The organism is Streptomyces sp. NPDC056128 (assembly GCF_042263835.1).
GTDB lineage: Bacteria > Actinomycetota > Actinomycetes > Streptomycetales > Streptomycetaceae > Streptomyces.
In genome coordinates this window covers 110,803-151,924 of sequence record NZ_JBHJVQ010000015.1, presented here as the reverse complement: position 1 = coordinate 151,924, position 41,122 = coordinate 110,803, and the positions used below count along the sequence as shown (strand labels likewise).

At 72.1% G+C, this 41,122-nt stretch carries 27 protein-coding genes, 1 tRNA gene and 1 pseudogene (1 of these 29 cut by a window edge); 9 read left to right on the top strand and 20 right to left on the bottom strand.

What is annotated here, in order from left to right; translation table 11 throughout:
- The 4 genes from ACFC1X_RS25600 to hasP form a co-directional block, all read left to right on the top strand.
- The coding region (locus tag ACFC1X_RS25600; protein ID WP_376357314.1) for an amino acid adenylation domain-containing protein at positions 1-6,866 on the top strand (6,866 nt) is incomplete at its 5' end.
- Entirely contained in the window at positions 6,866-14,083 is a 7,218-nt protein-coding gene (locus tag ACFC1X_RS25595; protein ID WP_376357312.1) for an amino acid adenylation domain-containing protein, read from the top strand. The genes ACFC1X_RS25600 and ACFC1X_RS25595, both read left to right, overlap by 1 nt.
- Positions 14,084-14,087: 4 nt before the next feature.
- On the top strand, positions 14,088-14,906 hold the full coding sequence (locus ACFC1X_RS25590; protein ID WP_376357310.1) for an alpha/beta fold hydrolase: 819 nt from the start codon (positions 14,088-14,090) through the stop codon (positions 14,904-14,906).
- A 44-nt stretch (positions 14,907-14,950) separates the two neighbouring features.
- A complete protein-coding gene (gene hasP, locus ACFC1X_RS25585) occupies positions 14,951-15,832 on the top strand; it encodes a 3-hydroxyasparagine phosphotransferase (RefSeq protein ID WP_376357334.1) in 882 nt (293 codons plus the stop codon).
- A gap of 69 nt (positions 15,833-15,901) precedes the next feature.
- Here the strand turns inward: hasP and ACFC1X_RS25580 are convergent, their stop codons facing one another.
- The 15 genes from ACFC1X_RS25580 to ACFC1X_RS25510 form a co-directional block, all read right to left on the bottom strand.
- Positions 15,902-17,746 carry an ABC transporter ATP-binding protein gene (locus ACFC1X_RS25580; RefSeq protein ID WP_376357308.1) on the bottom strand — a complete coding sequence of 615 codons (1,845 nt, stop codon included), beginning with the start codon at positions 17,744-17,746 and terminating at the stop codon, positions 15,902-15,904.
- A 39-nt stretch (positions 17,747-17,785) separates the two neighbouring features.
- The gene (locus ACFC1X_RS25575) at positions 17,786-18,787 is read right to left on the bottom strand and encodes a TauD/TfdA family dioxygenase (RefSeq protein WP_376357306.1); all 1,002 of its coding nucleotides are present in this window, start codon (positions 18,785-18,787) and stop codon (positions 17,786-17,788) included.
- A gap of 94 nt (positions 18,788-18,881) precedes the next feature.
- Positions 18,882-20,207, bottom strand: a complete 1,326-nt coding sequence (locus ACFC1X_RS25570) for a nucleotide pyrophosphatase/phosphodiesterase family protein (protein WP_376357332.1) — start codon at positions 20,205-20,207, stop codon at positions 18,882-18,884.
- 53 nt (positions 20,208-20,260) lie between these two features.
- Positions 20,261-21,421, bottom strand: a complete 1,161-nt coding sequence (gene eboE / locus ACFC1X_RS25565) for a metabolite traffic protein EboE (RefSeq protein ID WP_376357304.1) — start codon at positions 21,419-21,421, stop codon at positions 20,261-20,263.
- A 6-nt stretch (positions 21,422-21,427) separates the two neighbouring features.
- Complete coding sequence (locus tag ACFC1X_RS25560) at positions 21,428-22,282, bottom strand: TatD family hydrolase (RefSeq protein ID WP_376357302.1); 855 nt, start codon at positions 22,280-22,282, stop codon at positions 21,428-21,430.
- Positions 22,279-22,914 carry an EboA domain-containing protein gene (locus tag ACFC1X_RS25555; protein ID WP_376357300.1) on the bottom strand — a complete coding sequence of 212 codons (636 nt, stop codon included), beginning with the start codon at positions 22,912-22,914 and terminating at the stop codon, positions 22,279-22,281. The genes ACFC1X_RS25560 and ACFC1X_RS25555 overlap by 4 nt, the downstream gene beginning before the upstream one ends.
- On the bottom strand, positions 22,911-23,783 hold the full coding sequence (locus tag ACFC1X_RS25550) for a sugar phosphate isomerase/epimerase family protein (RefSeq protein ID WP_376357298.1): 873 nt from the start codon (positions 23,781-23,783) through the stop codon (positions 22,911-22,913). Before ACFC1X_RS25550 ends, ACFC1X_RS25555 begins: the two co-directional genes overlap by 4 nt.
- Positions 23,780-24,655, bottom strand: a complete 876-nt coding sequence (locus tag ACFC1X_RS25545) for an SCO3242 family prenyltransferase (protein WP_376357296.1) — start codon at positions 24,653-24,655, stop codon at positions 23,780-23,782. Before ACFC1X_RS25545 ends, ACFC1X_RS25550 begins: the two co-directional genes overlap by 4 nt.
- Positions 24,652-25,803, bottom strand: a complete 1,152-nt coding sequence (locus tag ACFC1X_RS25540; protein ID WP_376357294.1) for an inositol-3-phosphate synthase — start codon at positions 25,801-25,803, stop codon at positions 24,652-24,654. The genes ACFC1X_RS25545 and ACFC1X_RS25540 overlap by 4 nt, the downstream gene beginning before the upstream one ends.
- Positions 25,804-25,844: 41 nt before the next feature.
- Entirely contained in the window at positions 25,845-26,654 is an 810-nt protein-coding gene (locus tag ACFC1X_RS25535; protein ID WP_376357292.1) for a hypothetical protein, read from the bottom strand.
- Positions 26,655-26,775: 121 nt separating this feature from the next.
- The gene (locus tag ACFC1X_RS25530) at positions 26,776-27,990 is read right to left on the bottom strand and encodes an FAD-dependent monooxygenase (RefSeq protein WP_376357290.1); all 1,215 of its coding nucleotides are present in this window, start codon (positions 27,988-27,990) and stop codon (positions 26,776-26,778) included.
- A 31-nt stretch (positions 27,991-28,021) separates the two neighbouring features.
- The gene (locus tag ACFC1X_RS25525; RefSeq protein ID WP_376357288.1) at positions 28,022-29,011 is read right to left on the bottom strand and encodes a beta-ketoacyl-ACP synthase III; all 990 of its coding nucleotides are present in this window, start codon (positions 29,009-29,011) and stop codon (positions 28,022-28,024) included.
- The gene (locus tag ACFC1X_RS25520) at positions 29,008-30,828 is read right to left on the bottom strand and encodes an acyl-CoA dehydrogenase family protein (protein WP_376357286.1); all 1,821 of its coding nucleotides are present in this window, start codon (positions 30,826-30,828) and stop codon (positions 29,008-29,010) included. Before ACFC1X_RS25520 ends, ACFC1X_RS25525 begins: the two co-directional genes overlap by 4 nt.
- 100 nt (positions 30,829-30,928) lie before the next feature.
- Complete coding sequence (locus ACFC1X_RS25515; RefSeq protein ID WP_376357284.1) at positions 30,929-32,149, bottom strand: beta-ketoacyl-[acyl-carrier-protein] synthase family protein; 1,221 nt, start codon at positions 32,147-32,149, stop codon at positions 30,929-30,931.
- Positions 32,146-32,391 carry a phosphopantetheine-binding protein gene (locus ACFC1X_RS25510; protein WP_376357282.1) on the bottom strand — a complete coding sequence of 82 codons (246 nt, stop codon included), beginning with the start codon at positions 32,389-32,391 and terminating at the stop codon, positions 32,146-32,148. Before ACFC1X_RS25510 ends, ACFC1X_RS25515 begins: the two co-directional genes overlap by 4 nt.
- 228 nt (positions 32,392-32,619) lie before the next feature.
- On the opposite strand from ACFC1X_RS25510, the gene ACFC1X_RS25505 reads away from it, so the two are divergent.
- A tRNA-Arg gene (locus ACFC1X_RS25505) sits at positions 32,620-32,695 on the top strand.
- A 216-nt stretch (positions 32,696-32,911) separates the two neighbouring features.
- Here the strand turns inward: ACFC1X_RS25505 and ACFC1X_RS25500 are convergent.
- Both ACFC1X_RS25500 and ACFC1X_RS25495 read right to left on the bottom strand, forming a co-directional pair.
- Positions 32,912-34,177 carry a DNA sulfur modification protein DndB gene (locus ACFC1X_RS25500; RefSeq protein WP_376357280.1) on the bottom strand — a complete coding sequence of 422 codons (1,266 nt, stop codon included), beginning with the start codon at positions 34,175-34,177 and terminating at the stop codon, positions 32,912-32,914.
- A gap of 450 nt (positions 34,178-34,627) precedes the next feature.
- Positions 34,628-34,831 (bottom strand): hypothetical protein, encoded by a 204-nt coding sequence (locus ACFC1X_RS25495; protein WP_376357278.1) that lies wholly within the window; start codon positions 34,829-34,831, stop codon positions 34,628-34,630.
- 313 nt (positions 34,832-35,144) lie between these two features.
- On the opposite strand from ACFC1X_RS25495, the gene ACFC1X_RS25490 reads away from it, so the two are divergent.
- Positions 35,145-36,902 carry an AIPR family protein gene (locus tag ACFC1X_RS25490; protein ID WP_376357276.1) on the top strand — a complete coding sequence of 586 codons (1,758 nt, stop codon included), beginning with the start codon at positions 35,145-35,147 and terminating at the stop codon, positions 36,900-36,902.
- A gap of 597 nt (positions 36,903-37,499) precedes the next feature.
- Here ACFC1X_RS25490 and ACFC1X_RS25485 read toward each other — a convergent pair.
- Positions 37,500-37,664 carry a hypothetical protein gene (locus tag ACFC1X_RS25485; RefSeq protein WP_376357274.1) on the bottom strand — a complete coding sequence of 55 codons (165 nt, stop codon included), beginning with the start codon at positions 37,662-37,664 and terminating at the stop codon, positions 37,500-37,502.
- Positions 37,665-37,990: 326 nt separating this feature from the next.
- Between ACFC1X_RS25485 and ACFC1X_RS25480 the strand changes: the two are divergent.
- Together ACFC1X_RS25480 and ACFC1X_RS25475 are read left to right on the top strand one after the other, a co-directional pair.
- Positions 37,991-38,742, top strand: a pseudogene (locus ACFC1X_RS25480) (GntR family transcriptional regulator).
- A 27-nt stretch (positions 38,743-38,769) separates the two neighbouring features.
- Positions 38,770-39,030, top strand: coding sequence for a cold-shock protein (locus ACFC1X_RS25475; protein ID WP_376357272.1), 261 nt, complete (start codon positions 38,770-38,772; stop codon positions 39,028-39,030).
- A gap of 441 nt (positions 39,031-39,471) precedes the next feature.
- Here ACFC1X_RS25475 and ACFC1X_RS25470 read toward each other — a convergent pair whose 3' ends face one another.
- Together ACFC1X_RS25470 and ACFC1X_RS25465 are read right to left on the bottom strand one after the other, a co-directional pair.
- Positions 39,472-39,924 (bottom strand): glycine-rich domain-containing protein, encoded by a 453-nt coding sequence (locus tag ACFC1X_RS25470; protein WP_376357330.1) that lies wholly within the window; start codon positions 39,922-39,924, stop codon positions 39,472-39,474.
- A gap of 346 nt (positions 39,925-40,270) precedes the next feature.
- On the bottom strand, positions 40,271-40,468 hold the full coding sequence (locus ACFC1X_RS25465; protein ID WP_376357270.1) for a hypothetical protein: 198 nt from the start codon (positions 40,466-40,468) through the stop codon (positions 40,271-40,273).
- Between the two features lie 173 nt (positions 40,469-40,641).
- Here ACFC1X_RS25465 and ACFC1X_RS25460 point away from each other — a divergent pair, with 173 nt between their 5' ends.
- A protein-coding gene (locus ACFC1X_RS25460; RefSeq protein WP_376357268.1) for an XRE family transcriptional regulator crosses the window boundary here: on the top strand, positions 40,642-41,122 show its 5' portion. 275 nt of this gene lie beyond the right edge of the window; the window shows 481 of its 756 coding nt (coding positions 1-481); its start codon is at positions 40,642-40,644; the stop codon falls past the right edge of the window.

Sequence of the window (41,122 nt, the reverse complement as noted above, 5' to 3'; positions counted from 1 at the left end):
ACCTCACCGCCTACGCCCACCAGGACCTCCCCTTCGAACGCCTCGTCGAAGCCCTCAACCCCACCCGCTCCCTCGCCCACCACCCCCTCTTCCAGACGATGCTCACCCTGCACAACACGCAGGGGGCGAAGACGGAGCGGTTCGCCGATCTCGCGGCCGAGGTGGTGGCGTCCGAGTCGGTCTCGGCGCGCTTCGACCTGTCGTTCGCGCTGGCCGAGCACTTCGGCGCCGACAACGCCTGCGAGGGCATGAGCGGCGGGGTCACGTACAGCACGGCGCTCTTCGACCGGGAGACCGTGCGGGACCTGGCCGACCGTCTGGTGCGGCTGCTCGCGGTGGCGGTGGCCCATCCCGGGCGGCCCGTCGGGCAGTTGGAGATCATGGACGCGGCCGAGCGGCGGCTGGTCCTGGAGGAGTGGAACGACACCGCCGCCGAGGCGCCCGCCGACTCGGTGACCGGGCTGTTCGAGCGGCAGGCGCGCCGGTCGCCGGACGCGACGGCCCTGGAGTTCGGCGGTACGCGGCTGTCGTACGGGCAGCTCAACGCGCGGGCGAACCGGCTGGCCCGGCACCTCGTCGCGCGGGGCGCGGCTCCGGGCGGGTCCGTCGCCGTGGCGCTGCCCCGGTCGGCGGAGCTGGTCGTGACGCTGCTGGCGGTGCTGAAGTCCGGGGCGGCGTTCCTGCCGATCGACCCGCACTACCCGGCCGACCGGGTCGAGTACATGCTGGCCGACGCCGGACCGGCCCTCACACTGACCGAGCCGGTCGCGGAGGCGGAGCTGGCGGCGTACGCGGGCGACGACCTCGGCACCGACGAGCTGCGGGGGCCGGTCCTCGGCGCGCATCCGGCGTACACGATCTACACCTCGGGTTCCACGGGGCGCCCCAAGGGTGTCGTGGTGCCGCGCGCGGCGCTGGGGAACTTCCTCGCGGACATGGGCCGGCGGTTCGCTCCCGGTACCGGCGACCGGCTGCTGGCCGTCACCACGGTGGGCTTCGACATCGCGGGGCTGGAGATCTTCCTGCCGCTGCTGCACGGGGCGGTGCTGGTGCTCGCCGACGAGGAGACCGCGAAGGACCCGCACGCGCTGCTGCGTACCGTCACCGCGTCGGGGATCACCATGGTCCAGGCGACGCCGAGCCTGTGGCAGGGTGTCGCGGCCGTGGCGGGGGACGAACTGGCCGGGGTGCGCGTCCTGGTGGGCGGGGAGGCGCTGCCGTCCGAGCTGGCGCGCACGCTGACGGAGCGGGCCCGTTCCGTGACGAACCTCTACGGTCCGACGGAGGTGACGATCTGGGCCACGGCCGCCGATGTCGCCGAGTCCGGGCCGGTCATCGGCGGCCCGCTCGCGAACACGTCGGCGTATGTGCTGGACGCGGCGCTGCGGCCGGTCCCGGTGGGTGTGCCGGGCGAGTTGTACCTGGCCGGGGAGCAGTTGGCGCAGGGCTACCACCGGCGTCCCGCGCTGACGTCGGAGCGGTTCACCGCCGACCCGTACGGTCCGGCCGGGGCGCGGATGTACCGCACGGGTGACCTGGTGTGCCGTCGCAGGGACGGCGCGCTGCGGTATCTGAGCCGGGTGGACCAGCAGGTCAAGCTGCGCGGGTTCCGCATCGAACTCGGGGAGATCGAGGCGGAGCTGGCCCGGCACCCGTCGGTCGCCGAGACCGCGGTGACGGTGCGGGAGGACCGCCCCGGCGACCGGCGGCTGGTCGGGTACGTCGTCCCGGCGGCGGGTCCGGCGCCGGACGCGCGGGAGCTGCGGGAGCGGCTGCGGGGAAGGCTGCCGGAGTTCATGGTGCCGACGGCGTTCGTGGTGCTCGACGCGCTGCCGTTGACGCCGAACCGGAAGCTGGACCGCAAGGCGCTGCCCGCGCCGGAGTACGACGGTGAACCGGCCGGCCGGGAGCCGCGGGGTCCGCGCGAGGAGATCCTGTGCGCGCTCTTCGCCGATGTGCTGGGCGTCGCCCGCATCGGTATCGACGACGGCTTCTTCGACCTGGGCGGGCACTCGCTGCTCGCCAGTCGGCTGGTGAGCCGGATCAGGACGGCGCTGGGCGTCGAGCTGTCCGTGCGGCAGTTCTTCGAGACGCCGACCATCGCCGGGCTCTCCGAGGTGCTGGACGGGGCGGCGGGCGCGCGGACGCCGCTGGTGGCCCGGGAGCGTCCGGCGCGGGTGCCGCTGTCGCCGGCGCAGCAACGGCTCTGGTTCCTGCACCAGTTCGAGGGTCCTTCGGCGACGTACAACGTGCCCACGGCGCTGCGGCTGTCCGGTCCGGTGGACCGGGCGGCGCTGGAGCGGGCGATCGGTGACGTGGTGGAGCGGCACGAGAGCCTGCGGACCGTGTTCGCGGCGGACGACGACGGGTCGCGGCAGATCGTGCTGCCCGCCGGTCCGGCCGCCCAGCGTCTCGACGTCGTCGATGTCACCGCGGAGGAGGTGGAGGAGCGGGTGGCGGAGGCGGCCCGGCACGTCTTCGACCTGACCGCCGACATCCCGTTCCTGGCGCGGCTGTTCCGGGTCTCGGAGACGGATCACGTTCTGCTGCTGCTCATCCACCACATCGCCAGCGACGGCTGGTCGATGGCGCCGCTGGCCCGTGACCTGACGGCCGCGTACGCGGCACGCTGCGCGGGTGACGCGCCGGGCTGGGAGCCGCTGCCGGTGCAGTACGCGGACTACGCGCTGTGGCAGCGTGACGTCCTCGGCGACGAGGCCGACCCGGAGAGCGTGGCCGGGCGGCAGCTGGCGTACTGGAAGGACGCGCTGGCCGGGCTGCCCGAGGCGCTGGAGCTGCCCACCGACCGGCCGCGGCCCGCGACCGCCGGGTACACCGGTGACCGCATCGCGTTCACGGTGCCCGCGGCGCTGCACGCGCGGCTGACGGAGCTGGCGCGGGCCACGCACTCCAGCCTGTTCATGGTGACCCAGGCGGCGTTCGCCGCGCTGCTGACGCGGCTCGGGGCGGGTGAGGACATCCCGATCGGCACGGCGGTGGCCGGGCGGAACGACGCCGCCACCGAGGATCTCGTCGGGTTCTTCGTGAACACGCTGGTGCTGCGCACCGACACCGGCGGCAACCCCACCTTCCGCGAACTGCTGGGCCGCGTCCGGGAGGGCGACCTGGCGGCGTACGCGCACCAGGAGGTGCCGTTCGAGCGGCTGGTGGAGGCGGTCAACCCGGCGCGCAGTCTGGCCCATCACCCGCTGTACCAGGTGATGATCACGTTCAACAACACGGCGGACCGGAGCACCCGGCGGGCCGCGTCCGGCGACGGTGGCGCGCTCCTGAACGCGACCCGGATGACGGCCGGCACCGGGGTGGCGAAGTTCGACCTGTCGCTGACCTTCGGCGAGCGGCACGACGCGTCGGGCGGCCCCGCGGGCATGCGGGGGTCGCTGGAGTACCGCACGGAGCTGTTCGACCGGGAGACCGCGGAGTCGGTGATCTCGCGGCTGCTCGGTGTGCTGGGCTCGGTCACCGCCGACCCGGACCTGCCGATCGGCGGGATCGGTCTGCTGGACCCTGCCGAGCGGCGGCAGTTGCTCCAGGAGTGGAACGACACGGCGCGTCCGCAGCGCGAGGGGACCCTGCCGGAGCTGTTCGAGGAGCAGGTGGCGAGGACCCCGAGGCGGCCGGCGTTCTCGGCGGACGGGACGACGCTGACGTACGCCGAGCTGAACTCCCGCGCCAACCGGCTCGCCCACCTCCTCGCGGAGTCCGGGGCGGGCCCGGAGCAGGTGGTGGCGATCTCGCTGCCGCCGTCGGTGGAGATGGGCGTGGCGGTGCTCGCGGTGCTGAAGACGGGTGCGGCGTATCTGCCGGTCGACCCGGGCAGCCCGCGGGATCGGATCGCGACGATGACGGAGGACGCGGCGCCGGTGTGCGCGCTGACCACGTCGGCGGTCCCGGCGGGGGTGTTCCCGGAGGAGCTGCCGCGGCTGCTCCTGGACGACCCGGACGTGACGGCGCGGCTCGCCGCGCAGCCCGCGCACGACCTGGCGGACGAGGACCGGACGCAGCCGCTGTCGCCGTGGAACGCGGCGTACATCATCTACACGTCGGGCTCGACGGGCCGGCCGAAGGGGGTGCTCGTCGAGCACCAGCCGGTGGTCAACTACCTGGCGGTGTCGGCGGAGCTGTATCCGGGCGTGGCGGGCAACGCGCTGCTGCACTCGCCGCTCTCCTTCGACCTGACCGTGACGGGCCTGTTCGCGCCGCTGCTGAACGGCGGCTGCGTGCACCTGGCGGACCTGGAGGAGCTGCACGAGCGGGCGCTGGACGGTGACGTGCCCGCGGACCTGCCGCAGATGACGTTCCTGAAGGCGACGCCCAGCCATCTGCCGCTGATCACCGGGCTGCCCGGGGTGTGCGTGCCGGACGGTGAGCTGGTCCTGGGCGGCGAGTCGCTGACCGGCCGCGCGGTGCGGACGCTGCTCGCTGCGCATCCGGGGGCGCGGGTCCTCAACGAGTACGGTCCGACCGAGACGATCGTGGGCTGCACCACGTGGCGGGTCGAGACGCCGGACGACCTCGCGGACGGCGTGCTGACCATCGGCCGCCCGTTCCCCAACACCCGGATGCTGGTCCTCGACCCGTACCTGCAGCCCGTGCCGGCCGGGGTGCCGGGCGAGCTGTACGTGTCCGGGGTGCAGCTGGCGCGCGGCTATCTCAACCGGCCCGGGCAGAGCGCGTCCCGGTTCGTCGCCAACCCCTTCGAGGGTCCGGGCGAGCGGATGTACCGCACCGGCGACATCGTGCGCTGGAACCGGCACGGCGACCTGGAGTTCATCAGCCGCGTCGACGACCAGGTGAAGATCCGCGGCTTCCGGGTGGAGCTGGGCGAGGTCGAGTCGGCCCTGTCCCGGCACCCGGGGGTGCCGGAGGCGGTGGCGGTCGTACGGGAGGACCGGCCGGGCGACCGGCGGCTGGTCGCCTACCTGGTGGCCGGGGACGGATCCGTGCCGTCGGACGAGGAGCTGCGGGAGGGGCTGCGCGCGTCGCTGCCCGACTACATGGTGCCGTCGGCGTTCGTCCGGCTGGCCGAGCTGCCGCTGACGGCCAACGGCAAGCTGGACCGGGGGCGGCTGCCCGCGCCGGACTACGCGGCCGCCGGCACCGGCCGGGCGCCGACGACGGCCCGCGAGGAGCTGCTGTGCACGCTGTTCGCCGAGGCGCTGGGGCTCGACGCCGTCGGTGTCGACGACGGCTTCTTCGACCTCGGCGGCGACAGCATCCTCTCCATCCAGCTGGTCAGCCGGGCCCGCGCGAAGGGGCTCACGCTCTCGGTGCGGGACGTGTTCGAGCACCAGAGCGTCGCCCACATCGCCGAGGCGCTGGACGGCGCGGAGGAGCCGGAGACGGACGCCGGGGCGGTCGAGGAGGTGCCGGCGAGCGGGCCGGTGCCGGCCACGCCGATCATGGGCTGGTTCGCCGGACTGGGCGGCCCGGTCGCCCCGTTCAACCAGTCGGTGGTGGTGTCCGTGCCCGCGGACCTCGACGAGGCGCGGCTGGTGGCCGCCCTCGGGGCCGTCGTGGACCGGCACGACTCGCTGCGGCTGCGGGTCGCCGCGGACTGGTCCATGTCCGTCCCCGAGCCCGGCACCGTGGACGCCGCGGACCTGCTCACGCACCTGCGGGCGCCGGACGCCGACGACGACGCGCTGCGCGCCGTGGTCGCCGGGGCGGCCGCCGCCGAACGCGACCGGCTGGACCCGGCCGACGGCCGGATGCTGCGCGCCTGCCGCGTCGACCGCGGTCCCGGGCGGCCGGGGCTGCTGGTCCTGGTCGCCCACCACCTGGCCGTGGACGCCGTCAGCTGGCGGCTGCTCGTGCCGGACCTGGCCGCCGCCTACGAGGGCCGCCCGCTCAGCCCGGCCGGCACCCACTGGCGCCAGTGGGCCGGTGCGCTGCGGGACCTCGCGGGCACGGCCGCCACGGAGGCGGAGACGGACCACTGGCTGGACGCGGTCCGCCCGGCCGCCGAGCCGACGGACCCGGCGCTGGACCCGGCCCGCGACACCCACGCCCGCTCCGGTCAGGTCGTCCTCGACCTGGACGCGGACACCACCGACGCCCTCCTCACCTGGGTCCCCGGGGTGTTCCGCGCCGAGATCAACGACCTGCTGCTCACCGCGTTCGGGCTGGCCGTCGCCGACTGGCGGCGCGCCCGGGGCGGCGGCGCGGGCACGCCGGTCACGGTGGACCTGGAGAGCCACGGCCGCCACGAGCACCTGGTGCCGGGCGCCGACCTCACCCGCACCACCGGCTGGTTCACGTCGATGCACCCGGTGCCGCTGCGCCCGGAGGTCGACGCGTGGGACTGGCCGGAGGTGTGGGACGGCGGTGCCGCCGCGGGCCGCGCCCTGAAGCGGGTCAAGGAGCAACTGCGCGCCGTCCCCCGCGACGGCGTGGGCTACGGTCTGCTGCGCCACCTCAACCCGCGCACCCGGGACCGGTTCGCCGCGCTCCCGGTGCCGGCGTACGGCTTCAACTACCTGGGCCGGTACACCGGCGGCCGGGCCGCCGACGGCGCCACCGGACCCGAGGCGTGGAGCGTGCTCGGGCGCGGGGTCGCCGGCCAGCATCCGGACACGCCGCTCGCGCACCCCGTCGAACTGGTCGCGGGCGCCCACGACACCGAGGCGGGACCCCGGCTGCACAGCGTGTGGACGTACGCGGACGCCGTGCTCTCCGAGGCCGAGGTGCGGCGCCTGGGCGAGGGCTGGTTCCGGGCCCTGAAGGCGCTGGTCGAGCACGCCGGCCGGCCCGAGGCGAGCGGCCTCACCCCCTCGGACGTCTCCCTCACCTCGCTCAGCGAGGACGACATCACCCGACTCGAGAGCGAATGGGGCTCCCTCTGATGGCCAAGTCCGGCTTGGAAGACATCCTGCCGCTGTCCCCGCTCCAGGAGGGGATGCTGTTCCACAACCTCTTCGACGACGAGGAACTGGACGCCTACAACGTCCAGGTCTTCATCGAGCTGGAGGGGAACACGGACCCGGAGCGGCTGCGCCGGGCCGGCCAGGCGCTGCTGGAGCGGCACGCCAACCTGCGCGCCGCCTTCCGGCACGAGGGCCTCAAGCGTCCCGTGCAGCTCATCCCCCGCCGGGTCGCCCTGCCCTGGGGCGAGGAGGACCTGGCGGCCGTACCGGAGGAGGAGCGGGAGGCCGCGGCGGAGCGGATCGCCGAGCGGGACCGCTGGACGCGCTTCGACCTGTCCCGGCCGCCGCTGATCCGCTTCACCCTGGTCCGGCTCGGCCCGTCCCGGCACCGCCTGCTGATGACGCTCCACCACATCCTGCTGGACGGCTGGTCGATGCCGATCCTGCTGCGCGAGCTGATGACGCTGTACACGGTGCACGGCGACGCCACCGCCCTGCCCCGGGTACGCCCCTACCGCGACTACCTGGGCTGGCTCGGCGGCCGGGACCGAAACGCGGCCCAGGAGGCGTGGACGGGCGCGTTCTCCGGGTTCGACACCCCGAGCATCGTGGCGCCGGACCGGGGTGCGCTCACCGCTGCGCCCGAGCGGATCGACTTCTCCGAGGACGAGGCGGCGAGCGCGGCCCTGACCCGGTTCGCCCGGTCGCACGGGCTGACGGTGAACACGGTGATCCAGGGCGCCTGGGGGCTGGTGCTGGCCCACCTGACCGGCCGGGACGACGTGGTGTTCGGCGTGACGGTCAGCGGCCGCCCGCCGGAGCTGCCCGGCGTCGACACGATGGTCGGTCTCTTCATGAACACCCTGCCGCTGCGGGTGCGGCTGCGGCCCGCCGAGACGCTGGCGGACTTCCTGCGCCGTACCCAGAGCGAGCAGGCCCGGCTCATCGACCACCAGTGGGTGGGGCTCGCGGAGATCCAGCGCTGGGCGGGCTCGGGCGAACTCTTCGACACCGCCATGGTGTTCGAGAACTACCCGCTGAACTCCAGCCGCGGCCGGCCGCCGGGCGCCGCGCCGGACGCCGACCTCCCCACGGTGCTCAAGGTCCACTCGAAGGACCAGATGCACTATCCGCTGGGCCTGCTGGCCCTGCCGCGGGAAACCCTGCGGTTCTCGCTGGGCTATCTCCCCCAGGTCTTCGACGCGGAGCGGATCCAGGCCGTGGTCGCCGCCTTCCGCCGGGCGCTGCACACGATCCTGGACAGTCCGCGGACCCGGGTCGGCGCGGTCGCGCTGCTCGACCCGGAGGTGCGCGGCACCGTCCTGGAGAAGTGGAGCGGCTCGGACGACGTACGGCCCGCGGAGCGGTTCACCGACCTGTTCGAGGAGCAGGTGGCGCGCACCCCCGGCAAGACGGCGCTGATCGCCCCCGACGGGCGGCTGACCTACGCCGAACTGGACGCGGCGGCCAACCGGCTGGCCCGGCGCCTGGTCGAGCTGGGCGTCGGCCCGGAACGGCCCGTGGCGGTCGCGGTGCCGCGCCGCACCGAACTCGTCGTCGGCATGCTGGCGGTGCTCAAGGCGGGCGGCGTCTACGTGCCGATCGACCCGGAGTACCCGCCGGACCGTGTCCGCTACATGATCGAGGACTCCGACCCGGCGCTCGTCCTCACCACCTCCGACGTGGACGCCCGGATCGGCGAGGAGTGCTGCGGGCCGCTGACGTTCGTGATGGACGACCCCGGCACCGGCCGGTCGCTGGCCCGGCACTCCGGCAGCGGCCTCTCCGACGCGGACCGCTCGGGCCCCCTGCTGCCGGGGCATCCGGCGTACGTCATCTATACGTCCGGCACGACGGGCCGCCCCAAGGGCGTCGTCGTCGAGCACCGGGCGCTGTCGGCGTTCGTCCGGCACTGCCGGTCCTCGCAGGCGCCGGACATCTCGGGGCTGTCCGTGATGCAGGCGTCCGCGTCCTTCGACCAGAGCGTCGGCTCCCTGCACGCCCCGCTGATCAGCGGCGGCTGCGTCCGGCTGACGGACCTGCGCGCGCTCGCCGAGACCGCGGTGAGCGAACCCGGCTTCCGCCGGGCCACGTTCATGAAGGGCACCCCGTCCCACCTGGCGCTGCTCACCACCATGCCCGAGGACGTCTCGCCCTCGGGCACCATCACGCTGGGCGGCGAGGAGCTGCGCGGCGAGGTCCTGGCGCCCTGGCGCGCGACCATGCCGGACGTGACGGTGGTGAACGTCTACGGACCCACCGAGGCCACCGGGCACTGCCTGGAGCACTGGATCGACCCGGACCGCGCGGTGCCGTCGGGCCCGGTGCCGATCGGCACCCCGCACGAGGGGGTGCGGGTGTACGTCCTCGACGCGGCGCTGCGGCCGGTGGCGCCCGGCCTGGACGGGGAGGTGTACCTGGCGGGCGTGCAGCTGGCGCGCGGCTACCTGGGCCGGGGCGGGCTGACCGCCGAGCGGTTCCCGGCCGACCCGTTCGGCGCGCCCGGCAGCCGCATGTACCGCACGGGTGACCTCGCCCACTGGACCGAGGCGGGCGAGCTGGTCTTCGCGGGCCGGGCGGACCGGCAGGTCAAACTGCGCGGGTACCGCATCGAGCTGGGCGAGATCGAGGCCGCCGTCACGGCCGGTCCCGGCGTGCGCCAGGCCGCGGTCGTGCTGCGCGAGGACCAGCCGGGCGACCAGCGGCTCGTCGCGTACGTCGTGCCGGACGGCGACCGCTGGGACGAGGCCGCCGTCCACACCGGACTGGCCCGCTCACTGCCGGACTTCATGATGCCGTCGGCGTTCGTCACGCTGGACGCCCTGCCGCTGAGCCCCAACGGCAAGCTGGACCGGGCGGCGCTGCCCGCGCCCACCTACACCGGCCGGACGGCGGGCCGGGCGCCGCGCACCCCGCGCGAGGAGATCCTCTGCGACCTGTACGCGGAGGTCCTGGCGCTGCCGAGCGTCGGCGTCGACGACGACTTCTTCGACCTCGGCGGGCACTCCCTGCTCGCCACCCGCCTGGTCAGCCGCATCCGCACCACGCTCGGTGCCGAGCTGTCCATCCGGCAGTTCTTCGAGGCGCCGACGCCGGCCGCGCTCGCCGGGACTCTCGACCACGCCGGCCGGGCGCGCGCCGCGCTCACGGCGAAGCCGCGTCCCGAGCGCGTCCCGCTGTCGTACGCCCAGCAGCGCCTGTGGTTCCTGCACCTGCTGGAAGGGCCGAGCCCCACCTACAACATCCCGACCGCGCTCAGGCTCTCCGGACCGCTGCGCCCGGACGCGCTGCGTGAGGCGCTGCTGGACGTGATCGGGCGGCACGAGAGCCTGCGGACGACGTTCGCCGAGGACGAGCGCGGCGCCCGGCAGGTGGTGTACCGCCCCGAGGAGGTCCGGCTGGTCTTCGAGACGGCCGAGTCCACCGAGGCCGCGTACGAGGCGGACCTCGCGCGGGCGGCCCGGCACTCCTTCGACCTGGGCGCGGAGATCCCCGTACGGGCACGGCTGCTGCGGCTGTCGGAGGAGGAGCACGTCCTGCTGCTGCTGGTCCACCACATCGCCAGCGACGCCTGGTCCCGCACCCCGCTCGCCCAGGACCTCACCGCCGCCTACACGGCCCGCTGTGCGGGCGCAGCGCCCGCCTGGCAGCCGCTGCCCGTCCAGTACGCCGACTACGCGCTCTGGCAGCGTGACGTACTCGGCGACGACAGCGACGAGGACAGCATCGCGGGACGGCAACTCGCGCACTGGAAGGAGCGGTTGGCCGGGCTGCCGGAACAGCTCGACCTGCCCACCGACCGGCCGCGTCCCGCCACCGCCGACCACACCGGCGACCGCGTCACGTTCGCCGTCCCCGCCGAGCTGCACACCCGCCTGACAGAACTCGCGCGGGCCACGGACACGACCCTCTACATGGTGCTCCAGGCCGCGCTCGCGACCCTCCTCAACCGGCACGGCGCCGGCGAGGACATCCCCATCGGCACCCCCATCGCCGGACGCACCGACGACGCCACCGACCACCTCATCGGCTTCTTCGTCAACACCCTCGTCCTGCGCACCGACACCAGCGGCAACCCCACCTTCCGCGACCTCCTCACCCGCGTACGCGACACCGACCTCACCGCCTACGCCCACCAGGACCTCCCCTTCGAACGCCTCGTCGAAGCCCTCAACCCCACCCGCTCCCTCGCCCACCACCCCCTCTTCCAGGTGGTCCTGGCGCTGCGCAGCGCCGCCCCGCAGCGGGGGGACGGCGAGGGCGCCCCGGCGCTGCCGGGCGGGCTGACGGTGAGCGGGGCGGGCGGTTCGGCGGCTACGGCGGCCAAGGTCGACCTCGGGTTCTCGGTGACGGAGCGCCGGGCCGCGGACAACACCCCCGACGGGGTCGCGGGCGTCCTCGACTTCCGGACCGACCTGTTCGACCACGGCACCGCGCAGGCGCTGGTGGACCGCTTCGTGCGGGTGCTCGCCGACGCGGCCGCCCACCCCGACCGGCCGCTGAGCCGCATCGACGTCCTCGGCCCGCGCGAGCGGCACCGGGTCGTCGAGGACTGGAACGCCACCGCGAAGGGCCTCGCCCCGGCCACCCTGCCCGACCTGTTCGAGCGGCACGTGCGGGAGCGCCCCGACGCCGAGGCTGTGGTCCTCGGCGACGAGTCCCTGACCTACGCGCGGCTCAACGCCCGCGCCAACCGGCTGGCGCGGCTCCTGGTGGCGCGGGGCGCCGGCCCCGAGCGGCTGGTCGCGCTGGCCCTGCCCCGCTCCGTCGAACTGCCCGTCGCCGTCCTCGCGGTGGCCAAGACCGGCGCCGCCTACCTGCCGCTGGACCCGGCCCACCCGGCGGAGCGCATCGCCGGCACCCTGGAGGACGCGGCGCCGGTCGCGCTGCTGACCACCGCCGAGGTCGCCCCGGGCCTCCCGGACACGGACGTGCCCCTGCTCCTGCTCGACCAGGAGCCAGAGGAGACGCCGGACGACGAGGACCCGGGCGACCTGCGTGACGCCGACCGGCTGGCGCCGCTGCTGCCGCGCCACCCCGCGTACGTCATCTACACCTCCGGCACCACCGGCCGCCCCAAGGGCGTCACCGTCACGCACACCGGCCTGCCCGCCCTGCTGGACATCTTCACCTCGCAGCTGGGCGTCGTACCCGGCAGCCGCGTCCTGCACCACCTGTCCCCCGCCTTCGACGGCGGGTTCTGGGAACTGGCGATGGGCCTGCTGACCGGTTCGGCGCTGGTCGTCGCCGAACCCGGCACCGTCCCCGGGCCCGCCCTCGCGGAGCTGGCGGTGCGCCACCGGGTCACCCACGCGGCGATCACGCCCGCGGTGCTCCAGCTGATCCCCGAGGGGGCGCTGCCCGCCGGGACGACGCTGGTCGTGGCCGCCGAGACCTGCCCGCCGGAGCTGGTCGAACGCTGGTCCGCCGGGCGCCTGATGCGCAACTCGTACGGGCCGACGGAGACGACGGTCTGCGCGACCATGAGCGCCCCGCTGTCGGGCGCGGTCGTCCCGCCGATCGGCACCCCGATCGCCGACACCGCCGGATACGTCCTGGACGACGCCCTCCAGCCGGTGCCGCCCGGCGTGCCCGGTGAGCTGTACGTGCGCGGACCCGGCCTCGCCCGCGGCTACCTCGGCCGCCCGTCGCTGACCGCGGGCCGCTTCGTGGCGAGCCCCTTCGGTCCGGCGGGCGGCGTGATGTACCGCACCGGCGACCTGGTCCGGCACACCGCGGACGGCGACCTGGAGTACCTGGGCCGCACCGACACCCAGGTCAAGCTGCGCGGCATGCGCGTCGAACCGGCCGAGATCGAGGCGGTGTCGGCACATCAGCCGGGTGTCGCGCAGGCGGCCGTGCTGGTCCGCGAGGACACGCCCGGCGACCGCCGTCTCGTCGGCTACGTCGTCCCGGACGCCGGTGCCGCCGTGGACACCGCCGCGCTGCGGCAGCAGCTGCGCGCCACCCTTCCCGAGTACATGGTGCCCGCCGCCCTCGTCGTCCTGGACGCGCTGCCGCTCACCTCGAACGGCAAGCTCGACCACCGCGCCCTGCCCGCGCCCGAGTACCGCACCGCCGAGGGCCGCTCGCCGCGCACCCCGCGCGAGGAGACCCTGTGCCGGCTCTTCGCCGAGGTCCTCGGCCTGGACCTGGTCGGTCTGGACGACGGCTTCTTCGACCTGGGCGGCCACTCGCTGCTCGCCATCCGGCTCGTGGAGCGGGTCCGCGCCGAGCTGGGCGAGGAGCTGGGCGTGCGCGACCTGTTCGCCGCGCCGACCGTCGCCGACCTGGCGGTGCGGCTCGCGGCGCGCGGCGGCCGGGAGCCGATGGAGCGCCTGCTCCCGCTGCGCGCCACCGGCACCGCACGTCCGGTGTTCTGCGTCCACCCCGGCTCCGGCATGAGCTGGTGCTACTCGGGCCTGGTGCGCCATGTGCCGGCCGACATCCCGGTCTACGGCATCCAGGCCGCGGGACTCGACGGCGACGGCCCGCTGCCCGCCACGCTGGAGGAGATGGCCGCCGAGTACGCCGACCTGGTCCAGGAGGCGCAGCCCGAGGGGCCGTACCGGCTGCTCGGCTGGTCGCTCGGCGGCAACGTGGCCTTCGCCATGGCGGCCGAACTGCGCGCCCGTGGCCAGGATGTGGAGCTGCTGGCCTTCCTGGACGCCTATCCGCGCCAGGCGGGCTCGGGCGCGGAGACCCCGCTGGCCGAGGTGTTCGCGCACAACCTGCGTGACGCCGGGTTCGCCGTCACCGAGGAGGAACTCAGCGGCGGCCGCTTCCCCTCGGCCCGCTACCGGGCGTTCCTGAACGCGTCCGGCGACCCGATGGGCCGCCTGGATGAGGACGAACTGGCCGCCGTCCTCCAGGTGTTCATGAACAACGCCGGCCTGATGCGCGGCCACACCCCCGGCATCTACGACGGCGACGTGCTGGTGCTGGCCGCCGAACGGGTGGACGCCGGCAAGCTGGCCCGCCGCGGCGCCGAGTCCTGGCGCCCGCACGTGACGGGCCGGATCGATCGGGTCGGCGTCGACGCCGACCACCTCGGGCTCGTGCAGTCCGACACCGCCCTCGCCGTCATCGGCCGGACCCTGGCCGAACGCCTGGACCGGTCCGCCGGTCCCGCGGTTCCCGCAACCCCTCCGACCGAAGGAGTCACCGCCATGAACCCCTCGTCCGAGGTCGCCTGACGCCATGCCTGTCATCACCGTCAACGACATCCGGATCAACTACTACGACAGCGCGCCGCCGGGAGGTGGCGGCTCGGCACCGGCCGTGCTGCTGGTGATGGGCTCGGGCGGCAGCGGCCGGGCCTGGCACCTGCACCAGGTGCCCGCCCTGGTCGCCGCCGGCTTCCGCGTGATCAGCTTCGACAACCGGGGCATCGCCCCCAGCGAGGAGTGCCCCGGCGGCTTCGGCATCGACGACCTGGTCGCCGACACCGCGGCCCTCATCGAGGAACTCCGTCTGGGCCCCTGCCAGGTGGCCGGCATCTCCATGGGCGCCCACATCGCCCAGGAGCTGGCGCTGTCCCGGCCCGACCTCATGGACCGGCTGGTGCTGATGGCGACCCGGGCCCGCCCGGACGCCCTGCGCGACGCGCTGACCCGCGCGGAGATGGAGCTGTACGACCAGGGGGTCCGGCTGCCCGCCGCCTACGAGGCGGTGGTGCAGGCCATGCAGAACCTCTCGCCCCGCACCCTCGACAACGACCGGCAGGCCCGCGACTGGCTCGACGTGCTGGAACTGACCCGGGTCTCCGGAGCGGGGCACCGGGCGCAGCTCGGGGTGGGCATGATGCCCGACCGGCGCGAGGCGTACCGCGGCATCCGGGCCGCCACCCGCGTCATCGCCTTCCAGGACGACCTGATCGCCCCGCCCCACCTGGGCCGGGAGGTCGCCGACGCGATCCCCGGCGCCGAGTACGAGCTGGTGCCCGACTGCGGGCACTACGGATATCTGGAGTCACCGGACGCGGTGAACAAGAGCCTCGTCGAATTCCTGCGCCGGTGAAGGAGAACCCCTTGCGGACCGAGTCCGAGACCGCGCCGGAGACCGTGTCCGACGCCCTGACGCCCGACGACCGCCACCTGCTCGGGCTGGCCCTGGAGGTGTGCCCCGGCTTCGCCCCCGGCGAGGTCGTCTACCGCAGCCGCACCTCCCTGGTGGTGGGCGGCTCCCTGGACGGCGTCGAGGCGCTGGCCAAGGTGCGCACCCCCGACTGGCGGCGCCAGTGCCTGCGCGAGATCGACACGTACGACCTGTTCGACGCGGTGGCCCCACCGGTACCGGTGCCCCGGCGGTTCGCCTCCGACAAGGAGCGCGCCGTGCTGGTCATGGAGCGGCTCGCCGGGGAGGTGCTGGCCCCCGACCGCTTTCCGGTCACGCCCGTCGCCCGCGAGGACCTGGACGGGGTGCTGGCGGCGGTGGAGCGACTGCGCCACTGGCACCCCGCGTTGGCCGAGGGCTGGTCGGTGGACTACCGGGGGATGCTGGACGGCGTCCACGCCCAGGGCGTCTTCGACGACGCGCACTGGGCGTCGCTGCTCAGACTCCTCGAACTGTCCGGCCGGCCGCGCGAGTTCGGCCACGGCGACCTGGTCCTCGCCAACGTGGTCCGCAGCCGGGGCCGGCAGGTCCTGATCGACTGGGCGAGCAGCGCCCTGTACCTGCCCTGCCTCGACCTCGCCCAGCTCTGGATGCTGCTCGGGGACGTCCCCGGCGCCCGGGCCCGGATCGAGGTGGCGGTGGCCGAACGCGCCGACGAGCGGGACGGGATGATGCCGTTCCTGGTGAACCTGACGCTGCTGCTCTACCGCGAGCGCCGCGCCCACCAGCGGTTCACCGACGACGCCTCACGGGCCCGGGCGGTGCGCCTCGACGCCGCCTGGGAGCTGACCCGGCACCGCGTCCGCCAGTGCCTGGCGACGGCGGGCTGACCGGCCCGCGGCACACGCGAAGGGGCCTCCCGGTGACTTCACCGGGAGGCCCCTTCGTGTGGGGGGGGGTTACTGGATGAGCAGCTGGTGGCTGGCCAGCTCCCGGTAGAGGGGGCTGGTGCCGGTCAGTTCCTCGTGGCGGCCCGCGGCGACGACCTCGCCGTGTTCCAGGACGACGATCTGGTCGCTGTCCACGACGGTGGAGAGCCGGTGGGCGACCACGAGCAGCGTCCGCTCGGCGGTGACGGTGCCGATGGCCTCCCGCATCAGGGCCTCGTTGCGGGCGTCGAGGTTGCTGGTCGCCTCGTCGAGCAGCATGATCGGCGGCGCGGCCAGGAAGGTGCGGGCCAGGGCGAGCCGCTGCCGTTCGCCGCCGGACAGCAGGACGCCGCCCTCGCCGACCTCGGTGTCCAGGCCGAGCGGCGCCCGCTCGATGACGCCCAGCAGGTTGACCGAGCGCAGCACCTCCCGCATGTCGTCGTCGGTGGCGTCGGGCGCGGCGAGGGACAGGTTGTCGCGGACGGTGCCGGCCAGGACGGGCGCCGACTGCTCGACGTAGCCGAGGCGTTGGCGCAGCTCCCGGCGCGGCAGGTCGCGTACGTCGGTGCCGCCGACCCGCACGACGCCCGAGGTGACGTCGTAGAACCGTTCCACCAGCGACAGCAGGGTGGACTTGCCCGCCCCGGAGGGGCCGACCAGGGCGGTGCGGGTGCCTCGGGGGACGGTGAGGGACACGTTCCGCAGGACCGTCTCGCCGTCGTCGTAGCCGAAGCTGACCCGGTCGAACTCGATCGCGGGCGGCCGTCCGGCGCCGGTCTCCGGTTCGGGCCGGGTGCGCTCCCGCACGGTCGTCGTCCCGGCGGCGGCGCTGTCGGTCTCCTGCGGCAGGTCCACCATCTCCTCGATGCGCTGGAGGGCGCCGAGCCCGGACTGGAGCCGGGAGTAGGCGGTCAGCGCGCGGCCGAGCGGGAACCAGAGCATGAACAGGAACAGCACGAAGGCGACCATGTCGCCGACCTGGATGGCGCCGCTGGCCACCCGTGCGCCGCCGAGGCCGAGGACCACGAGGAACGCGACCTGGATGGTGGTGGACGTGATCGGGTTGATCATCGCCTGGAGCCGGGCGATGCGCATGCCGGCGTGGTACGCCTCCTTGGCGTAGCCGTCGACGGCGTGCCCCTCGCGTTCCTCGGCGCCGCTGGCGCGGATGGTGCGGACGGCGGAGATGGCGCGCTCGACGGCGGAGGTCATCTCGCCGATCCGGTCCTGGGCGTCCCGGGAGGCGCCCCGCACCCGGCGGGAGAGCCCGACGACGGCGAGGACGCCGAGGCCGAGGCCGAGGGCGGTGGCGGCGAACAGGGTGGGGTCGATCAGGCACATCATGAGCGCGGAGCCGCCGACCATGACGACGTTGGTCACGGTGTCGAACAGGCCCGAGGTGACCACCGCGCGCAGCATCGTGGTGTCGGCGCCGACCCGGGAGAGCATGTCGCCGGTGCGGCGCCGGTCGTACTCGGTGATGGGCAGCCGCAGCAGCCGGGCCACCAGCCGCCGCCGGGCGGTCAGGACCAGCCCCTCGGCGGCCCGCTGGAGCAGGTAGTCGCGGACGCCGCCGAGCACGGCCACGACGATGAGGACGCCGATGAGCAGGGCGACCAGCCGGCCCACCGGCCGGTCCGCCTCGATGTCGGTGAGCACGTCGCGGGTGAGCACCGGCTGGCTGAGGGTGAGGAGGGTCACCACCAGCGAGAGCACCGCGACGATCCCCAGCGTCGGCCAGTAGCCCTGGAGATACGGGAACAGGGAGCGCAGTCCGACCTTCCGGGCGGGCGGGGCCGGCGGCCCGGGTTCCGGCGCGCTCTTCGCCCCGGCGTCCGGAGCGGGCGGTCGCTCCCTGGTCTGCGTGCTCGTCATCGGACTCCTACTCCTGTTTCACTGCGGGGGCTTCGCCGGTCAGGCGGGCTGTGGCGCGTCTCCGAGCACATAGCCGTCGGCCGGGCGCATCGCGCGGCAGCGGCGCAGGTCGGTCAGCACGAAGGTGCGCTGGAGCCAGCGGTCGGTGCCGTCGTAGCGGGGCGTGAACTCGGTGCGGCCGTGGACGGTGACCCGGTTGTCGACGATCGCCAGCTCGCCCGGGGCGAGGCGGTGGGTGGCCGCGGTGGCGTCGAAGCGGGCCTGGAGTTCCCGCAGGGCCTCGGCGGCGCGTTCGGTGACCGGTTCGGTGGCGGCCAGGTCCACCCGGAGGTCGGGGTCCGAGGGGTCGCCGAGGAGGACGGGTCCCGCCGCCTCGCCGGGGCCGCTCAGGTTGAAGGACGGCGGCGGGGCGGTGATGAACTCCGGCGCCCACAGGGCGTCCACGGTGCGGTCGGAGAGCAGGGGGAGCACCTGCCGGATGCAGGCGGTGCGCAGGCCCGCCCGGCCCGTGGGGTCGGCGCGCAGGCACAGCAGCATCACGAAGTCGGGGCGGTGCTCGTGGAAGGCGTTCTCGTTGTGGAACGTCAGCAGGGTCGAGCCGGCGTTGCCCTGGAACTCCTCCATCCCCGGCACGGGGACGACGTCCTGGACGAGGGCCCCGTTCTTCTCCGGCCGGAACGCGCCGGGGTCGCCCAGTCCGCAGGCCACCATCAGCAGCACGGCGGCGCCCAGCGAGGGCTCGCGCTGCACGGAGCCGTTGACCGCCGGGGTCGGCGGCAGCCCCATCGAGTCGACCGGGAGCCCGCGCAGCAGCATGCCGCCGTCCGGTCCCGAGTCCCGGCGGAATCCGGCGAGTTTCTTGCGCAGGTCCGCGGGCCATTCGTGCCAGGCGTTCCTGGCCGCCTCGACCCATTCGGCGTCGTCGGGCCGCCCGGTCGCCTGAGTGGCGAGCTTCCAGGCTATTTCCTCGACGAGTTCCGCGTCCGACTGGTTCAGCGTCACGTCGTAACGCGGCGCCGACCGCGCGGCATTCGCAGCCATTGTCAGAGCCTCCGTCCACAGTCTTTTTTGTGTGTACTCGTGACGCTATGGGCCGTCGTTATCGGCCGCGTATCGAGTGAGCATGAGCGGAAATTCAGGTTCCGGTGAGCCCGGCCAGGCCCAGGAGCAGCTCCTTGACCTCCGTCGCGGCGACGGCCTCCCTCAGGGGCGTGTGCGGGTCGGAGACGAGCAGCACGGGCGCGTCCCGGGGGTCGTCGGGCAGCCGTCCGTGGCTGCCGCGTACCCGGGAGCCGTCCAGCGGGACGACGTTCATGGTGTAGCGCAGGCCGAGCTTCTTGCGGGCCAGCGCGGTGACCGCACGGCGCCGGGCCGCCACGGGGGCGTTGTGGTCGAAGTTCAGCTCGGCCGGGTCGTAGCCGGGCTTGCGGTGGATCTCGACGGTGCGGGCGAAGTCCGGGGCCCGCGCGTCGTCCAGCCAGTAGTAGTACGTGAACCAGGCCTCGGGCCGGGCGACCGCGACGAGTTCGCCGGCCCGCTCGTGGTCGAGGCCGTGCTCCTTCTTCCCCCGCTCGTCGAGCACCTCGGCGACCCCGTCCAGGCCGTGCAGCAGCTCCTCGACCCGGGGCAGGTCGGCGGGGTCGCGGACGTAGACGTGCGCCACCTGGTGGTCGGCGACGGCGAAGGCGCGGGACGTCCAGGGGTCCAGGTACTCCATGCCGTCCTGGGTGTGCACGGCCAGCAGCCCGGCCCGCCGCAGCGCCCGGTTGATGTCGACGGGCCTGCTGACCGGGGTGATGCCGTACTCGCTGAGCACCACGACGGTGACGCCGTCGCGGCGGGCCTCGTCCAGCAGCGGCGCCAGGGTCCGGTCCAGTTCGGCGGCGGCACGGCGGGCGCGGCGGCTGTCCGGTCCGTACCGCTGGAGGTCGTAGTCGAGGTGCGGCACGTACACCAGGTTCAGGTCGGGCCGGTGCGTGCGGTTCAGGTGGCGGGCGGCGTCGACGATCCAGCGGGAGGAGACGATGTCCGCGGTGGGGCCCCAGTAGTGGAAGAGCGGGAACGGCCCGAGCCGGCCGGTCAGTTCGTCGTGCAGGGACGCCGGGTGGGTGTAGCAGTCGGGTTCCTTGCGGCCGTCGGCGTAGTAGACGGGCCGGGGGGTCACCGTCCAGTCGACGTCGGCGCCCATGGCGTACCACCAGCAGACGTTGGCGACGGTGTAGCCGGGCCGCAGCGCGCGGGCCGCCTGCCACACCTTCTCGCCGCCGACGAGCCGGTTGTGCTGCCGCCACAGCAGTACGTCGCCCAGCTCGCGGAAGTACCAGCCGTTGCCGACGATGCCGTGCTCCGCGGGCGGCACCCCGGTCAGCAGCGTCGACTGCACCGAGCAGGTGACCGCGGGCAGCACGGTGTCCAGGCGGGCGCCCGCGCCGGTGTCGCGGAGCGCCGAGAGGCGGGGCATGTGGGCCAGCAGGCGCGGGGTGAGCCCCACGACGTCCAGCACGAGCAGGCGCTTCACGGGGTGGTCTCCTCCGTCAGGCCGAGGGCGGTCAGGGTGGAGCGGGTCCAGGCGAGTTCACCGGCGATGCCGTCGACGATTCCGCCGCCGTCGGGGGCGCCCGGCAGCACCGGCCAGGTGTACGTCTCGACCTCCACGTGGTCGGTGAGCGCGGCCGGTCCGCCGAGCAGCGTGGTCAGCGCGGCGACCAGTTCGGGGCGGGTGCTGCGCAGCGGCGGCGGCAGGTCGCGCTGGACGGGCACGTGGTAGTGGACCCGCCACGCGTCGTCGCCGGGCAGCGCGCCCGCCAGCGCCTCGGGCAGGTCGTCGGCGGCGAGGGGGCCGCCCGGCGCGGTCTGCCGGGTCTGGTGCAGGAACCGCCGTTCGGCGAAGGCGGCCAGCGCGGCGCGGGCCGCCGGATCGGCCGGCCGGTCGGCGTGCACCGCGCAGGACGCCTGGGTCTTGACGACGGGCAGGGCCGCCGCGAGCCGGGTGAGGGCGGGCCCCGGCTCCTCGAAGGCGACGGCGAGGTGGCAGGTGTCCACGCAGACGCCGAGCCAGGCGTGGTCCGCGTCCGCGAGCCGGCGTACCGCCTGGCCGGTCGTCTCGATCAGGCAGCCCGGCTCCGGTTCGAACCCCACGCGCACGGTGCGCCCGGTGTCCGCGGCGACGGCGGCCAGGCCCTCGGCGAGCAGGTCGAGGTGGCGCCGGGCGAGGTCGTCGCGCTCCGGCGACCAGGGTGCCCGCCAGGCCAGCGGCAGCGTGGAGACCGAGCCGCGGGCGGCGTCGGGCGGCAGCAGCTCCGCGAGGACGCGGGCGCAGGCCAGGGTGTGGTCGAGGCGGGGCCGCTCGGTCCAGTCGGGCCGGTAGACGGCCTTCTTGACGGTCGGGGCGTGGAAGCCCGCGTAGGGGAAGGCGTTGAGGGTGACGACCTCGATGCCGCGCAGGTCGAGCTCCTTGCGGAGCAGGTCGAGCGCGGAGCGGTCGGCGGCCAGGGCGGTGACGACCGGCGCGGCCAGCCACAGGCCCAGGCCGATCCGGTCGGCGCCGAGCCGCTCGCGCACCGGCTCCCCGTAGCGGACCAGCTGGGCGAGGACGCCGTCCAGGTCCTCGGCCGCGTGCACGTTGGTGCAGTAGGCGAGGTGGACGGTGGTGCCGTCGGGGTGCGTCAGGCGCACGGCCGGCTACCTCTCCCCGCGGCGGATCGAGCTGCCCTCGAACTCGGCGGGCGCCGCGTCGGGGCCGTCGAGTTCGAGGCGTCCGCTCTGGCCGTAGAAGGCGACCGGGTTGCGCCACAGCACCTGGTCGACGTCGTCCTCGGTGAACCCCGCGGCGCGCATGGCGTCGGCGGTGCGGCGGGTCTTCAGCGGGTCGCTGCGGCCCCAGTCGGCGGCGGAGTTCACCAGGATGCGCTCGGTGCCGTACTCGCGCAGCAGCGCGACCATGCGGTCCTCGCTCATCTTGGTGTCGGGGTAGATCGAGAAGCCCATCCAGCAGCCGCTGTCCGCGACGGCGCGCACCGTCACCTCGTTGAGGTGGTCGACGACGACCCGGCCCGGTGCGATGCCGGACTCGCGGACCACGTCCAGGGTGCGGCGGGTGCCGCCGGCCTTGTCGCGGTGCGGGGTGTGCACGAGGGCGGGCAGGTCGTGCCGGACGGCCAGCTCCAGCTGGACGGCGAACACCTTGTCCTCCGCGGGTGTCATGGAGTCGTAGCCGATCTCGCCGACCGCCACCACCCGGTCCCGGACCAGGTAGTCGGGCAGCACGTCGAGCACCCCGTCCAGGCGCGGATCGTTGGCCTCCTTGGGGTTCAGGGCCAGCGCGCAGTGGTGGCGGACGGAGAACTGCTCGGCCCGGTAGGGCTCCCAGCCGAGCAGCGAGTCGAAGTAGTCGGTGAACGAGCTGACGCCGGTGCGCGGCTGGCCCAGCCAGAAGGCGGGTTCGACCAGGGCCCGGACCCCGGCGGCGGCCATCGCCTCGTAGTCGTCGGTGGTGCGGGACGTCATGTGGATGTGCGGGTCGAAGATGCGCGTCACGCCGTGGCCTCCGTGGATACGCGGTGGGTGTGCAGGTACTCGGCGACATCGGGCGGTACGGTCCGTCCCGCGGCGCTCCGCTCGGCGGCGAAGTCGGCCATCATCCGGTCCAGTTCGGCGTCGGCGCGCCCGGCCAGACCGGCCACCCGGTCCAGCGGGATGCCGGTGAACACGCACTTGAGGACGGCCTGCCGGAACGCGTGCGCGCCGAGGCGGCGGGCGCCGTACGGGCCGACGGCGGCGGCGATCAGCCTGGGGTCGTTGGACCGCAGCGCGTCCTCGACCAGCGGCAGCCCCAGGTCGCCGAGGTCACCGGCGGCCTCCAGCAGCACCAGCGACCGCAGCACGGCCCGCCGTTCGGGCCCTCCCCCGACCCGGTACAGCCGCGACACGACTCCGGCCAGCTCGGCACCGGTCAGGGGCAGCGCGGCGAGCAGCAGCGCCCGCACGGCGTCGTCGACACTCCACCCCGGTACGGCGTCCAGCGCACCCCGCCCACACCGCCGCGCCGCGACCGCGAACAGCCCGTCGACCTCGCCCGGTCGCTCGCGCACGGCGGCACGCGCCCGCTCCAGCCAGGCGGCGGCCTCCGGGGGGAGGGCGGCGACGAGGTCGGCGGACCCGGCGCTCACGCGGCCGCTCCCCGGGTCGTGGCGCGGGCCCGGGACTCGGCCGTGCGCAGGAAGTCCAGGGAGTGCCGGGCCACCTCGGGGGCGGCGTGGCTGTGGCGGGGCAGCTCCACCGAGACCAGGCCGCGGTAGCCGGTGTCGGTCAGGGCGGCGAGCACGGGCGGGAAGTCGATCTCCCCGCTGCCGAACTCCAGGTGCTCGTGGGTGCCGCGGCGCATGTCCTCGATCTGCACGTTGACCAGCCGGTCGGCGCAGCGCCGTACGCAGTCGGCGACGGGCCGCGGCTCCAGGCAGCGGCAGTGCCCGATGTCCAGGGTCAGCCCGAGCGGGTCCGGCCCGCCGAGCCTGCGAAGCAGTTCGTCGTAGGCGTCGAGGGTGTCCACGAACATGCCGGGCTCGGGCTCGAAGCCCAGGGTGACTCCGGCCTCCGCGGCGGCCTCGACGACCGTGGCGCAGCCGGACAGCAGCCGGTCCCACACCACCTGCCGGGGTGTGTCCGCCGGGGCGGCGCCGCTCCAGAAGGACACCGACTCCGCGCCGAGGCCGGCGGCGATCCGCACGGCGCGCAGCAGCAGGTCGACCCGGCGCTCCGCGCCCTCGGCGGACATCAGCACCGGCTGGTGCTTGCGCCAGGGGTCGAGCACGTAGCGCCCGCCGGTCTCGACGACGACGGCGAGACCGAGCCGGTCCAGCCGCGCGGCGAGCCGCTCCAGCCGCCGGGGCAGGTCGTCGGCGAACGGGTCGAGGTGCCGCGGGTCCAGGGTGAGGCCGACGCCCTCGTACCCCAGGTCCGCGAGGACGGCCAGCGCGTCCTCCAGCGGATGGTCGCCGAAGCCGTTGGTGCCGTACCCGAATCTGATGGAGGCGGTCATGTGGGAGACACCTTTCTGCCGAGTCGGCGGGCCCACGGGAGGGCGCAGGCCAGCGCGGCGCCCGCGGTACCGCGTCCGGCGGTCGCGGTCAGCGCCGCCTGCAACGGGATCAGCGCGTGGATGCCGGCCGCCACCGCCCGCCGGACGTGCGGCGCGGACGGCGCCCGCGCGGCCGTGAGCTGCGCCGCCGAGCCGCCGTACGCGTACACGGCCGTGAGCGCCGCCGCCAGCCCCCGTTCCCGGGGCGGCCGACGGTGGCCGCGCAGCAGCACGGCGGCGCTGACCGCCGCGCCGACGGCGAGGGCCTGCCGGGGAACGGCGGGCGGCGCCCCGCTCACCTCGTACCGGCTCAGATGCGTGACCATGCCGGTGTGCACGCCCACGGTGGCCGCGGCGGGCAGGGCCGCGCGCAGTCCGCCGGGTCCCGCGCCGCCCAGGACGTTCAGCGCGCGGGCCGCCGCCATCGCGGCCGCGCCCGCCGGGGTGGGCTTCAGCGCGAGGTCGTACGCCCAGACGACCCCGGCCAGGGGCACCGCCGTCGCCAGCCCTCGCCGGCCGCGCGCGAGCGCCGCCAGGCCGAGGCCGGCCGCGGTGAGCCCACCGGCGACCGCGCGGGCCTCGTCGGGGGTGACCGCCCCGGAGGGGATGGGGCGTTCGGGCCGCTCGACGGCGTCGAGGTCGCGGTCGGCGTAGTCGTTGAGCGCCATGCCCGCCCAGTACAGGCAGACCGAGGACGCCACCATGCCGAGCAGTTCGGGACGGAGCGGCAGCCGCGCCGCCGCCGCGCCGGCGAGGACGTCGCCGGGCACCGTCAGCGCGGCCGGGGCCCGGACCAGGCGGGCCAGGTCGTGCGCCCGCGGCAGGGACCTCACGCCGGCGCCCCCACCGCACGCGCCCACGCGACGAGCGTCGCGTACTGCGCGGCCAGGTCGTGCTCGGTGCTGCCGACCGGGTCCTTGAAGAAGAAGCCCAGCTCCGGCACCGGCCCGGCGACGCCCTCGCGGTGCGCGAGGGCCGTGAACCGGGCCAGGTCAAGGACCAGCGGCGCGGCCAGCGAGGAGTCGCAGCCCTGCCACGTGAACTGGAGGGTCATGCGCGCGCCGAGGAACCCCTCGAACGTCACGTGGTCCCAGGCGGTCTTCCACTCCCCGAGGTCGGGGACGTGGTGGATGTGCACGCCGCCGTCCACCGCGTGGCCCAGCTCCGCTTCGAGCACCAGCCCCTTGGAGGCGTTCTTGCTGACGACGCGCTCCGGGTCGGCGAGGGTGGCGCCGTCGCCGCCGCCGAGCAGGTTGGTGCCGGACCAGGAGCGCACCCGCAGCGCCCGGCGGGCGAACATCGGCGCGAGCACCGACTTGACCAGGGTCTCCCCGGTCTTGCCGTCGCTGCCCGCGTACGGCAGGCCCCGCTCCCGGGCGAGTTCGTCCAGCGCGGGCAGGCGCGCCCCCGTCGACGGGGTGAAGTCGACGAAGGCGCAGCCGGCCCGCAGCGCCGCGTAGGCGTACAGGGAGCTGACGGGCAGCGGCCGTTCACCGCGCGCCAGCGCCTCGCGCAGGGCCGCCGCCGAGGCGTGCGCCGGGTGCGGCGCGGCGGGCGGCTGGGTGGAGGAGACGTTCACGACGACGACCCGGTCCAGACCGAGGCGTTCCCGGAATCCGGTGAGGTCGGCGACGAGCGCCTCGGCGGCCGCCGCCTGGTCGCCGCTCTCCGTGCCCGGTGGCGCGGTTCTGATCTCGGCGTCGGCCGCGTCGAGTTCCGCGGTCAGCACGCCCGGCAGACCGCGGGGCACGACGCCCGCGTCGGCGAGCTGCTCGGCCCGTTTGACCAGGCTGGTGTCGACGACGTCGTGTCCGCCGAAGACCAGGTCGTCGAAGCCGGGCAGCGGCACGCCGTCGAAGGCTTCGAGCGTGCTCACACAGCCGGTGGCCGGCACCAGTCCGGCGCGCAGCGCGGCGGCGCCGACGACGGTCGTCGTGGCCACCGAGCCGCGGGCGCCCACCAGCCAGATTCCGGTACGCATGAATGTCTCCTCCTGTCTGTCCCGCGGGGGCGGGGCGTCCGTCAGCTCATGCCTTCGGGGAGCGGGTAGGACAGGAAGTCGCGGTCGAGCTGACGCACGCTGCGCGGCAGCCACTTGACGGCCTCACGGGCCACGACCTGGCGCGGCAGCGGCTCCTTGACCTCCATCTGGGTGGGCTTGGCGATGGCCTGGATCGCCCACGCCATGGCGTTGACCGGGGCGATGCGCTCCCAGCGGTGGCGGTCGATGCCCAGCAGCATCATGGAGCGCATGAAGATGTACCAGATGTGGTAGCCGGGGGGCGGGTTGCCGTTCATGGTGTGCACCGGGCGCTCGCGGCGGGGGTCGAAGAGCACGCCCTGCGCGAAGTCGGCGAAGGCGCCCACGAGGCCGTGGCCGCCCGGCCGGTAGTAGTCGTCGAAGACGCCGAGCTGGGCCTTGGAGAGCACGGCCAGGGGGCCCTTGATGGGGGTGACGTACTCGATGAAGTTGTTCGGGTAGTCGCTGGTGGCCGCCATCGCCATCCAGGCGTCGAAGATGGCCCGCTCCCAGCCGTCGCCGAGCGCGGTCTCGATGTCGGTGAACGCCTGCGCCAGCTCCGGTCCCACGTTGTAGAGCGTGGTCTCGTCGAACATGTACCAGAGCTCGTTGGCGCGGCGGTCGCCGAGCATGCCGGGTACGTCGGGGAAGTCGTCGCCGCGGCCGCGGTGCGGGGTGGCGGCCGGCCGCTCGGCGGCACCGGCCGGGGCGGCGCCCAGGAGGCCGGTGCCCGCGCCGAGGCCGACGGCCGCGACGGTGCCGAGGGTGGTGGTCATCAGCCTTCGTCGGCCGAGGTTGCTGCTGTTCGACATGGATTCTCCTTGGTTCTCTCGCGCGGGGTGGGTTGCGGGGGTTGGGTTGCGGGGGTGGGTTCACGGGGGTGGGTTCACGGGGGTTGGGTCACGGAGGCGGGTTCACGGGGGGGGGGTGGGTTCAGTGGGTCCGCGGCAGGTCCGGCAGGTCGGCCTCGGCGTCGTGGCGCTGGATCCAGGACACGTCCTGGACGAGGGACGACATGGTCCCCGTGGACTCGCCGCCGTCCTCGTCGGGCCGCAGCCGCTGCGAGCCGCCGCCCCGGGAGCCGAGCTGGACCCGGGTGGTGTGCGGCCTGCGGACGCCCTCGTAGGCGTCCAGCGCGTCCGCGATCCGTCGTCGCCCGGCGGGGGCCGAGGGCGCGGCGCCGGCCGGCGCGTCGAGGCAGTGCGCGAGGACCGCCGCGTCCTCGACGGCCTGGCTGACGCCCTGGCCGTGGTGGGGCAGCATCGGATGGGCCGCGTCACCGAGGAGGGTGACGGCCCCGGCGCTCCAGCGGGCCAGCGGCTCACGGTCGTACAGCGCCCAGCGCCGGGTCTCCCGCACCGCGGCGACCAGCGACTTGACGTCGAGGTTCCAGCCGTCGAAGCGGGCGGCCAGCTCGTCCAGTTCGCCGGGGGCGCTCCACGACTCCAGCCGCCAGCGCGGGTCGGGCACGACGGCGACGAAGGTGAGGAACTCCCCGCCGCGCACCGGGTAGACCAGCATGCGGGCGTCCGGTCCCGCCCACACCAGCAGGGTGTCGCCGGGCAGGCCGGGGACCTGGTCGCGGGCGACGATGCCGCGGAAGGCGCTCTGGCCGGAGAAGACGGCCGTGTCGGGCCCGGCGAGCGTGCGGCGCACCACCGAGTGTGCCCCGTCCGCGCCGATCAGCACGTCGGCCTCGGCGGTGGCGCCACCGGCGAACTCCAGCCGGACCTCCCGCCCGGTCTCGGTGAACCGCTCGAGCCGGTGCCCCGCCCGCACCACGCCGGACGGCAGCGACTCGGCGAGCATGGTGTGCAGGTCGGCCCGGTGGATCGTGTAGTACGGCGCCCCGAACTCGGCCAGCCACTCCTCGCCCATCGGCTGCCGCACCAGGGTGGCGCCGTGCGACCAGTCCCGCACCTCCATCCCGGTGGGCCGTACGCCGAGAGCGCGCAGCCGCTCGCCGAGGCCCCAGCGCTCCAGGATGCGGCTGCCGTTGGGGCCCAGGTGCATGCCCACGCCCGATTCCCTGAGTTCCGGCGCCTGCTCGAAGACGCGTACCTCATGGCCCTTCCGGGTCAGGGCGAGGGCGGCGGCGAGTCCGCCGATGCCCCCGCCGACCACGGCGATCCGCAGCTTCGGCACCACGTTGTCCCTTCCTCTCGTGCGCTCGGTGCGGTCAGCTCCGCTGGTCCTGCACGGGTTCCGCGCCCGACCAGACGACGGCGGCGGAACCCCAGGTGAGGCCGCCGCCGAAGGCGGTCAGGAGCAGGCGGTCCCCGGAGCCGACACGCCCCTCGGCGGCCGCGTCGGCCAGCGCGAGGGGGATGGACGCGGCGGCCGTGTTGGCGACGTCCGCGATGTTCGAGACCACCCGTTCCCGGGGCAGGCCGAGGCGCTTGGCCACCGAGGTGAGGATGCGGAGGTTCGCCTGGTGTCCGACGAAGGCGTCCACGTCGGCCAGGTCCCAGCCCGCGTGCGCGGCCACGGAGCGCGCGGACTCCGTCATGGTCGTCACGGCACGGGCGTAGACGTCGCTGCCCCGCATGGTGAGGTGGTCGCCGTCCGGCGGGATGGTGATCAGGTCGTCGCCGGTCCCGTCGCTGCCGAGTTCGGTGTGGAGCACCGCCCCCGGGTCGCCGGTCCGGCCGCGCTCCAGGAGCACGGCACCGGCCCCGTCGCCGAACACGACGGCCGTACCCCGGTCGCCGGGGTCGACGATCGACGAGTAGACGTCCGCGCCGATGACCAGGGCCCGCTCACAGGTGCCCGCGGTGATCATCGCGTCGGCCACGGACAGCCCGTACACGAAGCCGGAGCACACGGCGGACAGGTCGAACGCGGCGGCGGCCCGCAGCCCGAGCCGGGACGCCACCCGGGGGGCGGTGGCGGGGCAGCGCCGGTCCGGTGTCGTGGTCGCGAGCAGTACGAGGTCGCAGTCGTCGCGTCCGGCGGACTTCAGCGCGGCGGCCCCGGCGGTCACGGCGAGGTCCCCGGTGGTGGTCCCGGCGGACACACGGCGGCGGCGTTCGATGCCGGTGCGGCTGTGGATCCAGGCGTGGTCGGTGTCCAGGTGCCGGGACAACTCGTCGTTGGTGACGACCGTCTCCGGCAGGCAGGTGCCCAGTCCGGTGACGACGGCGCCGACGCGGTCGTTCGAGGCGGTCACGGGCGTACTCCCGCCTGGACGGGGCCGGGGGCGGCGTGGGCGCCGGGGGCGGCGTCGGCATCGGGTCCGGCGTTGGCGTGGGCGCGGGTGTGGGCTTCGGCTTCGGCGGAGGCCGGGTGCGCGGGCTGCCCGGACCCGGCGTGGGCCACGGCGGCGTGCCGTTCGGCGAAGTCGGGGTGGGCGATGGGCGCGCTGATCAGCCCCTCGGGCACGGCCAGTTCACGCAGCAGCGCCCCGGCGTCGAGAGACGCGCCGGCCGCCTCGTGCCGAGCCGCCTCGAACCCGAGAAGCGCGTCCTGGTCGAGGATCCCGGCCCGCAGCCCAGTCAGCGCGTGCTCCAGCACACAGGCCGCCGCGTACTGCCCCAGCAGCCGCTCGGACAACGGGTTCGCGGCCTCGCGGGCCCAGTGGCCGATCGCCAGCATCTGGTGGACGGCGCGGCTCCACTGGGCGCTGGCCTCCCCGGCGCCGTCCCGCTCCACCCGGTCGAGCAGGGCGTAGCAGACGGCCCGCAGCACCCGGGCGGCGTCCAGGCGCGTGGCCCCGGCGGCCGCCTCGTCGAGCACCTTGTCGAAGTCCGCGCGGTGGCGCAGGGCGAACCGGGTCGCCTGGTAGCCGAGGACGGTGTTGTCGCCGCCGAAGGTGACGGCGATCTCGTAGTCGTTCAGCAGGGGCGCGATCTGGTTCGCGTCGTGGTAGCCGAGCCCGCCGCACAGCTCCCGGGTCTCGGCGAGGGTGTGCCGGGCGTCGCCGGTCGACCCGGACTTCCCGCAGGAGATGAGGGCGTGCAGCACCTGGTCGCGGGCCGGGGCCCCCTGCGCGCTCCGGGCCACCGCGATGTCGGACAGCGCGGCCATGGCGTGCCGGGCGCCCAGCGACCGGCCGACGGCCGCGGTCAGCCGCATGCGGTAGTGCTCGTGGCCGAGCAGCGGCCGGCCGAAGGTCTGCTTGACGGCAGCGAACCGGGTGGTGATCGCGCAGGCGAGCAGCTGCGCGTAGGCCGCGCCCACCGAGGGGAAGAGCCGCTCGTGCGTGAAGGTCGCCAGACACTCCTCGAACCGCCGATGACGCGGCAACGGGGAGCTGTAGTTGCCGTCCTGGTCGATCGACGCCCACCGGTTCATCAGAGCGGAGAGCGGAAGCCGGTGGTCGGTGAAGGTCAGCACACCGGTCTGATTGGCGGTGACGCCACCCTTGGGCTCGGCCCGCCCGATCCGCACGCCGGGCAGCACCTGCCCGTCCGCGCGCAGCGGAACCCGCAGCCAGTGGTGCCCCTCGTCCCGCCCGCCGACCACCAGCCGGCTCAGCACCATGGCCACGTCGCCGGAGTGCAGGCTGTTGCCGGTCCACACCTTGCTGTCGGCGGGCCGCGGGGTGTTGAGCACCAGGGTGCGGTCGCGGGGGTCGTACGTCGCGACGGTCCGCACCTGCTTCAGATCGGACCCGGCGAGCAGCTCGGACCCGGCGAAGCAGTACATCCGCTCCATGGAGTCGATCTCCGCCGCCCAGACTGCCAGCTGCTCCGTACCGGCGTGGCTGAGCAGCGCGTCACCCGCGATCTGGTGCGAGACGAGGACGTTGAGCAGGGACAGGTCGTACGCGCCGATCCAGCCCATGGTGCGCAGGAACTCGGGGAAGCGGACGCTGTCACCGCGCCCCAGCCACAGCGAATTCGCCGCGAACCCGGCCCCGTTGAGGAGCCGCGCCCGGCGCAGCGTGAGCAGGCTGTAGTCGCGGACGCTGAGGTCGTCGGGTCGGATGGTGGCGAACTCGGGCCCGGAGAGGACACGGGCCAGCTCTACTTCGCGTTGCGTCATGAACTCTCCAGGAATGGCCGTACGGTCCGGCGCGGCGTCACGGCGCAACCGTGAGGCAGGTGAGTCAGATCGGTCAGGTCGGTCAGGTCGGTCAGGTCGGTCAGGCGGCGTCGAGCACGAGCGCGCAGTTGCTGCCGCCGAAGCCGAAGGAGGTGCTCACGGCGACGCTCCCGCCGTGCCGGCGCGGGCCGCCGAGGACCAGGTCGAGGTCGGGCAGGCCGGGGTCGGCCCGCTCGGTGTGCGCGATGGGCGGCAGGATGCCGGTGCGCAGGCTGCGCAGGGTCAGTACGGCCTCGATGGCGCCGGCCGCGCCGAGGGTGTGGCCCAGCAGGCCCTTGTTGGCGGTGACGGCCGGGCCGTGCGGGAAGAGGCGGGCGATGAGCCGGGCCTCCGTCTGGTCGTTCTGCGGGGTCGAGGTGCCGTGCGCGTTGACGGAGGACACGTCCCGCACCGACATGCGCGCCGCCGCCAGCGCCCGCTCGACGGCGGCCGCGGCGCCCGCGCCGTCCGGACGGGGGGCGGTCGGGTGATGCGCGTCGGAGGTGTCGGCATGCCCGAGCAGCCGCCCCAGCACCTCGGCACCGCGGGCGCGCGCCTTCGCCGGCTTCTCCATTACGACGGCCGCGGCACCCTCCGAGATCACGAAGCCGTCGCGGTCGGCGGCGAACGGCCGGGACGCGTCGGTCGCCTTCTGCTCGGACAGCGCACCCATGCGGGCGAAGCCGGAGACGACGAGGGGGGTGACGGCGGCGTCCGTGCCGCAGGCGACGACCGTGTCGCAGACACCGGCGTCCAGCAGCATCTTGCCCAGCCCGAAGGCGGAGGCGCCGGACGCACAGGCGGCGGCCACGGTATGCCCCGGCCCGGTGATCCCGTACCGCGCGCCGATGGTCCCGGCGGCCATGTTGATCAGGGCCCGGGGATGCAGATACGGCGAGACCATGCCGGCCCCCTGCCGCTCCATGCGCCGATGCTGCTCGTCATGCGTGGTGACACCCCCGAAGGCGCTACCGACCACAATCCCCACCCGGCTGCCGTCCCAGCTACCGGTATCGAGCCGCGACTGCGCGAGCGCCTCCGCCACGGCGACGAGGGCGAACCGTATGAACGGATCGGTACGGGCGGTCCCGCGCCCGGTCAGCTGCCCCGGCCGCAGCTCGGGCACCCGCAGGCTGTGCCAGGCCCCGGTACCGGCCAACGGCTCCGGATCACCGCTCTCCAGGGACCCGGCGGCACACATCGCCTCCCAGGTCGAGTCGACATCGGTACCGGCCGGCGTCACCAGTCCGGCACCGGTGATGGCCACGGGCCCCTCGGTCACGCCGCTTCCAGACCCGCGCCGGCCAGCGAGACGACTTCCCCCACGCTGAGATCCGCGATCCGCGTCTCCTCACCGGCGAGGTCCACGCCGGTCTCCTCCTTGATCCGCACGATCAGCTCGGCAACGGCCAGCGAGTCCAGCTCCAGGTCCCGCAGCAGCGCCGCGTCCGTGATCTCCGCCGGCTCCACTTCCAGATCCTCGGCCAGAATCCCGTGCACAACCGACTTGGGGTCCGTACTCATGGGGTCACCTCAGGGGCTCAGGGTTGATTCGACACCTCGAAACGAGATCGGGCTCCACTGTGCTGGCGGCCGATATGGGGCACCTATCGCGCCGTTATCAGGGGTACGGGCACAGCCGAACAGGACAAAAGCCACGCTCCACCCACCCGGAACCCCCCACTCCCCCACCTCGCTCCCCCACCCCACCCGCTACACTGTCCGCGACGGCCCACCCCTACCGGGCCGCCCGCCTTCGTAGCTCAGGGGATAGAGCACCGCTCTCCTAAAGCGGGTGTCGCAGGTTCGAATCCTGCCGGGGGCACCACTTCAGAAGGGGGCCACTTCCGGATTTCCGGGGGTGGCCCCCTTTCTGACATCCACGCACGAACATCGACGACGTCGGCCATCGACTACCGGACACATCCCGAGCAGCCGGCCCACGTCTCCAGGCTCCCTAGACGCGGGGCCCGTGCCACTCTCGGGCCCACGCTCGAAGGGCGCCGCCCTTCGCAAGACGGCACCCTTCGTCCCGCTTCATCACCTACAGGGCGGCGGGGGTCTTCTTGTACCAGCCAGTGATAACGCTCACCAGGTGAACGATGTTCTGCGTCCGCATGATGGGGGCCGAAGCGTTCGGCTCGAAGTCGTCATTGGCCGCAGTAGTGCGCCAAACGCTGGTCTCGGAGACTGGCGCGGCCATGTGCGGGTCGAGCTTCTTGAAGAAGTCGGTGATGTCATCGAGCTCGACCGGATTGTCGCCGGCCCGCAGCTCCCGGAACACGCCACCGAGAACGCGGAGCATACCCACCGAGCCGAGGAGCGAGGTCCGGCGTACCTCCTGGGCCAGGGTAAGACCTACAGGCTGCCGCTCCCCCTCAGGGTCGTCCTCGGTTAGGGCGGCGAGGTCGGTGAATGCGTTGGAGATTACGTCAAGGAAGTCCTTGACCTGCTCGATCACTTCACCATCGGTCAGAGTCTGCTCAGCCTTCTTGCTGATCCGACCGCCAGCACCGGCGATGACGGCCCGGGTGATGTCGGCGACGTGCTTGGCACCCATAAAGTTAGGGTTCTTGAGCGTCATGCGGTCCTGTTCTGCATCGACTCGACCCTTCAGCAAGGGGTGGTCGATGACGTCGGACAGGGTGCGGTTGGCCACCTTGTAGCTGTCGAACCGGGCGCGAACGGCGCTGCTGATGCCCTTGGCGTTGTCAGCAACGTCCACGAACATCTGCTGTGCCTTGATCGGATCCGGCTCGACGTAGATGTCCAGACCCACGTACTCGGCCTTCAGACGGTTCATCTGGCCGATGAGCTTCTCGCGTTCGGCTTGCAGCTTGGCGGCCTTCTCCGTGCTGACCTTACGGGCCATCTCACGGTCGACAGCGGAGATGGCGTCCGTGATGCGCTGCTTCTCGATGGCGACACCCAGCACGCGGTGCTGGCCGTCAATGGTCCGCAGGCTGGAGATGCCGCCGATCGCCCACGGAACAGTGAGGTAGCCGACAGCGCCCTGATCATCGACCTTCTCGAAGGTACATCCGCCGCCGTCCCGGGCCAACAGAGCGGGGGCGACCCAGTCCTGCTTGGTGTCGAGGTACTCACCGAAGTGCTTGGCGTGAAGGCGGTCGACCTTACGGTTGTCCTTGTCGACGTTGTTCGGGTCGGGAACAGGAAGGATGGTCGGGAGGTCGAGGAGGGGCACGCGCACGCTGTAGACTGTGCGGCCACCCTGCGGGGTCTTGATGGCGAGGTACGTGCTGGAGTCCTGAGGCTTGGACAGGCGCAGCGGGTCAACGGAAATGGTCATGGGAGCCCCCAACGAGGTTGGCCACGCGCTTGGCTGGCGTAGCAACAACCAGAAGCTAGTGCACAACTAGCTACCTCAACGAGTAAGTTCTTATTTTTCGACCTAAGTTGCTGATGCTTGTCCTCAGGACGCAAAGACTCGACTGACCTTGATGGCACCTGACCGGACTTCGACCACCCCTCAGCGCCACACACGTCACACTGGCGCCACCCGACGTGACTCGCAAGATCGTCAACCTTGATGCCCTCGTCAGCCCCGCGGGACGCCTGCGCAACGCGCAGCGCTCACTGCCGAGAGAGGGGCATATGTGCCCCTCGTGTGCCTGATGAGGCGGTACGGCACGGGAAGCAGCGGGGAATCCCGACACCTACCGCGGAAACACGCAGGTCAGAGTCTCGCCAGATCAGCCCGCATCCGCGTACGCAATCTACCAAACTAGCTATCCGCTGATCAGGAGTAGAAGCCCCGGGCGTACTCCTCGGGCCCGGCACTGAAGTCGTCCGGACGATGACGGCGCAGTTGCTCATACCGTGCCGCGAACACGTCGATGGCTTGATGAATCGTGCAGCCTCGCGTTCCGCGGATCGCCATGATCGCGAACATGATCCGGTGATCGAGGATGTCGCTGTCTACTCTCGCCGGCAATGCGGTCACGGGCGCTCCGAAGTCGCTGTACAGCAGCGGAATACAGCAACCGCACAGACCGCAGTCAACCGAGTAGGACCCTGCCCCCTTGCTGAACTGCTAATTGACCCTCAGTGACCGTCCCGCCCGTAGTTCGCACCGATAGGCAACTTGCCGCTAAGGGCCCACACGGGGCGCCGTTCTCAGCTCCTGGACAGGACCCCGCCGACTTGACTCGGTCGTCGGCAGCCGTTCGTTGGACGCCCTGCGCGGAAGCCCTGCGCCCGAGTCCAGGCCGGTGCTAGATTTGACAAGATAAGCTGCTTCTAATTGGAGTTCCTGAATGCCGAAGATGCCCAGCAATGCACAAACCTTGGTCATGCGACTCTTTGAGGCATGGAAAGAGGATAACTTGCCTTCAGTTGAGGCGAGTACCGCCTTTGAGATGTTTGCATCCGAGTTGGCACTTCGGCCTTTCGGTCTAGGTCTGGAGGATATTGAGGCGGGGATTGTCGGAGGCGGACAGGATGGCGCTATCGATGCTGTCTACGTTTTCTTCGACGACACGCTTTTGGATGAAGACTCCGATGTCGTGTCGGAGTCCAGTCGTCCAGGAGATTTCGGCCAGGACAGGAATTTGGAGATCTGGGTTGTTCAAGCGAAGCGTACTCCCAGTTTCTCAGAAGAAGTGGCAGAGAAGCTAGAGAATACAATGCGGCGCGTGTTGGACTTGTCGCAACCCCTTGAGTCGCTATCTATCTTGTACAACTCGTCGATGCTTGCACGATTCGGGATTTTTCGAAACGCCTGGGAAAAGCTTCTTACCCGAAGGCCTCGAATTAGCGTGAACGTCGTATACGCCGCGCCGGGAGACTCTCGGAACATTACGCCTCAATTTGAGGCGAAGCTGAACGCCCTTAAGCAAGTGATCCTAACGTCAGTTCCAGATGCGCGGACGATTTCCGTGGAGCTCCTTGGAGATAAGGAGTTGCTGGCTAGATATAACGAGCGTCCGCCCTATACTCTCGCAATGAATTATCAGGAGAGTGCGACCAGTGGGCGCTCCCATGTTGCTCTCGTGAAATTGCGGGACTACTACAATCTAATTGTGGACGATAACGGCCGCTTGCGTCGCCACCTATTCGAGTGGAACGTCAGGGACTACCAAGGGAACGTCTCGGTAAATCAAGAGATCAGGAGCTCCCTTACAGCGCCCGACAGCCCGGAGTTTTGGTGGCTTAATAACGGAGTTACGCTAATTTGCAGCGAGGCGACCAGCACTGCAAAAACGTACTCCCTGTCAAACATTCAGATCGTGAACGGCCTGCAAACTAGCCACGAGATCTTTGAAGCACTCAGAGGCGGGGGTACCTCAGAAGCCGAAGACCGCATGCTTTTGGTGCGAATTATTGTAACCGATGACGCAGCCACAAGAGATTTGGTCATTAGGGCAACGAATCGCCAGACCGCGATTACGGACGCCTCGCTGCGCGCAACAGACGAAGTGCAGCGGAATATTGAGGACTACTTCTTGACTCAGGGATGGTACTACGACCGAAGGAAGGGGTACTATAAGAATGACGGTAAGGATCCCTCGAAGATTGTAAGTATTCAATTCGTCGGCGCATCTATCACTGCAATGGGTCTCGCGCGACCTGATAAGTCGCGAGGCAAGCCTTCATCGCTGCTGAAGAATGACGAGGACTACCGTCTCGTATTCAACTCATCGATTGACCTTGCAATCTACCTATGGGGCGCAAGGCTTCAGCGTCAAGTCGACAATTTCATCTTGTCCGACGCCGCTGAGGCGAACGTGTCACAAAAGAGCAATCTTAAGTTCCATCTGTCTATGCTCATTGTAGAGCGCCTAAACGGCGGCCCCGTTCGAAGCCCTCAGCAACTTCGTGCTCTAGCGTTGAGTGATGCAGGAGTGGATGACGCAGTACTCAAAGAGCTTTTTGAGAACCTCAAGGATTGGTCTGCGGTCTACCTCGGCAGAGAGGGTGTCATTCTGGAGAGGGCGACCAAAGCTCAGCGGTTTAGTGAGTACTTGCTCCAGCGGGCGCAAGCTCTCCGCCCCTTCCCTTCTCCTTCTTCTTAAGAGTCGTCTTCGTGCACGATCGAAGGTGACGGCAGTATAGGCCCATAATGGCCAGGTTGCTGGGCCGTCTGTGGGCCATCGGAGGGCGGTCGACTCGTGTGTCTGTTTTTCACAGCCGCCCCAAAGAAGGGTTTCCGTGTCATCCACTGGGGAGACGCTCACCTCGACCTGACCGCACGTTCGCGTGGCTCTACAGTGAACAGCTGCGGGTGACGGCCTAGCCGCTTGAGTGATCGGTCCCAACGTTGGGCCGTCTCTGGGCCGTGCGAGGGCGCCCGACGCCAACCAACAATGCCAGAAGCCCACGGCATCTGAGCTGGTCAGAGCCGTGGACTTTGTTCAGGCCCGCTGGTGAGCGGGACCGATGATCAGTACACCGGCATGTGAGTACGCTCCCGGGCCGTCCTCGGGCCGTGGAAGGGCGCTCAATGGTGACCACCGTCGACAGACGCCGACAGCTCGGCAGCAGGTCAGGCTGTTGATCGACAAGGCGGCCGCAGGTCCCGGCCACCGTCGGTCAGTTCTGGCTGTACAGAAACCGAAGAAAAAGCAGAGTCGTGGGCACTGTGCCCGGAGAGGCGACCGACAGCCTCACCGTCAGAGCTTGCCGAAGGAAGCCAGTATGAGCAGGCCGAAGACGAGGGCAATGACGAACAACGTAAGAGCGGTCTTTCTAGCCCATCGGCGCTCGGCTGCACGTCGATCAGCATCGTACTGGTGCAATCCATGCGTAACTGCCCTTGCGATCTCGTCTTCGTTCATGAGCGACATCCCCTTGATGCTCTATGACCAGTGCCCGAACCCTACCGACGCTCTCAGTGCCAGGGCCGCCCCTGGGCCACCAACGTCAACAGCCGCCGAGCAACAACGGCGGAATCCCACAGCGTCTGAACTGGTCAGAGCCATAAGCTTCTTCAGTCCCGCTGGTCAGCAACTGGTGATCAGTGGACCGGGTTCCCGCCCTGCGCGCGTCAAGGATGTCGTCGCGGGAGTCGCACTTGGTGGTCTCCCTGGCGTGCGCTTCGCCAACCACCAGGAGGCGACCGCGACTGGTAACTTGATTAGAGCTAGTGGACTAGATTTTCCATATGCCTGAGCAACCGGGCCCTATCTCCGCATCGCCGACGAACTCCGGCGGCGGATCGCAGAGCACCTGTGGGAGCCGGGAGACCGCCTGCCCTCACGCGCTCAGATCGGCCAGGAATGCGGCGTCGGTGAGAACGTGGTCCGTCGGGCGCAAGAGCTTCTGATTTCCCAAGGCGTGCTGGAAGGCTGCGCTGGGTCGGGTACCTACGTCGCCGAGCCAAGACAGCGGGTGCGGGTGGTGCGTTCGTCGGCGCGCGAGCAGCCGAGCGGGTCGCCCTTCCGGGCCGACATGAAGGCCGTGGGCAAGCAGGGGGATTGGGAGAGGCGGACGAACGTCAGGGTGCCGGCCCCCGCAGACATCGCGGCGCGACTCGGGATCGACGAGGGTGAACTGTGTGTGCGGACCGCGTACGAGTTCCTGGCGGACGGCAGGCCGGTGCAGTTGTCGACGAGTTGGGAGCCGTACGACCTCACCGCCGGCACTCTCGTCGTTCTCCCCGAGGGCGGGCCGCCTGCTGGAGCGGGCGTCGTGAACCGCATGGCCGCGATCGGGGTCAGCCACGTCGTGGAACAGCCAGCGCCGAGGCAGGCGACCGCCGAGGAGGCGTCGTTGCTCGGCGTCCAGAAGGCTGGCTTGGTCACGCACATCCGGCGGACGTACTACAGCGACGACGGTCGGCCCGTAGAGTCGGCGGACATCGTGGTGCCCGCGGCTCACTGCGAGATCGTCTACGAGATCCCGATCAGCCGTTGATAGCGCCATGAGTGAAGGGAGAGGCGGATGGGTCGCCGCAGAGGCACCCGTAAGGACATCGCAGTCGTGACCGCGACGGTGCGTGAGTGGAGCGACGAGGAGGGCTGGGGTGTCCTCGACTCGCCGGAGACTCCCGGAGGATGCTTCGGCCACTACTCCGACATCCAGGCGCCCGGCTTCCGCACGCTGTACCCAGGGCAGCAGGTCGATCTCACCTGGGAAGCGCCCGGGTTCAAGCAGGACGGGTACGAATACCGGGCGGTGTGCATCGTTCCCCGCTCTGTCTGACATCCACGGCTGACATCAACGAGGCCGGACGGCGGCATACAACAGCACCCCCCGGACGACCATCGGACCAGCCGACCACGGCACCAGGAGTGGGCGTAGATCGAACTCCTTAAAGCGGGTGTCGCAGGTTCGAATCCTGCCGGGGGCACAGACATAACAACATGGTCAGAGAGGGTGAAGGCCCCTCGTTCAATTCGAATGAGGGGCCTTTTCAAGCCGGAGTCCACAAAGATTCCAGAGCGGCCCGCCTCCGACAACGGGCGGAGACGGGCCGTGGTCTCACCTACCAGTCAGGACCTTGGCGGGGTTACGAATCCCCGCACCGGCCGCGGTTCCTGCGAGGCGCGCGATTTGGGCTGCTGCGCGCGTTTCCACGCTTCCACCAGCCCCGCATAGCGCGGGTCGATCCACTCGGACATCGGGCCTCCCTTCAGGGGCAGGCTATGCCACTCCGGGCTTCGGCCTGGGTGTGATGATGATGGTGCAGTCCGGAGCGTGCTGGCACTTCGCAGCGACCGAGGCGAGAGTCTCGTCGGAGGGCGGCCCCCACAGCTCCTGGTCCGCCTCCCACCCCAGCTCGGTGATCTTCTCGCGGGTGCGGTCGAGGATCGGCGGGTCGTAGTTGGTGGGGTGGTAGCCCGGGTAGTGGTGGACGAACTGGTCGCCGAGGGTGCCACACAGTTCGGCGTACAGAGCGGTGTGCAGGATCAGGGCGTGCCAGCCTTCGTCCACGATCCGCGACGGGGCCAGCCCGAGGCCTGGATTCTTCGCGCAGGCGGCCACGAACTTCAGGCCCTCGTCGACGATTCGGCCGGCCATCTGCTCGGCCATGTCCGGGTTGGCATCCATGACGGTGCCGCGGACGCTGGCGAACTGCTCTTCGGTGATGAGCATGCGCGCGAGCACGGGCAGGGCCAGGGCGGGTGGTGGCGTGGGGCCCGGAGGTATGGTCACGGGATCTCCTTCGCTGGGTGCGGATGGGGATGGCCCGCCCGGGCCGGGGCGCCTTGCCCGGTCAACCTGGCCTGGGCGGGAGTCTGTGGGAGTCGTGAGCGTCCGCAACCCGTGAGGGGCGGGCAGGCGTACACCTCAATGCTCAAGTCGTGCGCGCCGGAGCGTCCTTGGGCGCGGCCTGCTGATACGCCACCGCGCACCGCGAGGGAGGCTTCGCAGAAGACGCAGGCCCAGCCGGAGTAGACGGCGCGGCTGAGGCTGGCGGCGTCGACCAGGGTGCGCGGGATCACGGCCGGTCGGCGAACGGGACCAGGCGGTGGATACGGCGGCAGGTCTCGCAGGCGAATAGGGCTCCACCGGGCCCGGAGCCTTGCTCGATCACCTCGATGAGCCGCACACCCCCGGCGAAGCCTTTGTGCCACGAGCAGTAGCCGTAGCTGGTGAGGGTGGGCGTGATGCTGTCCTGCTGGCTACTCTCTGGCATGTCGGCGCTCCTTCGTAGCGTCGGCCACGCCCCGGGGCCGTTCGCGCGGTCGCCGGGGTCCTTGCTGCTCTCAGGCTCATGCCACAGACGAGTCGTTCCAACTGCGTTCAGGGGCCGTTCGGGACCAATTGGGAATACCGTGTGAAGCGTGCCGAACGTCCCAGGGGGTACCGATGAACGAGCCACTGCGCCGGGCCATGGCTCAAGCCCGGATCAGCGACAGCCAGTTAGCCGAGCGGTGTGGTGTCGACACCAAGACGGTCAGCCGGTGGATCACGCAGACGGGACGCGTGCCGCACTCCAGACACCGATGGGCCGTCAGCGAAGCCCTCGGGGAGGACGAATCAGTGCTGTGGCCAGCCGCTACAAAGAAGCTCGTCAAGGCGGGGCCAGATCGCGAGGTGGCGGAAGTCTTCCCCTACCGGTCGGCGTGCCCAGCCTCACTCTGGCGGTCGCTGATCACCAAGGCTGAACGGGAGCTGACGTTCGCCGGGTACACCAACTACTTCCTGTGGCTTGAGCAGGCACGCTTCGGGACGGCGCTGCGACGCAAGGCGTCCGCCGGCTGTCGGGTGCGTTTCCTGCTCGGCGATCCGGACAGCGAACTGACCAGAACACGGGAACAGGAAGAAGACGTGGCCCTGTCGCTGTCCA

Bases quoted from the DNA above. Each gene is read 5' to 3' on its own strand.
- ACFC1X_RS25595 (WP_376357312.1), top strand. From the start codon at position 6,866: ATGGCCAAGTCCGGCTTGGAAGACATCCTGCCGCTGTCCCCGCTCCAG.
- ACFC1X_RS25590 (WP_376357310.1), top strand. From the start codon at position 14,088: ATGCCTGTCATCACCGTCAACGACATCCGGATCAACTACTACGACAGC.
- ACFC1X_RS25580 (WP_376357308.1), bottom strand. From the start codon at position 17,746: ATGACGAGCACGCAGACCAGGGAGCGACCGCCCGCTCCGGACGCCGGG.
- ACFC1X_RS25575 (WP_376357306.1), bottom strand. From the start codon at position 18,787: ATGGCTGCGAATGCCGCGCGGTCGGCGCCGCGTTACGACGTGACGCTG.
- ACFC1X_RS25570 (WP_376357332.1), bottom strand. From the start codon at position 20,207: ATGCCCCGCCTCTCGGCGCTCCGCGACACCGGCGCGGGCGCCCGCCTG.
- ACFC1X_RS25550 (WP_376357298.1), bottom strand. From the start codon at position 23,783: ATGACCGCCTCCATCAGATTCGGGTACGGCACCAACGGCTTCGGCGAC.
- ACFC1X_RS25540 (WP_376357294.1), bottom strand. From the start codon at position 25,803: ATGCGTACCGGAATCTGGCTGGTGGGCGCCCGCGGCTCGGTGGCCACG.
- ACFC1X_RS25535 (WP_376357292.1), bottom strand. From the start codon at position 26,654: ATGTCGAACAGCAGCAACCTCGGCCGACGAAGGCTGATGACCACCACC.
- ACFC1X_RS25520 (WP_376357286.1), bottom strand. From the start codon at position 30,828: ATGACGCAACGCGAAGTAGAGCTGGCCCGTGTCCTCTCCGGGCCCGAG.
- ACFC1X_RS25510 (WP_376357282.1), bottom strand. From the start codon at position 32,391: ATGAGTACGGACCCCAAGTCGGTTGTGCACGGGATTCTGGCCGAGGAT.
- ACFC1X_RS25500 (WP_376357280.1), bottom strand. From the start codon at position 34,177: ATGACCATTTCCGTTGACCCGCTGCGCCTGTCCAAGCCTCAGGACTCC.
- ACFC1X_RS25490 (WP_376357276.1), top strand. From the start codon at position 35,145: ATGCCGAAGATGCCCAGCAATGCACAAACCTTGGTCATGCGACTCTTT.
- ACFC1X_RS25485 (WP_376357274.1), bottom strand. From the start codon at position 37,664: ATGAACGAAGACGAGATCGCAAGGGCAGTTACGCATGGATTGCACCAG.
- ACFC1X_RS25475 (WP_376357272.1), top strand. From the start codon at position 38,770: ATGGGTCGCCGCAGAGGCACCCGTAAGGACATCGCAGTCGTGACCGCG.
- ACFC1X_RS25470 (WP_376357330.1), bottom strand. From the start codon at position 39,924: ATGCTCATCACCGAAGAGCAGTTCGCCAGCGTCCGCGGCACCGTCATG.
- ACFC1X_RS25465 (WP_376357270.1), bottom strand. From the start codon at position 40,468: ATGCCAGAGAGTAGCCAGCAGGACAGCATCACGCCCACCCTCACCAGC.